Below are 57,671 nucleotides of genomic sequence, written 5' to 3'. Positions count from 1 at the left end.
TGACCGTCGCCCCCGCGCTGCGGATCCTGGCCACCAGCCGGGAGTCGCTGAACACCGTCGGCGAGTACACCGTCCTGGTCGCCCCGCTGGAGGTGCCCCGCACCGGCGACCCCGAGCCCGACGGCTGCGACTCGGTGGAGCTGTTCGCCGAGCGCGCCGCCGCCTGCCGTCCCGGCTTCGCCCTGGCCTGGCACAACCGCGCCGCCGTCGCCCAGCTGTGCCGCCGCCTGGAGGGCATCCCGCTCGCCCTGGAGCTGGCGGCCGTCGGGCTGCGCGCGATGCCGGTCGAGCAGATGGTCGAACGACTGGACGACCGGTTCCGGCTGCTGGGCCCCGCCCGCACCGGCGAGCACCGCCACCGCACCCTGCGCACCGCGATCACCTGGAGCCACGACCTGTGCGTCCCGCCCGAGCGGATGCTGTGGGCGCGGCTGTCGGTGTTCCCCGGCGGGTTCGACCTGGAGGCCGTCGAGCGCGTCTGCACCGACGAGCACCTGCCGGTCGGCGAGCTGCTCGACGTGCTGACCATGCTGGTGGACAAGTCCATCGTGCGGTTCGACCCGTCCGGCCCGCGGTACCGGATGCTCGACACCCTGCGCGAGTTCGGCACCGAGCTGCTGGAGCGCAGCGGCGAGGCGCCCGTCCTGCACGAGCGGCACCGCGACCACTACGCCGCCCTCGCCGAGCGCGCCGTCGCCGGGCGGCGCGGCGACCGGCAGCTCGCCTGGGTCGACCGGCTCCAGGAGGAGGACGACAACCTGCGCGCCGCGCTGGAGTGGTCGCTGGCCACCCCCGGCCAGGAGCGGGCGGGCCTGCGGCTGGCGGTGCTGCTGTGCGACCACTGGTTCCTCACCGGCCGCCTCGGCGAGGGCCTGGACTGGTACCGGCGGGCGCTGGCGGCCGTTCCCGGCCGGACCTTCGAGCACGGCCGGGCGCTGTACGGGGCCGGGCTGTACGCGATCCTGCGGGCCGACCCCGCGGAGGCCGGGGCGCTGCTGGCCGAGGCGCTGGCCGTCGCCGACGCCGCCGGCGACCCGGACCTGCGCGCCCACGCCCTGCACGAGCTGGGCCGCTGCCGCTTCCACGTCGGCGACCTCGACGGGGCGCTGGACCTGTACCGGCGGGCCCGGCGGGGCTACCGGGAGGCCGGGGCGCGCAGCACGATGTCCGCGATGATCCACGCCGACCTGGCCTCGGTGCACGCCGTGCGCGGCGACCACGGGCGGGCGCACGACCTGTGCGAGGAGGGCATCGCGGCCTGCGCCGCGGCCGGTGAGCGGTGGGGCCGCGCCGTCACCGTCCTGACGCGCGCCGCCACGCACTGGCTCGGCGGCGCGTGCGACCGGGCGGTCTCCGACGTCCGCGACTGCCTGCCGGTGCTGGCGGCGTTCGACAACCTGCGGGCCATCGCGCGGAGCCTGGACCTGCTGATGGTGTGCGCCGCCACCACCGGCGACCACGAGCGCGCCGCCGTGCTCGCCGGGGCCGCCGAGTCCCTGTGGGAACGCCAGTGCGCCCCCGACCGGCGCGGCGTCCACTACGTCGCGCTGCGGGCCGCCGGAGTCGACGCCGCCCGCCGCGGCCTGGGCGGGGAACGCTTCGGCGCCCTGCTCGCCCGGGGCCGCGCCATGCCGACCGAGCAGGCGGTCGCGTTCGCCCTGGACGGCTGACGCCGCGGCGGGCCGGGCGGCGCGGACCGCCGCGGGGCGGAACATCACAAGACGGCAAGAAGAACCGTCACCCTCGGTGATCACGCCTGCCGGAGACGTAGCATCGTTGGCCGTCCCCCAGCGATCCGAGGCGACCATGACGAACTCCGACGGGCTGCCGGCCGAGCCGGCCCCCTTCATCGGGCGGCGGCGCGAGCTGGCGGCGGTCCGCCGTGCGATGGACCGGTCCAGGCTGGTCACGCTGTGCGGTCCGGGCGGGGTCGGCAAGACGCGGCTGGCGCTGCGCACGGCGGCGACGGCCGGTGACGGGTTCCCCGACGGGACCCTGTTCGTGGAGCTCTCGGCACTGCGCGAGCCGGACCTGCTGACCCGTACCGTGGCGACGGCGCTGCGGTTGCCCGACACCGCCACCGGCGACCCGCTGGAGCGGCTGGCGGCGCATCTGGCCGACAAGCGGATGCTGCTGGTGCTGGACGCCTGCGAGCACCTCATCGACGCCTGCGCGCGGCTGGCCGAGACGCTGGTGCGGGCCGCGCCGGGGGTGCGGATCCTGGCGACCAGCCGGGAGCTGCTGGACGTGGTCGGCGAGCACCACATCACGGTCGAGCCGATGCCGGTCCCGGCGCCGGGCGACCCGCTGACGGGCGAGGAGTACGACGCGGTGGCGCTGTTCGCCGAGCGGGCCGCCGCGTCCGCGCCGGGCTTCGTCCTCACCCCCGGCAACCGGGCCGCGGTGACGCGGCTGTGCCACCGCACCGAGGGCCTGCCGCTGGCGATCGAGCTGGCGGCGGTGCGGCTGGCGACGACGCCGGTGGAGCGGCTGGCCGACCGCCTCGACGCGTCGCTGCGGCTGCGCGGCCGCCACCAGAGGGCGGCGGTGGAGTGGAGCCGCGACCTGTGCGACGAGCGGGAGCGGCTGCTGTGGGCGCGGCTGTCGGTGTTCCCCGGCGACTTCGGCCTCGACGACGCCACCGCCGTGTGCTCCGACGGGGACGCCGGGCCGCTGCCCGCCGCCGACCTGCCCGAGGTGCTGGCGCGGCTGGTGGGGCGGTCGCTGGTGCGGCGCGACGGCGGCCGCCACCGGATGCTGGACACGCTGCGCGAGTACGGCGCGGAGCTGCTCGCCGAGCACGGCGAGCTCGACCTGCTGCGCGACCGCCATCTGGAGCGCTTCACCGCGCTGGCGCGGCGGGCCGTGGACGCGGCGATGTCGCCCGCCCAGCTGGACTGGCACCGGCGGCTGCGCGCGGTGGACGCCGACCTGCGGGTGGCGCTGGAGCGGGCGCTGGCCGCCCCCGGCCGGGAGCGGGCGGGACGGCGGCTGGCGGTGCTGCTGCGCGGCCACTGGTACGCGACCGGCCGCTACGGCGAGGGCCGCGACTGGCACCGGCGGGCGCTGGCGGCCGTTCCCGAGGACAACGGCCCCGAAGAGCGCGCCGAACGCGGCTGGACGCTGTACGGGGCGGGCATGTTCGCGGTGTTGCAGGGCGACATGGACGCCGGGGACCCGTGGCTGGCCGAGGCGCTGGAGATCGCCGGGTCGCTCGGCGACGCGCGGCTGCGCGCGCACGTGCTGCACGAGCAGGGCCGGTCCCTGTTCCACCGGGGCCGCGTGGCGGAGGCCGAGGCGCTGTTCGGCGAGGCCGACGCGCTGTACGCGCGCGACGGCCACCCGTCCCCGGACGCGTTGACGATCTTCGTGGACCTGGCGGCGGCCCGGGCGCTGAGCGGCGACCCGGCGGGCGCCGTGCGCCGCTGCGAGCGGGCCCTGACCGTGTGCGACGCGACCGGGGAGCGGTGGGCGCGGTCGTTCGCGCTGTGGATGCGCGGCGCGGCGCGCTGGCTGGGCGGCGACCCGGACGGGGCCGAGGCCGACGTGCGCGGGTGCCTGCCGGAGAAGGTGGAGTTCGACGACCTGGTGGGCGTCGCCATGGCCCTGGACGTGTTGATGGTGTGCGCGGCGACGCGCGGGGCGCCCGAGCGCGCCGCCGTGCTGGCCGGGGTCACCGACGGGCTGTGGGAGGCGCTGCGCACGCCGGTGCCGCGCGGCCCGCACTACGCGGACCTGCGCGCCGGGAGCGTCCTCTCGGCCGTCGGGGCGCTGGACGGGGAGGCCGCGCGGGAGGCGCTGGCGCGGGGCCGGGCGATGCCGCTGGCCGACGCCGTCGCGTTCGGCCTGTCGGACCGGGGGCGCCCGGCCCCGGAGGACTCCGCGCGGGGCTGACCACGCCGTTCCCGCCGGATGGTGCGACAGTAGGAGGAGCAGGCACGAGCAGCGGGCACGACGGGCGGGAACGTCGTGATCAGGGGTGGAGGCGACGATGGGCCGGAAGGCGCCGCGCGAGGACTTCGACGACTCCGGGCTGGAGGTCACCAAGCCGAAGGAGTGGGCGGCCGGGGTGCCCGGCGTCGCGGTCGCGCTCCGGGACTCCTACGCGCAGATGGGCGTGCGCCGCACCGCGCTGACGCTGCTGCGCGTCAACCAGAAGGACGGGTTCGACTGCCCCGGCTGCGCCTGGCCCGAGCCCGACCACCGGCACGCGGCCGAGTTCTGCGAGAACGGCGCCAAGGCCGTGGCGGAGGAGGCCACCACCCGGCGGATCACGCGGGAGTTCTTCGCCCGGCACACCGTCGCCGAGCTGGCCGAACGCACCGACCACTGGCTGGGGCAGCAGGGCCGGCTGACCGAGCCGATGGTGCGGCGGCCCGGCTCGGAGCACTACGAGCCGATCTCCTGGGACGAGGCGTTCGGGCTGCTGGGGACCGAGCTGAGCGCCCTGGCCTCCCCCGACGAGGCGGTGTTCTACACCTCGGGCCGCACCAGCAACGAGGCGGCGTTCGCCTACCAGCTGTTCGTGCGCGCGTTCGGCACCAACAACCTGCCGGACTGCTCGAACATGTGCCACGAGTCCTCGGGGTCGGCGCTGACCGAGACGATCGGGATCGGCAAGGGCTCGGTGCTGCTGGAGGACCTGTACCGGGCCGACCTGATCTTCGTGGTGGGGCAGAACCCCGGCACCAACCACCCCCGGATGCTGTCGGCGCTGGAGAGGGCCAAGAAGGCGGGCGCGCGGGTGGTGGCGGTCAACCCGCTGCCGGAGGCGGGCCTGCTGCGGTTCAGGAACCCGCAGGTGCCCTCCGGGGTGGTCGGGCGCGGCACCCAGCTCGCCGACCGGTTCCTCCAGATCCGGGTGAACGGCGACCTCGCGCTGTTCCAGGCCCTGAACCGGATGCTGCTGGAGTCCGACGACCCGAACGCGATCGACCGGGCGTTCCTCGCCGAGCACACCCACGGGTTCGAGGAGTTCGCCGCGCACGCGCGGGCGGTGGACTGGGACCTGGTGCTGGAGGCGACCGGCCTGACCCGGGGCGAGATCGCCGCGACGCTCGGCGACGTGCTGGCGGCGAAGCGGATCGTGGTGTGCTGGGCGATGGGCCTGACCCAGCACCGCAACGCCGTCCCCACCATCCGCGAGATCGTCAACTTCCTGCTGCTGCGCGGCAACATCGGCCGTCCCGGCGCGGGCGTGTGCCCGGTGCGCGGCCACTCCAACGTGCAGGGCGACCGCACCATGGGGATCTTCGAGCGGCCGAGCGCGGCGTTCCTGGACGCGCTGGCCGGGGAGTTCGGGTTCGAGCCGCCGCGCGAGCACGGCCTGGACACCGTGGACGCGATCCGCGCGATGCGCGACGGGCGGGCGCGGGTGTTCCTGGGGATGGGCGGCAACTTCGTGCGCGCCACCCCCGACTCGGCGGTCACCGAGGCCGCGATGCGCCGCTGCCGCCTCACCGCCCACGTGTCGACCAAGCTGAACCGCTCGCACGCGGTCACCGGCGAGATCGGGCTGATCCTGCCGACGCTGGGCCGCACCGAACGCGACGTCCAGGCGTCCGGCGAGCAGTTCGTGTCGGTGGAGGACTCGATGGGCATGGTCCACGCCTCGCGGGGCCGCCTGGAACCGGCCTCGCCGCACCTGCGGTCGGAGGTCGCGATCGTGTGCGGGCTGGCGCGGGCGACGCTCAAGGACTCGCCGGTGGACTGGGACGCGTTCGAACGCGACTACGACGTGATCCGCGACCACGTGTCCCGCGTCGTCCCCGGCTTCGCGGACTACAACGCCCGCGTCCGCCGCCCCGAGGGGTTCGTCCTGCCGCACGCGCCCCGCGACGAGCGCCGTTTCCCCACCGCCACCGGCCGGGCGAACCTGACGGTCAACGGGCTGGAGGTGCTGCGCGTCCCCGAGGGCCGCCTGATCCTGCAGACGGTCCGCAGCCACGACCAGTACAACACCACCGTCTACGGCATGGACGACCGGTACCGGGGCGTGAAGGCGGGCCGCCGGGTGGTGTTCGTCCACCCCGACGACCTGGCGGCGCTCGGCCTGGCCGACGGCGGCACGGTGGACCTGGTGTCGGAGTGGTCGGACGGCGTGGAGCGCCGCGCCCCCGGCTTCCGGATCATCTCTTATCCCACCGCGCGGGGCTGCGCGGCGGCCTACTTCCCCGAGACCAACGTGCTGGTCCCCCTGGACAGCACCGCCGAGATCTCCAACACGCCCACCTCCAAGTCGATTGTGGTCAGGCTGGAACCCACCCGGTGACGGTGCCGTCCCCGCGACTCACCCCACCGGGGTATGACCCGCGTCATACGATGGGAGCCGAGAGGGAGGTACCCCCGTACCGAGCGAGGTGACCCGTGACGGCGCTGGCCGAGCGCACGCGCGGCGGGAATCTGCCCGCCGAGGTGACCCGGTTCGTCGGCCGTCGCGCGGAGCTCGCCGAGGCGCGGCGCGTGCTGGCCCGGTCGCGGCTGCTGACGCTGACCGGGGTCGGCGGGGTCGGCAAGACGCGGCTGGCGGTGCGGCTCGCCGCCGACCTGCACCGGTCGTTCGCCGACGGGGCGTGGCTGGTGGAGCTGTCGGCGCTGCGCGAGCCCCAGCTGCTGCCGCGCACCGTCGCCGACGCGCTGCACCTGCCCGGCCAGTCCGCCGGTTCGCAGGTGGAACGGCTCGCCGACCACCTGTCGGACAAGGAGCTGCTGCTCGTCCTCGACACCTGCGAGCACCTGATCGAGGACTGCGCCCGCCTCGCCGAGGTGCTGCTGCGCACCGCGCCCCGGCTGCGGATCCTGGCCACCAGCCGCGAGCCGCTGGACGTGATGGGCGAGCACAACCTCGTCATCCCGCCGCTGCCGGTGCCCTGCCCGGACGCCGGGCCCGCGCCGGACGGCGACGCCGACGAGGGCGACGCGGTCACGCTGTTCGCCGACCGCGCCGAGGCGATGGCGGGCTTCGTCCTCACCCCCGAGAACCGCCCGGCCGTGACGCGGCTGTGCCACCGCCTGGACGGCATCCCGCTGGCGATCGAGCTGGCGGCGGTGCGGCTGCGCAGCATGTCGGTGGAGCGGCTGCTGGCCCGCGTGGACGACCGGTTCCGGCTGCTCGGCACCGCCCGCGCCGCGCAGGACCGGCACCGCACGCTGCGCGCGGCGATCGAGTGGAGCCACGAGCTGTGCACGCCCGAGGAGCGGTTGCTGTGGGCGCGGCTGTCGGTGTTCCCCGGCGACTTCGACCTGGCGGCCGCCGAGGCCGTGTGCGCCGGGCCGGGACTGGACGCCATGGAGCTGATGGACGTCCTGGGCCGCCTGGTGGAGAAGTCGATCGTCCTGTGCGAGCGCGGCGCCGCCGGCGACGGGGGGTCCGCCGACGACCGCTACCGGATGCTCGACACCATCCGCGAGTACGGCGCCGAACGCCTGGCGGAGCTGCCCGACGCCGCCGGCCTGCGCCGCCGCCACCGCGACCACTACCTGGACCTCGCCGAGCAGTCCCGCGCCGCCGCCCTGTACGGCGACCAGGTGGGCTGGCTGACCCGGCTGCGCGCCGAGAACGCCAACCTGCGGGTCGCGCTGGAGTACTCGCTGTCGGAGCCCGGCGAGCAGGCCGCCGGGCTGCACCTGACGATGACGCTCCAGCACTACTGGATGTGCCTGGGCCTGTTCGGGGAGGCCCGCCGCTGGCACGAGCGGGCCCGCGAGGCCGCCGCCGTCGCCGAGGGCGGGCCCGGCGCCGGACCGGAGGCGGCGTGGCCCGAGGCGGCCCGGCTGGACTGCTTCGCCGCGATGATCGCCGTGCAGCAGGGCGAGGCGGAGCAGGCCCGGACGCTGGTCGCCGCCGCGCTGGACGCCGCCGACCCGGACCTGCGGGCGCACGCCGTCCACGTGCTGGGCCTGATCGCGCTGTTCGAGGGCGACCTGCCGGGCGCGCAGAGGCGGCTGGAGGAGGCGCGGGCGGCGTTCGACGCGCACGGCTACCGCGACCCTCTCGCGCTGCTGACCGGCCCGCACCTGTCCACGGTCCTGCTCCTGCAGAGCAAGGACGACGAGGCCCTCGCCCTCGCCGAGGAGACGGTGCGGCGCGGCCAGGCGACCGGCGAGCAGTGGAACCACTCGTTCGCCCTGTACGCGCGCGGCGCGGCGCTGTGGTGGCTGAACCGCCACCGGGAGGCGGTCGCCGACCTGCGCGCCTGCCTGAAGATCAAGGAGCGGCTCGGCGACCAGCTCGGCATCACCCTGGCCCTGGACCTGCTGACCCCCGACCCGGTGGTGCGCGGCGACCACGAGCAGGCCGCGATGCTGCTGGGCGCGACCGAGCGCATGTGGCGCGCGCTCGGCGCGTCCCTCCAGTACGGGCCGCACTACATGGAGCGGCGCGCGATGTCGGAGAAGGCGCTGCGCAAGCGCATGCCCGAGGACCGGTTCCTGGCGGCCAAGCGGCGCGGCACCGAGATGTCGATCGCCGAGGCGATCGCGCTGGCGCGCGGCGCGCCGCCCGCCCCGATCCCCCGGCACGCCCGCGAACCGCTCAACCTGCGCGAACGCCAGGTCGCCGCGCTGGCCGGGGAGGGCCTGTCCAACCGCGCCATCGCCGACCGCCTCGGCCTCGGCAAGCGCACCGTGGACGCGCACGTCGCCCACATCCTGACCAAGCTCGGCCTGTCGTCCCGCGCGGAGATCGTCGCCTGGGCGTCGGAGTCGCCGGACGGCTCCGTCCCGCGCTGAGCGGCCCGTGTCGAGCGGCCCGTGTCGAGCGGCCCGTGTCGAGCGGCCCGTGTCGAGCGGCCCGTGTCGAGCGGCTAGCGGGGGGCGAGCTTGCTGCCCGGATAGGGGCTGAGCAGCGTCTCGCGCCAGGAGCCCTCCAGGAACACGCGGGCGCGCTTGCGCCAGGTCAGCAGCCGGTGGTCGGCGGGCACCCCGTCGTCCATGCCGAGGGCGGCGTCGCGGGCGCGCTGCACCCGCAGGTGGGAGTCGATGTCGGTGCCCCAGAGCGTGACGGCCTCGGTGTCGCAGAACTGCACCTCGTAGGCGCCGACGAGACGGTGGCCGTACTCGGCCAGCACCGGAGCGCGCTCCTCCCGCACGGCGGCCAGGTAGTCCAGGGCCGCTCCGGGGCGGACCCGCGCGCTCTCGAACAGGTACAGCGGCGCGGCGTAGCCCTCGGCCACCAGGCCGGCGGGCGGCGGCGCGCCGGGGGCCGAGCCGAGCGGGCGGGAGAACGCGCCGAAGCGCAGGTCGTCGAGGTCGGACAGGAACAGGTTGGCCCGCACGTCCTCGTAGATCTGGAGCATCTGCCGCCAGCCGCCGTCCCAGCCGCCGTGGCAGTCCCACAGCGTGACGACCTTGAACTGCGGGTGCCCGGTGATGCCCACGGCGTAGAACGCGCCCACCAGGTCGATCTCGCGGGAGCGGATCGACAGGCCGGTGGTGAGCTCGGCGTCCCCGGCGGCCCGCGCGTCGTCCTCGCGCTTGTAGGCGGTGAGCCGCCGCAGGTACTCCAGCTGGCGCCGCGAGTTCATCGGATGGAACTCGACCTCTTCGAGCAGGTGGATCCCACGGCGCACGACGCCTCCCGTTAGCCAAGCAGATGCTTGGTCGGGACACTAACGCGTGGCGGCGAGCCTTTCCAGCCACTCCCCCAGCAGCGCGGACTCGGCGCCGGTGAGCACCGGGGAGGGGTCGGCGGCCAGGGCGGCGCGCAGCGCGATCGCGCGGGCGGCCGTCGCCGGGCCGCCGGGCGCCCCGCCGGCGCCGTCGCCCTCGCCGGGGGGCAGCGCGATGGCGGTCAGCACCGCCTCGCGGGTGCGGGCCGAGACCTCCGCGCCCGCCTCCGGGTCCTTGATCAGGTCCAGGGTGACGCCGACGCTCGCCGCCCCCACCATGCGGGCGGCGGTCCCGACCGGCACCCGCAGCCGCCCGGCGCGCGCCACCGCCTCGATCAGGCCGAGCAGCAGGGCGTACGCCTCCCGCGCGGCGGGCGGCGTGTGGCCGCTGCCGTACATCAGCGCGTAGAACTGCGGGTTGGTGCGGCCGAACTCCACGTGCAGGTCCCAGCCGCGCCGCAGGTCCTCCACCGGGTCGCCGGTGGACTCCTGCGCGCGCTTGCCGCTCAGGTAGCGCTCGAACCCGTAGGCCGCGACCGCGTCGAGCAGGCCCCGCTTGTCGCCGAAGTGGTGGTACAGCGTCGGGGCCCCGACCCCGGCGGCCTGGCAGACGGCGCGCGTGGACACCGGCTCTCCCCCGGCGTCCGCGAGCAGGCGGGCGGCGGCCTGGATGATCCGTTCACGGGTGTCGGCGTCCTTGGCGGCGGTCACGACATCGATGCTACAGAGACAGCGAAACGTCCGTTATACAAGGCGACGGCCCCACCCCCAGGAACCGGAAGACGCCGTTGGCGCGGTGTGGGTGGTGTTCAGCGGCAGGGGCTGGTGGGGGGTGTTGTCGGTGTGGTTCGGGCGAGCGGTGGGGGTGTGTGCTCGCGCGGTGTGGGTCTCGGGGGCGGTGTGGGCCTCGCGGGCGTCGCGGGCGGGATCGGGGACGGTGACGGGCGGGCGCGCGGTGGCCGGGGGTGGTCGTACAGGCGGGTCCGGGTGCGCTGGACGGCGCCGGGGCGCAGCCCGACCCCGCGCACCACCGCGCGGCGTCCGTGGCGGTCGGCGACCCGCACGGTGAACGGGCCGCCGCCGACGCCGGTCCCCACCCAGTGGTTGTCCCCGCCGCGCCGCAGCCCCCGCCACCCGCCGGGCGTCCCGACCTCGACGCGGGCCAGGGGGTTGCCGTGCCCGGTGACCAGCAGCCCCAGCCACCGCGCCGACGAGCCGGGCTTGACGCGGAACGCCAGCCGCCCGGCCGGGGCCGGGTCGCGCAGCGGGCGCCAGCGGACGGCGACCACGCCCCTCCCGGCGTCCCCGGCGACCCGGGCGAAGGCGTGTTCGCTGAGGCCGACGCGGCCGGTGCCGCAGCCCCGGCAGCGGTCCACGACCATCGCCCGGACCGCGCCGCGCGGCCCGCGCACCTCCAGGTACGAGCCGCACCACTCCGCCCGGCCGAACGTCGCCGACGCCAGCGAGACGTACGCCCCGTCCTCGGGAAGGGGTCCCAGCGAGCACAGCACCTCCGACCAGTCCCGGTGGTGGACGGCCGTGCCGCTCCCCGCCGGGCCGGGGTCGCGCCCGGCCGGGGGGACCGCCGCGCACGCGTCCGCCTGGAGCCGGACCGCCCCGAACGCCAGCGCCGCGATCACCGCCAGCGACAGCAGCGCCCAGAGCCGGTGCCGTCCCGATCCGCGTCGTGGCGTCGCGTGCATGGCCCACCCCCGTGCCGGACCGCAACCGGTCCCCACTGGTAATCAGTTCGCCACGGAGAGTGTTACCGCCTGTCGCCGACCCGGCCGCCACTGTTAGATTCCGAATCCGATTCTGATATGGGGAGGTCTTGCCATGGGTCCCTGGAACACCCCCGAGCGCACGGCGCTGCGCGAGCTGGTCCGCGAGTTCACGGCCAAGGAGGTCGTGCCGTTCCTGCCGGACTGGGAGCGGGCCGGGGAACTCCCCCGCGACCTGCACCGCAGGGCCGCCGCGGCCGGGCTGCTGGGGGCGGGGTTCCCCGAGGAGGCGGGCGGGTCGGGCGGCGACCCGCTGGACGCGCTGATCGTCACGGAGGAGCTGATCGTCGCGGGCGGCTCCGGCGGGGTGGTGGCGTCGCTGTTCACCCACGGCATCGCGCTGCCGCACCTCATCGCCTCCGGCGACGCCGCGCTGATCGACCGGTTCGCGCGGCCCACGCTGGCCGGGGAGATGATCGGCGCGCTGGGGATCACCGAGCCCGACACCGGGTCGGACGTGGCGGGCATCCGCACCACCGCCGTCCGCGACGGCGACCACTACGTCGTCAACGGCTCCAAGCTGTTCATCACCTCCGGCGTGCGGGCCGACTTCGTGACCACGGCGGTGCGCACCGGCGGGCCCGGCGTCGGCGGCATCTCGCTGCTGGTCGTCGAGAGGGGCACGCCCGGCTTCGCGGTGTCGCGCGCGCTCGACAAGATGGGCTGGCTGTGCTCCGACACCGCCGAGCTGTCGTTCACCGACGCGCGCGTCCCGGCGGCGAACCTGGTCGGCGCGGAGGACTCCGGTTTCCTCCAGATCGTGCAGCACTTCGTCACCGAGCGCCTGTCGCTGGCCGTGCAGGCGTACGCGACCGCCCAGCGCTGCCTGGACCTGACGCTGGAGTGGGTGCGGACGCGCGAGACGTTCGGCCGCCCCCTGTCGTCGCGGCAGCTGGTCCGGCACAAGATCGCCGAGATGGCCCGGCAGGTGGACGTCGCCCGCGCCTACACCCGCCACGTCGCCGAGCGGTACGTGGCGGGCGAGGACGTGCTGACCGAGACGGCGTTCGCCAAGAACACCGCGGTGCGGTGCGTCGAGCAGGTCGTGCACGAGGCGGTGCAGCTGCACGGCGGCATGGGCTACATGCGCGAGTCGGAGGTGGAGCGCCACTACCGGGACGCGCGCATCCTCGGCATCGGCGGCGGCACCAACGAGATCATGAACGAGATCGTCGCTAAGCGCCTCGGCCTGTGAGGTCGGCGGCCCGGGCCCACGCCTTATCGATCATCTTCGACACCGGTTCCGGCACCGGCACGCGCGGGGCGAGCACGCCCAGCGCGGTGGCCGTCCCGGACGCGGCCACGACCTGGGCCCAGGCCACCGGCCCCAGCGGGACGCAGCCGAAGAACGTGCTGACGCCCGGCGTCTCGATCACCGCGGCCAGCACCACCAGCGACGCCGCGCACGTGGCCACCACCCACGGGCTGCGCCAGCCGGTCTGCAACGTCTGGAGGAGCTGGGTCAGCACCAGCGCGGCCAGGCCCATCGTCCCGGCGCGGGCCCCGCGCGCGACCGGCAGGGCGGTGAACCGGCCCGCCTGCCAGGCCATGATCGCGCCGAGCGCGGTGACCACGCCGCGCAGCGCGATCGCGTCGCGCAGCGGGTCGCCGAGGGTGCCGCGGCCGGGCGGCCGCTCGTCGTCGGCGCCGGGCGGGGCCAGCGCCACCGCCAGCGCCGGGAGCATGTCGGTCAGCGTGTTGACCAGCAGCAGCTGCCGGGTGCTCAAGGGGGCCTTGCCGCCCAGCGCGGTGCCGTAGACGGTGAACGCGATCTCGCCCGCGTTCCCGCCGACCAGGATCGACACGGCGTTGCGGACGCTCTCCCACAGGGTGCGGCCCTCCAGCAGCGCCGCCACGATGCCGGGCAGGTCGCCGCCGGGCAGGATCAGGTCGGCGGCCGACGGCGCGGCGCGCGAGTCCCCGGAGGTCAGCCCGATCCCGACGTCGGCCAGCCGGATCGCGGCGGCGTCGTTGGCGCCGTCGCCGGTCATCGCGACCACGCGGCCCGAGCGCCGCAGCGCCTTGACGATGCCGACCTTGTGCTCGGGCGTGACGCGGGCGAACACGCTGGTGCGGGGGATGCGCTCGATGCGCTCGCGCTCGCTGAGCCGGTCCAGCTCCGCGCCGGTCATCACGTCGTCGCCCGAGGTGGCGATGCCGAGCTCGGCGGCGATGGCGCGGGCGGTCTCGGGATGGTCCCCGGTGATCATCGCGACGCGGATGCCCGCGTCGGCGAGGGTCGTGATGGCCTCGGCGGCGCCGGGGCGCAGCGGGTCGGCGATGCCGACGAATCCCAGCAGCACCAGCTCGACGGTCTCCCCCAGCTTCTCGACGTCGTCGAGGTCGCCGGGGCGGGCCTCGGCGACGGCCAGCACGCGCAGGCCGCGCCCGGCGAGGCCCCGTTCGGCCTCGCGGGCCTTGGCGCGGCGCTCGTCGGTGAGCGGCTTGGTGCCCTTGCCCTCCGCGACGCGGTGGCAGCGCGGCAGGATCGCCTCGGGGGCGCCCTTCACCGCGACGTAGGGGGCGTCGCCGTCGCGGCCGGTCGCCGCGGCGAACCCCCGGCTCGGCTCGAACGGCGTCTCGTGCAGCAGCTCCCATCCGGGGTCGCCGTCCAGGTGGCGTTCGGCGGCCTCGATCACGGCCCGGTCGGTGGCGTGCTTCACCGTCTCGATCGGGCCCTGCGGGCAGGCGCGGACGGCGGCGGTGAGGACGCGCCGCCCGGGCGCGCTGTCCAGCTCCACCTCGCGGCCGGGGCCGCTGACGCGGCTGAGCTTCAGCCGCCCCTCGGTGAGGGTGCCGGTCTTGTCGAAGCACAGGGTGTCGACGCGGCCCATCGTGCCGAGCGTCCGCGACGAGCGGACCAGCACGCCGCGCTTGGACAGGCGGCGGGCGGCGGCGAGCTGCGCGACGGTCGCGACCAGCGGCAGCCCCTCGGGGACGGCGGCGACGGCGACCGCGACCCCGGAGGAGATCGCCTGCCGCATCGACACGCCCCGCACCAACCCGAGCAGGCTGACCAGCGCGCCGCTGGCGCCGGTCAGCGGCAGCGCGATCCGGGTGACCTCGTTGAGCTGGGCCTGCACGCCGGTCGGGGCCGCGCCGCGCCCGGCCAGCACGGCGGCGCGGCCCGCCTGGGTGGCCGGGCCGGTCGCGACGACCACGGCGTAGCCGCGGCCGGTGAGCACGGTGGTGTCCTCGAAGACCATGCAGCTGCGGTCGGCGAGGTCGGCGCCCGGCACCGCCTCCAGCGACTTGCCGACCGGCAGCGACTCGCCGGTCAGGCTCGCCTCGTCGACCTCCAGGCCCTCGGCGGCCAGCAGGCGGGCGTCGGCGGGCACCACGTCGGAGGGGCCGACGGCGATGATGTCGCCGGGGCGCAGCCGCTCGGCGGGCAGGGTCTGGCAGCGCTCCCAGCCGTTGCCGTTCTGGATCGGCGGCAGGTCGTCGGGGGCGGCGTCGACGCGGCGGGCGGGCGGGCGCTGGCCGAGCAGCAGGCCGCGCAGCGCCCGTTCGGCGCGGGCGTGCTGCACGCCGCTGATGACGGCGTTGCCCGCCATGACGCCGCCGACCAGCGCGGCGTCCACGCCGGAGCCGACGACGGCGGAGGCCGCCGCGCCCAGCACCAGGATCGGGGTGAGGGGGTCCTGGAGTTCGTGGCCGACGGCGCGGGCGAGGTCGGTGGCGGCCCGCACCGGGCGCGCCGACCGGACGCGGTGGCGCCGGGGGCGCTCCTCCTCGTCGCCGGGGCGCAGCCGCATCGCCTGCTCGACCGCCGACTCGGGGTCCAGGGCGTGCCAGGGGACGCGCGGCATCGGCGCGGGCAGGGGCCGCGAGGCCAGCCGCCGCGCCGTCACGACCCCGCCGACCAGCGCCGACAGTGCCGCGCCCTGGACCGGGGCCAGCTTCAACGGCGACTGCGACCGGCGCTGGGTCAGCACCAGCAGCGCGCCCAGCGAGGTGCCGCCGGCCGACAGCCGCACGGCGCGTTCGCTGGCCTCGTGGGCGACGGGGATCGCGGTCAGCAGCCGCCATACCTGCGCGAGCCCGCCGGTGCAGACCAGGTCGGCGCCCCAGGAGACCGACCGCCCGCCGAGGATGCCGATCCCGACGTCGGCGGCGAGCGCGGCGTCCTCGTCCTCGACGGTGACCAGGGCGACGCCCCGGCCGTCGCGTTGCAGGTCGCGGACGTGGTCGGCGAGCGGCACCTCGGCGTCCAGCACGTCGTCGACCTGCGCGCGCAGGTCGGCGGTGGAGGCGTTGCGGGTCAGCAGCACCTGGGTGTCGCCGTCGCGGGCGGCGGAGAGGACGGCCTCGGCGAGCGGTTCCAGCCGCCGTCCGACGACGACCTCGCCGAGCGCGGTGCCGTCGTCGTTCCACACCCGCAGCCGCGTGCCCTCGGGATGCTCGGGGGGACGGTCGTCGAGGCGTTCCAGCTTGCGGCCGTCGCGGTCGGGCACGCCCTCCATCTCCGGGTCGCGCCGCAGCAGCCGGGCCGCGACCCGCCAGGTGGCGGCGTCGTCGGCGGACAGGATCTCCAGCGCCTCCCCGCACAGGGCGCGCGAGTCCACCACGACCGTGTCGATCCGGTCCAGGCGCCGGTAGGCGGAGCCGTCCAGCGGCACCACCCCGATCCGGGCCATCTCCCGGTCGAGGATGGCGGCGAACCCGGCCCGGCCCAGCCGCGCGGCCTTGGGCACCATCGTCAGCATCAGGTCGGCGGCCGCGCCCGGGTCGCGGTTGGCGGCCAGCAGCCCGCCCGCGCCGAGCATCGCGGCCAGCGCGGTACGGTCGCCGCAGCGCTCCACCGGTCCGTCGGGCAGGGGCCGGGGGCGGTCGGCGCGCTGCGGGGCCTCGGCGGGCAGGCCCGGCGCGCACAGCTCCTCCTCCCACCGGCACCAGGCGGCCCGGCGGGCGGTCAGCTCGGTGAGCAGCACGCCCCGGTGCACGGCGTCGACCGCCAGCGCGGCGGGCTCCTGGGTCAGGCCGTGCAGGACGGCGTTGCCGACGGCCAGCATCAGGTCGGCCCCGTGCGGGCCGAGCCGGAGCTCCAGCTCGCGGCGCAGCCGGGGCTGGTTGTCCACCCACACCAGGGCCAGCCGCGCGGCGGGCGGCAGCTTCGGCCACCGCACCCAGCGGCCGGTCGCGGCCATCGCGAACGCCGCGCAGTCCGACGCCAGCGCGATCGTCTCGGCGGTGATCGGGTTCTGGTCGGCCGGGTGGGTGTGCATCGGGAACGCCTCGTCGGGCACCCCGTGCTCGTCCTCCACCGAGGTGACGGCCTCGACCAGCGCGTCCAGCGAGATCTTGCCCTCGTCGAAGACGCACAGCAGCTCGCCGGTGACGGCGTTGACCTCGGCCCACCGCACGCCCTTCATCCGCCGGACGGCCGCGGAGGCGGCGGTGCGCAGGTCGGCGGCGGCGGGCGTGTGGTCCGCCTGGACGCCGCGCAGCTCGATGTAGGCGCGGCCGCTCCGCGACCAGATCCGCCGTTTGGTGCGCGGGCCGATGAGCCCTTCCAGGTCGGCCATCTGGGGCCTGGGCGGCGTCGGGACGTGCGGGATCGGGACGTGCGGGATCGGGACGTGCGGGATCGGGACGCGGGGCACCGGGACGCGGGGCAGGGCGTCGGGCAGCGCCTGGACGGCCCGGCGCGGGGCGTCCACCACGGTGCCTGCCACCGTGCCGGCCGTTCCGGCGGCCAGGCGCACGGCCGATCGCAGGATTCCCATCTGGGTCACCTTCGGTAGCGGGGTCGTTGCCGCTCAGGCACTACCCCCCGCAGCGGTCCTGACACCCGCCCTGACGAGGAATTTCTTCACTGATCGTTCCCGGCTTGTTCACCCCGATCCGGGGTAGGGATCCTCGTCGTCCTCGCTACCAGGAGGTGGGACCATGCCCGCCAAGAGCACCAGGGCCGCCGAGCCACGGGAGACGGCCCGGCGGAACGCGGCGCAGCAGGAGACGGCGCAGCAGACGGCACGGCGGGAAGGGGTGACGGTGACGATCCCCAGGACGGTCGTCGACGCCGCCGCCGCGCCGTTCGCGATCGCCGGCCGGGTGCTGCCCGCCAAGAAGGGGCTGCCGGTCTACGTCGGGCTGGGCGTGCTGGCGGCGGGCGGCGCGATCGGCTGGCCGGTGGCCGCCGGGATCGGCGTCGCCTACGCCTCGATCCGCCGCTACGGCGGCCGGCAGCAGCCCGAGCACGGCGCCGCGCCGAAGCGGACCGAGGGGGAGCGGGGCGGGCCGAAGCCGTCCAGGACGCAGCGCGAGACCGCCGCGTCCTGATCCGCCGGTCCCTCAGCCCTCCGCCAGCAGGCCCGCGGCCAGGGCCCGCAGGGAGCGCCGGTAGGTGTCCTGCCCGGTGAGCGGCTCCCAGCGGTCGGCCACCCGCGCCAGGTGGGGGTAGGCGGCCGCGTCCAGGTCCGCGAAGACCTCCTCGCGGCGGGTCGGGCGCTCGTCGTCGGCCCGCCGCCGGGCGGCGGCCGTCCGGACGATGAGGTCGCCCGCGGTGTAGTGCCAGATCGCGCGGTAGGCGTGGACGGCCCGCTCGGGGCTCAGCCCGGCCTCGACGGCGGCGGCCACGATGTGCTCGACGTACCACAGCGCCGCCTCCGACATCAGGTCGTCGGCGGTGAGGACCTCCACGATCCACGGGCAGTCGGCCAGCCCGTCGCGGATCGCCGCGGCGACGGTGACGATGCGGTCCAGCGGGTCGTCCGGCAGGTCGGGGCGGGGCATCCGCTCGGCGTGGTCGTCCAGCAGCAGGAGCAGCAGCTCCTCCTTGTCGCGGACGTGGTGGTAGAGCGCCATCGGCGTGCCGCCGATCTCCCTGGCCAGCCGCCGCATCGTCAGCCTCGCCACGCCCTCGGCCGCCACGATCCGCCCGGCCGCCGCGACGATCTCCGCCCGGGAGAACTTGGGGGGCCGTCCCACCTGCGCTGACGTCGACTTGGGCATGCCCCATGATGGCGCATCCGCGGCCCGGTGCTCGACCCCGGACTCGACACGGGGGATGGCGCGGGCTAGTTTTTATACATGTACAAAAATATGCGGGGGCGGCCCGGCGCCGTCCTGGCGGCGGTCTCGCTCGCCCAGTTCCTGGTGGCGCTCGACATGTCGGTGGTGAACGTCGCGCTGCCCGCGATCCGCTCCTCCCTCGGCTTCACGCCGGTGGGCCTGTCGTGGGTGGTGCACGCCTACGCGCTGACGTTCGGCGGGTTCCTGCTGCTCGGCGGGCGGGCCGGGGACCTGTTCGGGCGGCGGCGGCTGTTCGTGGCGGGGCTGGTCGCCTTCGGCGCGGCCTCCCTGGCCGGCGGGCTGGCGCAGGCCCCCTGGCAGCTGGTGGCGGCGCGCGCGGCGCAGGGCGTGGCCGCCGCCGCGCTGGCCCCGGCGGCGCTGGCGGCGCTGACGGTGGCGTTCCCCGAGGGCCCGGCGCGGGTGCGGGCGCTCGGGGTGTGGAGCGGGGTGAACGCGGCGGGCGGCGCGCTCGGCGTGCTGGCGGGCGGCCTGCTGACCGGGTACGCGGGCTGGCGCTGGGTGATGCTGGTCAACCTGCCGATCGTGGCGCTCACCCTCGCCCTGGCCGCCGCCGTCCCGGCCGACGTCCGCGGCGCGCGCCGCGACCGGCTGGACATGCCCGGCGCGGTGCTGGCGACCGGCGGTGCCGGGCTGCTGGTGCTGGGCGTGGTGCGCACCGAGCGGGTCGGCTGGTCCTCCGGGGCCACGCTCGCCACGCTGGGCGCGGCGGCGGTGCTGCTGGCGGCGTTCGCCGCCGTGGAGCTCCGGTCGTCCTCCCCGCTGGTGCGGCCGGGGCTGCTGCGGAGCCGGTGGGTGGCGGGCGCCAACGCGTTCGTGTTCCTGGCGGCGGCGGGCCAGTTCGCGGCGTTCTACTTCGTCTCGCTCTACATGCAGCAGGTGCTGGGGATGGGCGCGGCGGCGACGGGGGCGGCGTTCCTGCCGTTCTCGTTCGGCACCGTGGCCGGGGTGGCGCTGGCCACCCGGATCGGCGCGGGCCGCTCGCCGCGCGCCTCGCTGGTGCCGGGCGGGCTGCTGGCGACGGCGGGCTTCGCCTGGTTCGGGCTGGTCGATCCGGCGGGCGGGTTCGTCTCCGACGTGCTCGGCCCGTCGCTGGTGGCCAGCGTGGGGCTCGGGCTGTGCCTGGGGCCGGTCGCGGCCGCCGCGACGACCGGCGTCGCCCCGCGCGAGGCGGGCACGGCCTCGGGCGTCCTCAACAGCTCCCGCCAGCTCGGCGGCTGCGTCGGCCTGGCGGCGCTGGCGACCCTGGCCGCCGACCGCACCGGGGCGGCCGCGACCCCGCAGGCCCTCAGCGCGGGCTACGCCCTGGCCCTCCAGGTCACGGCCGCGCTGTTCCTGCTGGCGACCGCCGTCGCGATCACCGTGCTGCCCTCCCGCCGCCGCGCGGTCCCGGCGGCGCCCACCGACCTCCCCGCTCCCGCCGGGGCCGACATCGAGACCGAGACCGAAGGGGCCCGTTCATGACCGTCACACCGATCGATCTGTTCACGCAGGCGCTGTACCTGCGCGAGGACCGGAGCGTCACCGCCGGGGAACGCCGCATGGCCGGCGGCGCGGGCGGCTGGCATCTGGCGGCGTTCCGCCTGGAGGGCCTCGCCGACGCCCACCCCGACCACTGGGAGGTGCACCCGGAGGCCGAGGAGGTCGTCGCGGTGCTGCGCGGCTCGGCCCGGCTGTTCCTGCGCCCGCCGGAGGAGGGCGGGGCCGAGGAGGCGGCGACGCTGGCCGAGGGCACCGCCGTGATCGTGCCGCGCGGGCGCTGGCACCGCCTGGAGGTGGACGGTCCGACCGACCTGATGACGGTCACCCTGCGCGAGGGCACCCGTCTGGAGGCCCGCTGACGGACGCCGGTGGGGGCCCGCGATGCGGGCCCCCACCGGCGTCGTCAGGACTGGACGACCGCGCCGCTCTCCAGCAGCGCGTCCACGTCCTCGAAGCCGAGGTCGGCCAGCACGTCGCGGGTCTGCCCGCCCGGCAGCACCGGGACGCCGTCGGTCTCCCCCGGCGTGCGGGAGAAGCGCGGCGCGGGGGCGGGCTGGCGGTGGCCGTCCCGTTCCACGAACACCTCGCGTTCGGTGTTCCAGGGGTGGGCGGCCGCCTCCGCCATCGACAGCACGGGGGCCACGCACGCGTCGCCGGGCAGGAACACCTCGGCCCACTCGTCGCGCGTCCTCGCCTTGAACGCGGCGGCGAACCGCTCCCGCAGCTCGGGCCATCCGTCGTGGTCATGTTGGCCGGGCAGGTCGGCGTCGGCGAGCCCGAGCCGCTCCAGGAACTCGGCGTAGAACTGCGGCTCGATCGCGCCGACCGCCACGTGCCCCCCGTCGGCGGTCTCGTACACGTCGTACCAGGGGGCGCCGGTGTCCAGCATGTTCACGCCGCGCTCGTCGCGCCACATGCCCCCGGCCATGAAACCGTGGATGAACGTGGACAGGTGCGCCGCGCCGTCCACGATCGCCGCGTCCACCACCTGCCCCTCGCCGCTCAGCTTCGACTCCAGCAACGCCGCCAGCACGCCGACCACCAGGTACATGCTGCCGCCCGCGAAGTCGCCGAGCAGGTTCAGCGGCACCTGGGGCGGCCCGCCCGCGCGGCCGATGGCGTGCAGCACCCCGGTGACGGCGATGTAGCCGATGTCGTGCCCGGCGCTCCTGGACAGCGCGCCCTGCTGGCCCCATCCGGTCATCCGCCCGTAGACGAGCCCCGGGTTGCGGGCCAGGCAGTCGTCGGGGCCGAGCCCGAGCCGTTCGGTCACCCCCGGCCGGAACCCCTCGATCAGCACGTCGGACCTCTCCACGAGCGCGAGCACGACCTCCCGGCCCCGCTCGCTCTTGAGGTCGACGGCGATCGACCGCTTGCCCCGGTTGGTGAAGTCGGTGCCGCCGGTCCTCCCCCCGCCGCGCCGCGCCGCGGCGGCGCGGTCCACCCGGATGACGTCGGCGCCGAGGTCGGCCAGCAGCATCGCGGCGAACGGCCCCGGCCCGATCCCGGCCAGCTCGACCACCCGCACTCCCGACAGCGGACCCTTGCCCATACAGCGACCCCTTTCGATCGGTGCCCCCAGTGTGCCCGATCGAAGTAAGCGGTTCCTGACGGGGTGGGCCGTTCGGGACGCGGTCAGTCCTCCCGGGCGGTCAGCGTGACGGGGGCGTCGGTCCCCCCGCTCCCGCTCGGCGCGGCGTCCAGCAGGCGGCGCTTCACGCGCGGCCCGCGCAGCGGCCCCTCGGCCCGGGGCTCCAGGCCCCGCGCGGCGGCGGCCAGGTAGCGCGGGCGGTCGGCGGGGTCGCGCCACCAGGTGCCGCTGACCGGCCGCCGGTCGTCGCACCAGCCGGTGTCCAGGTGCTCCCGGCCCGCCAGCAGCGTGGCCTGCGCGGTGGTGCCGCCGTTCGCGAACGTCATCCGCGTGCACACCCATCCGGCCTTCGGGCCACCCTTGGGCAGGCGCCCGGTCCAGAACTCCCAGGCCGCCGCCTCGGTGACCGGGCGCGCGGGCCGGGGCAGCAGGCAGCCGAGGCGCTCCCACAGCCGCCGCCCGGCGGGCTTCAGGCGGGCGGGCCGCGGCTCGGGCGCGCCGGCCCGGTGGGTGGGCGGGCGGTGGGCGAGCACGACCGGCCGCGCGCCGCCCAGGTCGCCGACGGTGCGCCGGCCGTCGGCGCCCTCCAGGTCCAGCAGCGGGCCGCGCCCGCAGCGGGTGCCGGCCGTGACCGGGTCGGTGACGCCGTCGCGCACGGCGACCTCGCGCCCCTCGGGCGTGGTGGCGCCGGTGTCCCAGGGGGCCAGCAGGTAGCGGCCGCCGCCCAGCGCGACCGGCGCGGCGGGGTCGGCCCCGCCGGTGACGACGTCCAGCGCGCCGCTGGTCCCGCTGTAGCGGGCGATCCGGTCGCCGCCGCGCAGCACCGCGACCGGCTCCCCGCCGACGCGCCCGGCGTACAGCAGCTGCGCGACGCGGGTGGTGGTGCCGCGCGCCGCCCAGGCCGCCAGCGCCCGGCCGGTGAACGCCCGGTCCCCGGCGAGGTCGCCGCGCGCGGGCCAGCCGTCCAGGTCGCGGGGGGCGTGCCGCCACGCGTCGGGCGGGGCGGTCACCAGGCGCGGGGGCCCGGCGGCGGCCGGGCGGCCACCGCCCGGCAGCGTTCCGCCCTCGGTCGCCACCAGCACGCCGACCAGCGCGGCGGTGAGCACGCCGCCGACCGCGATCGGCAGCACCGGGCGGCGCGCGGACCGGGCCAGCGCGTCGGGGACCGGGTCGGGGCGCTCCACCGGCGGCAGCAGCGCGACCTCGGCCGCCTCGATCACCGCCCACGGATCGCGGACGCCCAGCCGCACCAGGTCGTCGCGGACCCGGTAGCGCGGCATCCCGGCGACCCGCAGCAGCACGCACGCCACCCGCACGCCCGCGTCCAGCCGCGACAGCGCGGCGGTCACCGCCGGGTCGGGCAGCCGCACCGGCAGCGCCCGCAGCCAGGGCCCGAGGCCCCGGTACATGCGGCGCGAGGGCCGCATGGCGCGGCGCAGCACCCGCAGGCGGCGCCGTTCGGGGTCGCCGCCCCACCGGGCCGCGCCGTCGACGATCCGGCGGGCGACCGCCAGCCGGTACGCCCGCTTCCCCTTGCCCGGCAGGGCGAAATACGCCAGCCACACCAGGTCCCCGTACCGCGACCCGGCTTCCACCGGGGTTTCCGCCATGGTCTGCTCCGGCATCGCCGAACTCCTCCAACGCCCGCGGGTCGATTGCAGGCCAGAGGCTAGGGAGGCGGATGAGCGGCGGGCGCGGAATTGAAGGAACGATTAACCGGCGGCGCCGCTATTTCCGTTCTTTTGCCGATGTCAGCGCGGCGGGTGCGCGACCCGTTCGGTGAACGACCCGTGGAATCCCATGGGGATGTGGTGCCTCAGGTGCGCGACGGCGAGGGGCTCGGCCTCCACGTCCCGCGCGTCGAGGACCAGCAGCCGGGAGCGGTGCTCCTCGGGGTCGTAGGCGAGGGCGAGCAGCCAGCCGTCGCCCTCGGCCGCGTCCGGCGCGCGGGGGACGAGGACGGGCTCGCCGAAGCCGTGGCCGGGCGGCAGCTCGTGGACCCGGCGCCGCCCGGTCGCGTGGTCGAGGTGGTGGACGCCGACGCCGTTCGGGGTGCGCCCGGCGAAGTAGGTGTGCCGGTGCGGGCGGCCCGCCCGGCGCACGTCGGCGTGCGGCAGCTCCAACGGCAGCGCGCACACCTCCTCGCCGGTGACGCGGCCGTTGGCGCCGATCCGGTAGCGCACCAGCGCGCATCCCCACGGGAAGTCGCTGGTGCGGAACTCGCTGAACGGCCGGATCGCCGACTCCCAGTCCCGGAACCGCACGAACTCCACCACCGTGTCCGGGCCGTCCTCGAACGCGTTGACCAGGTGGAATCCCAGCAGCGGCTCGTGCTCGACCACCCGCGCCCGGCCCCCGTACCGGGGCGCGACCACGAAGCAGGTGGGCCGGTGCGGCTCGTGCGCCAGGGCCTCGACGATCGAGCCGGCGCCCAGCAGGATGCGCCCCGCCTTCGGGATCACCGGGTTGATCACGAAGACCATGTGGCGGCGGGTGAGCGCGAAGTCGTGGTTCCACGGGGTGTAGGGCAGCGGGACGCGCGGCAGGCGGTGCAGGCGGCCGCCGGTGTCGACGCGGTAGCGGCGCAGGCCGCGCGGCCGGGTGAGGTCCATCCCGAAGTTGAACAGCTCGCCGGTGTCGGGGCAGCGCGACGGGTGCGCCGAGAACGCCGACAGCGCCGTCAGCCGCCCGCCGAAGGAGTGCTCGCCGAGCGTCTCCAGGCTGTCGGGGTCCAGGCGGAACGGGCGCCCGCCCTCCCACAGGGCCAGCAGGTGCCCGCCGTGCAGCACGACGCCGGTGTTGGCGACGTTGGCGGGCGGGCGCAGCGCGTTGGCCAGGGCGCCGCCGGGCCGCCGGGTGCCCAGCCCGCGCAGCCCGACCCGGCCGTGCCGCTGCCCGTACCGGTAGTGGCGGGTGCGCACGTACCGGTTGCGGTAGCGGATCGCGCCACCGGCGAAGGAGAACAGCGAGACCATGCCGTCGCCGTCGAAGATGTGGTCCAGCAGGGTCTCGCCGACCTGCCAGCGGCCGGGGCCGTTGCGGTACAGCGTGCCGGTCAGGCCCTCGGGGAGCCTGCCGTCGATCTCGTCGACGGTGTAGTCGTGCTCGTCGTCCAGCGCCGCGTAGGACCGGTGCCACGGGTCGTCGCCGTACCGGGCAGCGCCGTCCTGGGCAGCGCCGCCCTGGGTGCCGCCGTCCTCGGTCACTGCCGTCACGGTGGGCTCCTCGGGGTGGGGGCTCCTCGTCGGCAGGGTGTCATGGCGCCGGTACGTAGTTCAATACCTAACGACTAGTCCGGTCCGCCGTCCCGCTCCGTCCCTTTCGTCCCCGTACTACGCTGTGTCCTCCGGGGACCGTCCCCGGCCGCGCGCCCCCGCCGCGCACTCCCCCACCGAGAGGGTTCCGCCGACCGATGACCGAGGACGTTCCCGGCTACCGGGTGCTGGAGCAGGTCGGCGAGGGCGGGTTCAGCGTCGTCTACCGCGCGCACCAGGAACGCCTGGACCGCATGGTGGCGCTGAAGGTGCTGTCGATCGGCTCCGTGGACGACGCCGCCCTGCGCCGCTTCCAGCGCGAAAGCAAGATCACCGGCAGGCTGTCGGGCCATCCCAACATCGTGACGGTGCTGGACACCGGGGCCACCCGGTCCGGCCGCCCCTACATCGCGATGGAGTACTTCGAGCACGGCTCGCTCACCGACCGCCTGGAGCGGGAGGGCCCGCTGCCGGTCGCCGAGGTGCTGCGGATCGGCGTCAAGATGGCGGGCGCGCTGGCCGCCACGCACGAGACCGACGTGCTGCACCGCGACGTCAAGCCGCAGAACATCCTGGTCTCCCGGTACGGCGAGCCCGCGCTGGCCGACTTCGGCATCGCCCGGCTGGTGGACTCCTTCGACCAGGGCCACACCCAGGCGTTCACGCCGCACCACGCCGCGCCCGAGGTGCTGGAGGGCCGCACGCCCGGCGTCGCCTCCGACGTCTACTCGCTGGGCTCGACGCTGTACCAGCTGCTGGCGGGGCAGCCCGCGTTCCGGGGCCCGCAGGGCGAGGGCATCGCGCAGCTGATGCTGCGGATCCTCAACGACCCGCCGCCGCCGTTCCGCCGCGCCGACGTGCCCCGCCCGGTGTACGAGGCGATCGCGCAGGCGATGGCCAAGCCCGCCGAGCACCGGTTCCCCAGCGCCGTGGCGTTCGCCCAGCGCCTCCAGCAGATCCAGCGGGAGCTGGGGCTGCCGGTCACGGACCTGGCGCACAGCGGCGGGGGCGAGACGGGGTTCCCGGCCCCGCCGCCCGCCGGGGAACCCCACACCGGCGGCTCCTCCACCTACCCGCAGCCACCGCCGGTGCCCGACTGGGCCCCGACCGTGGCCGGTCCGGCGGCCCCGCGGGCCGTCGCGGCCCCGGCCGAACCGCCGTCCCCCTGGCACCCGGCCACCGCCCAGCGGCAGGAGGCGCAGGCGGGCGCGCGGACGCTCCCGCCCGCACCACAGCCGCCCGCACCGCACCCGCCCGCACCGCAGCCGCCCGCACCGCACCCGCCCGCACCGCAGCCGTTCGCGCCGGGCGGGAACACCTCACCCTCGTGGCCGCCTGAGGCCCCCCGCCCGGCCGAACGCGCCGGACCGCGCCGGGGCCTGATCGTCGCGGCGGCCGTCGCGCTGGTCGGCGGCGCGGCCGTGGGGATCGGCGCGCTCGCCCTGACCGGCGACGAGGAGCCCGAGCGGAACGGGCGGACCGCCGCCCAGAACGGCGGGCGGCCCACCACCGCGTCCGGGGCCCCGGCCCGGCCCATCGGGAAGCAGCGCTACCTGGAGACCCGCCCCGCCGGGCTGGCGGTCAAGGCGGCGGGCCGCAACGCCGTGCTGGCCTGGCGGCTGCGGCCCGAGGCCCGGGAGCTGCCGATCATCGTGCAGCAGGCCCCCTACGGGAAGGTCGCCTTCGTCAACGCGGGCGTCGGCGGCAAGAGCGCGACCGTCTCCGGCCTGGACCCCCGCAAGGGCTACTGCTTCCGGGTCGGCGCGGTGCTGCGCATCAACCCCGGCAGGGAGCCGAACGTCTCCTGGTCGGCCCCCCGGTGCATCCGGGGCGCCAAGCCCCGCGCCTGACCGGGCTCAGTCGCGGGTCAGTGCCTCCGCGTACGCCGGGGCGGTGATGTTGCGGCCCGACAGCACGGCCACGACCCGCCCGGTGACCTCGATCTTCCCGGCCAGCAGCGCGGCCAGGGCCGCCGCCCCGGCCCCCTCGGCGACCAGGCCGTGCGCGGTGAACAGGGCGCGCAGGGCGGCGCGGATCTCGGCGTCGGTGACGGCGACCAGGTCGACGTGGCCGCGCAGCACGCCGGGGGTGACGCAGCCGGGTTCGAGGTTGCCGACCAGGCCGTCGGCGAGGGAGTCGCCGACCTCGACGGGCACGACCCGCGGTGTGCGGCATGGCGTCCTCCGAGCGGGTCCGGCCGCGCCATCCTCCCTCCCCCGCCGTCCGGGCCGCACCGCCCGACCGCAAAATCCTCGCCAACCAGGTCCGGGACCACCGGGCGCGGGAAGGAACCGGGGCATGGACGCCACCCTTCCGGACCTGCCGTACCCCGAGTGGGCGGACACCAAGGACACCCTGCACCTGTGGACCCAGATCGTGGGGAAGATCCAGCTGGCGTCCGCGCCGCCCCGCAACCACTGGTGGCACACCACGTTCCAGGTGACCGAGCGCGGCTACTCCACCGGCCCGATGACCCACGACGGGGTGCGGTTCCGGATCTCGTTCGACCTGGTGTACCACCGGCTGGTGGTGCACACCGAGCAGCGGGAGGACGCGGTCCCGCTGCGGGACGGGCTGACGGTCGCCGACGTCCACCACGGCCTGCTGACGATGCTGCGGGAGCTCGGGATCGACGTCAGGATCAGGGAGAGGCCGTACGGGGTGCCGATGACCACGCCGTTCCCCGACGACGTCGAGCACCGCTCCTACGACCGCGCGCGGATCGAGGCGTTCCGGCGGGCGCTGGTGTGGGTGGACGAGGTGTTCCGGGAGTTCCGGGGATGGTTCAACGGCAAGGCCAGCCCGGTGCAGCTGTTCTGGCACAGCTTCGACCTGGCCACCGCGCGGTTCTCGGGGCGGCCCGCCCCGGCCGGCGGCGGGGACCCGGTGGCGGCCGAGGCCTACAGCCACGAGGTGATCAGTTTCGGGTGGTGGCCGGGCGACGCGGCCCATCCGAGGGCGGGGTTCTACTCCTACACCCACCCCGAGCCCGCGGACCTGACCACGATGCCGCTCAGCCCCGAACCGGCCGCGTGGGCGGCGACCGGCCCGACCCACCAGGCGCGGCTCGACTGGGACGTGGTCCGGGCGTCCGGCGACCCGCGCGCCACGCTGCTGGGGTTCCTGCAGAGCGCCTACGCCGCCGGGGCGGTCCGCGGGAGGTGGCCCTACGACGGGTTCCACTCCTCGTGGTGCCCGCCGCAGGGCCGGGTGTCAGGGCGCGCCGCGCCGCAGTGACCGGGGGTGCAGGCGGCGGCCCAGCCGCCGCGCCCGCCCCGCCTTCGCGGTCACCAGGCGCCCCACCTCGTCGCTGTGCTCCCACGCCCGGTCGGCGGCGCGCGGGTCGGGCTCGCCCGCGCCGAACCGGGTCCGGTTGACCAGGTCCGCGAGCGGCTGGAGGTGCCGTCGCGCGGCCTCCCCCAGGTGCCGGGCACCGAACCCGGCGACCTCGTGCGCGGTGAGGGTGCGGGCGGTGGTCAGGCCGACGTCGGCGAGGTGGTCGAGGGCCTGGTGCCAGGCCCCGGCGACGCGCTGGGCGGGGGTGCCCGAACGCCGCCGTCGCCGCCGCAGCGCGGGAGCGGCCAGAACGGCCAGCACGTACCCGGCGGCCGGCAGTCCGCCCGCGGCGGCCGCGTACACCCACCAGGGCAGCGGCTCGTCCGCGGCGGTCCGTTTCGGCGCGGGCGGCGGGACCTGGTCGGTCGCGCCGGGGCCGTTGCCGCGTTTGGCGGAGGCGGCGTTCTTCTGGGCCTCCTCCAGTTCCCGTGTCTCGCCGGAGGCGACGGCGTCGTTCCGCCGGGTCTTCCCGGCCCGGTCGGGCGTGGGGTTGAACGGCACCCAGCCGATCTCCTCGAACTTCACCTCCGGCCACACCATCACGTCGCCGGACCGCACCCGCACGCCGCCGTCGGCCGGGAGGCCGCCCCGGAACCCGACCCTGATCCGGGTGGGCAGGCCCAGCGTGCGGGCCAGCACGGCGTAGGCGGTCGCGAAGTGCTCGGGCGTCCCGGCACGGCCCTCGCCGAGGAAGTAGTCGAGCTGCCGGTAGCCGTGGCCGGGCGGCGCGGTGACGCTGTACCTGGCGTACCGGCGCAGGTGCATCGCCAGCCGGGCGGCCTGCTGGAACGGCGACGCCGCGCCCTCGGTGGCCCGCTCGGCGAACCGCCGGAACTCGGCGACCTGCACCGGCTCCCGTGTCGCGCCCGGCCCCCACGGCAGCTCGGTGGCGGCGCGGGCCTCGGGGTCGGTGGCCAGGGACGCGGCGGCGAGGTCGTCGGCGTTCCAGCGCGGCACCCGCGACCGCACCCGGTAGGTCTGGCCCCGCCGGAGCGGCTGGGCGGCGGCGGCCACCCCGCTGGCGGGGTCCACGACGACGGTGACGCCGTCGATCTGGCGGGGCCGGTCGGCGGCGGGCAGCCACACGCCCGGCAGGTCCCCGACGGTGATGGTCTGGTCGAGGTCGCGGCGTTCCACGACGGTGCCGTCCTCGGGGACGCTGCGGCCGGTCGGCGCGAACCTCGCCGTCGAGGTCCAGGTCACCCCGTCGAAGCGGGCGAGCGCCACCAGCCGCCACTCCCCCGCGTTCCCGCCCCGCGCGGTGAACATGACCTGGTCGGGGCTGAGCAGCCACCCGCCGACCCGGTCCAGGGGGCTGACGCTGTCGCGGCGCTGCGGCGGCGGGGCCTGCACCTGCTCGCGCGGGTTGTAGGGCTCGGCGCTGACCGGCACCAGCGGCGCGGCCAGCCACGCCATCGTCCCCAGCGCCGCCGCGACCGGCAGTCCGAGGGCCAGGGGCCGCCAGCCCTGGTCGGCGCGCAGCGCCACCAGCACGACCAGCAGCACGACGGTCCCGGCGGCCAGCGGCAGGGTGGAGCCGGGACCGTCCACGCCCAGCAGCAGCGCCACGCCGAACACCGCCAGCGGCGGCAGGCCGGGCGCGGCGCGCAGCCCGGTCCGCAGCGCCAGCTCCGCCGACGCGAACGCCGCCAGCCACACCAGCACGTGCACCAGCACCAGGAGCTCGGGCCGGGCGGGGGCGGGCAGCAGCGTGGTCAGGATCGATTTCCACGAGCCGAGCAGCCCCTCCCGCAGCGCCGCCGGAAACGTCCCGTCGGCCAGCGTGGGCCGCAGCACGGTCACCGCGACCGTTCCGGACCACGCCGCCACGGTCAGCACCAGCGAGATCCACAGCGGCCGGACCCCCTTGTTCCGGGGACCCGACAGCGCCGCCGACAGCACCGTGGGCACGACCGCCGCGACGCCCGCGACCGGCAGCACCGGCCCGAGCCCGAACACCCGCTGGAACGCCAGCCCCGCCACCGCCGCGAGCAGCGCGGTGACCGGCAGCGCCAGGTACCGCCGGTTCACCGGCCCCTCCCCAGTCGCGGCCACACGGCGGCCAGGGTGTCCAGGTCGGGCACGTCGGCCAGCAGCACGCCGGGCGGGGCCGAGGCGGGCGCGCCGGGTCGCACGCGCAGCACCACCAGCCGGTCGAACCGGCTCCGCACGGCCGCGATCCGCCCCAGCTCGGCCCCGTCCTGCACGATCACCACGAGGGAGCCCCCGGCGCGGACCCGCCGGGCGGCGTCCACGACCGTGTTCGGGCCGTCGGCGAGGGCCACGCCGGTCAGCCGGTCCAGCAGCTCCTCCACGTCGTCGGGGCCGCCGCGCGTGTCGGCGACGGGCCCGGAGCCGGTGAGGACGCGGACGGGGAAGTTGGCGCGGGCGGCGGCGACGGCGACCGACGCCGCCGCGTCCACGGCCAGCTCGAAGTCGTCGGGGTCGCGCCAGGCGTCCGGGCGGGCCTCCAGCACGAGGGTCGTGGTCGGCAGGCTGGCGTCCACGAGCTGCCGCACCATGAGCGTCCCGGTGCGGGCCGAGGACTTCCAGTGGACGTGCCGCATCTCGTCGCCGACGACGTACTCGCGCAGCGCGTGGAACGTGGTCGTCCCGGCCGGGGACCGGTCGCTGGTCGGGCCGTCCAGGTGGTAGGCGCGGCCGGACGGCAGCAGCGACAGGTCCACGGTCCGGGGCCGCACCAGCAGCGTCCGCGGCGTTCCGTACTCGCGGACGCGCCGCGCGAGCTGCAACGGGTCGGCGCGCACCAGCCGCAGCGGCCCCACCGGGATCCGCCCGCGCCGGTCGGTGGGCAGCCGGTAGGTGACGGTGCGGCGGCCGCCCGGCCGCAGCCGGGGGACGTCCACCGCGACCGCCGTGGCCCCGGCGGCGTCCCGTGCCGACAGCCCGGAGCGGATGCCGCGCCCGGCGTTGGTGACGTGCAGCACGCCCACGGCGGGCTCGCCGCGCGCCACCCTCACCGGCGCGATCTCCCGGCGGACCTCCAGCTTCGGGCGCGGCAGCGTCCACGCCAGCGCCACGGCCACGGCGACCAGGCCCGCCAGCGCCAGCACGGCGGGCTCGGGGTAGCCGAGCCACCAGCCCAGCGCGTACAGCGCCGCCGACCCGGCCGCCGTCCCCCATCCGAGCGGTGTCAGCACCCCGGACCCCCCCTGCTCAGCCCGCGCCCGCTCAGACCGCGGCGGCCTGCGGCGTGGGCACCTGCGCCAGCACGTCGTTCACCACGTCCGCGCCGGTCCGGCCGCGCAGCTCGGCCTCCGGCGTGACGATCAGCCGGTGCGCGATCACGGGCACGGCCAGGGCCTTGACGTCCTCGGGCACCAGGAAGGACCGCCCCGCCGCGGCGGCGCGGACCCGCGCGGCGCGCAGCAGCGCCAGGCTGGCCCGGGGGCTGGCGCCCAGCCGCAGGTCGGGGTGCTCGCGGGTCGCGGCCACGACCCGCACCACGTAGTCGTACAGCGGCCCGGCCACGTGCAGCCGCGACGCGAACTCGATCATCCGGGCGACGTCCTCGCGGCCCGCGACCGGCGGCAGCCGGTCCAGCATCCGCCCGGTCGGCATCCCCGCCAGCACCGCCACCTCGGCCTGATGGTCGGGGTAGCCCATGGAGATCCGCATCAGGAACCGGTCGAGCTGGGCCTCCGGCAGCGGGTAGGTGCCGTCCATGTCGACGGGGTTCTGCGTCGCGATCACCATGAACGGGCGCGGCACCGGGTGCGCGGTGCCCTCGACGGTGACCCGCCGCTCCTCCATGACCTCCAGCAGCGCCGACTGGGTCTTGGGCGAGCCGCGGTTGATCTCGTCGGCGACCACCAGGTTCGCGAAGATCGGACCGGAGTGGAACTCGAACGCGTTCTGCGCCTGGTTGAAGATCGACACCCCAGTGATGTCGCTGGGCAGCAGGTCCGGCGTGAACTGGACGCGCGCCCACTGCGCCTCCACCGACGCCGACAGGGCGCGGGCCAGGGTCGTCTTGCCGACGCCGGGCACGTCCTCGACCAGCAGATGGCCCTCGCTGAGCAGGCAGACCAGCGCCAGGTCGATCTTCTCGCGCTTGCCGCGGATGACGCGCTCGATGTTCTGCGCCAGCGCGGCGAACATCTGCGCGAAGCGCGCGGCGAGCGCGTCGGCGTCCACGGCCGCGTGGTTCGGCGCGTGGTTCGCCGCGCGGTGGGCGGCCGGGTTATCGGTCACGGTCGTGCTCCCCCGTGTGGCGTGAACTCGCGATCAGTCGGCGCATTCGAACGTCTTCCCGCCGGGCGCGCGCGGCCCCTCCATGAGGGTCACGCTCAGGTAGCCGATACGGCCCTGCCACTCGATCCGGTTCCAGACGTTGCTGGTCTCGCCGGTCTCTTCCTCGGTGACCGACTGGCCGTACACCTGGCAGATCAGGGTGAGCGAGCGGTACTCGCCCCTCGGGATGGAACCGGCCTGGCCCTCCTTCTTCGGGCCGGGGCGGACGATCGTGTTCGTCTGGTTGTTGGCCTTGTTCTGGTGGGAGGACCGCACGTAGGCGAGGTTCGCGGTCACGCTCGCCGCCGGGCCGGTGCCCGCTCCGTTCTTCGGCGTCACCGTGATCCGGTGCGTGGTGTTGTTGGCCAGCGCGTTGGCGATGCTGTACGAGGTCGCGGCGGTCGGGGCGCCGCCTCCGGGCCACTCCACCATGTAGGTGATCCCGCGGCCTCGCGCCGCGTTCCAGTTGAGGTTGGCCCCCTTGTTGACGCCGTCGGCGGCCAGCCCCGACACGGGCGCGGCGGGCGGGTTGCAGGGGCGCTTGGTGACGTTCTCCGTGGACAGGGCGCGTTCGGCGGTGGGGGACTTGGGCCTGGCCGCGACCCGGTAGGTGTACTCCAGGTCACAGGACAGCCCGGTATTCCGGAACGTCCCGCTCCCGCGCCCCGGCGCGACCGGGGGCACTCCGGCCACCGGCTTGCCCGAGTCGTCGGTGAGGACGTAGTCCTTCACCCCTTCGGTCTGTGCGCCCTCGTTGAACGACACGTTGATGAAGCCGTCGCCGGACTGCGCGCTCAGCCCCTCCGGTGCGCCGGGGACGGCGCAGGCGGGCGTGCTGTCGACCGGCGACCAGCGGGTCCGCTTCCGGTGCGTCCGGGGGTCGGTGTAGACGACGCCCACCTGGAACGCGTAGATCTTGCCGCACTTCAGGCCGTCGATCTGGAAGCCGTACGGGCCCTCCGCCGGGACCGGGGGCTGGCCCGGCAGGACGGGGCGGCTGCGCAGCACGTACTGCTCCGGCCGGATCCGCTGGTACTGGCTCGGCGTGAACGCGACCGTGATCTTCCCGCCCTCGCCGCTCGCCTCGATCTGCGGCGGGAGCGGCGGGTCGTTGGGCTTCATGCGCGGCGGGCGGACGGGGTCGTTACCGCCGCCGTTCCCGCCGTCGCCGCCGGGGTTGCCGCCGTTGCCGCCCCGGTCGTCGGGGAGGGGCTTGCGCGGGCCGCCGGGGACCTTGTCCTCGTACTTGCGGATGGGCTTGCGGGAGCCGCTGGAGTCGATCGACAGGGCCTTGTCGCCGTTCGGGTCGTTGGCCCACAGCAGGCCGTCCTTGACGAACACGTCCAGGGGCCCGGGGCGGCCGGAGACCGGGATGTGGGGCTCCATGCGGCGGGTGGCCGAGTCGTAGACCAGCAGCGAGCCCGCCGTCTCGTCGGGGATGTAGACCTTGGAGCCGAGGATCTGGGGCTCGCCCAGGGTGTGCCGGGAGGCCCGCAGCGCGACCGAGGTGTAGCCGCCGGTGCTGGTGTCGAGCAGGGTGAGTTCGCCGCCGCGGCCCAGCAGCGGGACGGTCAGGCTGTCGGCGACGGCGGGCAGCCGCACGCCCCCGGCGGCGGCCGTCTGGGTGACGGTGCCGGGCAGCTTCACCTTCTGGGCGCCCTCGGGGCGGACGACGACGGCGGCGGCGTTGGCGGAGTCGACGGCCACCGGCATGCCCGCGACGATCGACAGGCCGAGCGCGGTGCTGGGCCCGGCGATCTCGACGGGCTGCCCCTGGCGGCCGCCCTGGAACGGGACCAGGCGGCCCTCCCCGGCGGCCGGGACCCACAGGGTGCCGCGCTGGTCGAGGGCGGCGCGGCCGAGCGGCGGGCGCAGCGCGGCGGGCTGCCCGACGGTGGCGAGGGTGAACGGGTCGATCTGCTGGACGGTGCCCTTGTACCGGTCCACGCTGTAGGCGGTGCCCGCGCCCGCGACGATCTGGAGGCCGACGCCCAGCCTGCGGCTCTGCTCGACCTTGAGCTGGGACGGGTCGATGCGGCTGACGACGCCGGTGGTGTCGTCGACCAGCAGCACGGTCCGGCCGTCCTGCACGATCCTGATCTTGTGGCCGCGGGTGCCGGGCAGGTCGGTCTTGCCGTCGACCTTGCCGGACAGGCCGTTGACGTGCACGACCATGCCCTTGGCGGTGGCGGTCAGCCAGGACCCGACATCAGAGATCTTGTACTGGGCGCTGGCCATGCCGACGCCGTAGACCAGGGCCGACACCAGCAGCGCGCCGACCAGGCCGACGGCGATCTGCCCGGTGGTCCGGTCCCGGCTCAGCAGGGCGCGCGGGTGCGGCACCCGCGGGCGGGGTCGTCGAGCACCCAAGGTCCCGTCACCTTCCCGTCTCCGCCGCCGGGCGCGACGTGCTCCCGGCGGGAGCGGGGGGTGTCCGCCCGGACTCTGTCCGTCGTTCCGGCCGCGGCGTCCTGCGTGAAACGTTCGGCCCGCGGCCCTGCACGAACGGATCAGCAGGGTATGCGCGAAGTGCACCCTAATGCGTCGTACGGAACCCCCAACATAACGGGGGCGTCCGTGATCCGCCCGGCGAACCCTGAGACTGGCGGGACGGGACGGCGGTTGCGTGACATGGGTCACCCCCGGTGTCCCGGGGGTGACGGTGGCGGTCAGCCGAGCGGCAGGTCCAGGGTGGAGGGGGCCCGGACGGTGAGCGCGCCGCCGGGGGTCCCGGCGTCGGCGTAGATCGGGTCCCTGGTGTCCAGGACGAGCATCAGGCGGTGTCCGGCGGGCACGTCGTAGGCGGTGGCCTGGAGGTTCACGGTGATCTTGTGGGGCCTGCCGGGGGTGCCGCGCAGCAGGCTGTGGGCCTCGTTGGTGATCAGCCGGGCGGTGCCGCGCGCGTCCACGTCGTACAGGTAGGACACGAGCGTCCCGGTGCGGCGGGACGGGGTGACGGTCAGGTCGAGGCGGGGCACGCCGCGCAGCCTGCGCGTGGCGGTGAGGACGGGGGTGGACCAGACGGCGGCGGCGCGGCGGGAGACGAGGCGTTCGGGCATGGCGTTGGGGAGGCCGAACGTCTGGAGCCCGCCGCTGACGATGACGATCCCGGCGTTGGCGCCGCTGTCGCGGCCGGTGCGCAGGGTGCGGGCCCAGCCCGCCGGGGCGAGGGCGCCGAGGGTCCCGTCGCCCCGGGCGGTGGCGCCGGGGGCGCCGAGGCCGAGGCGTTCGACGCGCCGGGTCATGGCCGCGACGTCGCGGTAGGTCTCGATCCGGCGGGTCCAGGCGGTCTCGGAGGCGATCGGCGGCTCGCGGTCGATGCCGTTGGCGACGCCGCGCAGGTGGCGGTCGAACCAGCGGTGGGCGTCGTTCCAGGTGCGGCCGTCCAGGCCGAGCAGGCCGGTGAGGTGGGCGGTGGCGTGGTCGCCGATCGACAGGTTGAGGCGGCGGGGGCCGGTGAGCCCGGCGAAGTGCCGCAGGAGCTGGTTGGGGGCGAACAGCGTCTCGCCGTAGGCGTTGCTGATCAGGATGGGGACGCGGCGGGCGTTGAGCCGGTCGCGGTAGGCGCCGGGCGAGCGCACCTTCCCCCATCTGACCAGTTCGGGAACGTTCCGGTTGGCGCCGAAGTCGTTCATGATCCGCTCGGTCTCCGGGCTGAGCCGCCCGGTGAGGCGGCCGGACAGCGCCAGCAGGGTGTAGGCGCCCATGTGGCGGGTCTCGTTGGCGTACAGCGACTCGACCAGGTCGCCCCAGGTGTCCATGGCGACGACGGCGGAGACGCGCCTGTCGCGCGCGGCGACGATCTGGCTGATGCCCGAGCCGTAGGAGATGCCCGCGAACCCGATCCTGGAACGATCCACCGGGGTGTGCGCGAGCAGCCAGTCGATGGCCCTGGAGCCGTCGGCGGCGTCCTTCGGCCCGGCCACGTCGATGCCGCCGCCGGAGTTGAAGAACCCGCGCGCGGTGTAGCTGAGGACGATGTAGCCCTTGGCGGCGAACTTGGCGGCCTGGGCGATGTACTCGTGGTCCTCCAGGCTCCAGCTGGAGATGAACACGATCGCCGGGTGCGGGCCCTTGGCGCGGGGCACGAAGACGTTGCCGTCCAGCCTCACGCCGTCGACGCTCGGGATGGAGATCTCCCGGTAGTCGTAGGGCGCCCCGGCCCGGGCGACGGCGGCGGGCGGAACGGCGACGGCCGCCGTCCCGGCCGTCGCGGCGAGGGCCAGGACGGCGGCCGCGCGATATCCGAACAACGAACGCTCCCAGAGATGACCAGTCAGCGATCACTGACGAGTAGAACGGCGTTCAGCATGGCAGAAGGCGATCATCACTGTCATGGTGACGCCCGTCACTGGACCTGAGGTCCAATACGCGCGGCGTGCGGCGCGGGCCGAACGCGAACGTCACGCGCCACGTCCTAGTCTGTGACCTCTCGACTCGAAGGACCGGGGTGAACGTGGACGCGGCGAACGTGGGCGGCATGTGGGAACGACTGACCGGGGCGCAGCCCGACCCGCCGTGGTGGCTGGTGATCCTGGTCGGGCTGGCCGCGCTCGCCGCCGTGCTGCACACCCCGACCTGGCGGGTCGCCCGCAACGTGGTGACGATCGCGCACGAGGGCGGGCACGCGCTGGTGGCGCTGCTGACCGGCCGCCGCCTCACCGGGATCAAGCTGCACTCCGACACCTCGGGGGTCACCGTCTCGCGCGGCAAGCCGCACGGGCCGGGCATGGTGTTCACCGCGCTGGCCGGGTACGCGACGCCGCCGCTGCTGGGGCTGCTGTTCGCGGTGCTGCTGGCGTTCGGGCGGATCACGCTGCTGCTGTGGCTGTCGCTGCTGCTGCTCGGCGGGATGCTCGTGATGATCCGCAACGCCTACGGGATCCTGTCGCTGGTCGTCACCGGCGGGACCGTGTTCGCGGTGTCGTGGTTCGCCGGGCCGACGCTCCAGGCGGCGTTCGCCTACCTGGCCGCGTCGTTCCTGCTGCTGGCGGGCACCCGCCCGGTGGTGGAGCTCCAGCGGATGCGGTCCCGGCGGATGGCCCCGACCTCCGACGCCGACCAGCTCGCGCACCTGACCGGCGTTCCGGGCCTGACCTGGGTGCTGCTGTTCTTCGCGGTCGCCCTCGGGTCGCTGGCCCTGGGCGGGTACCTGCTGACCCCCGACACCCCGCCCGTGCCGCGCTTCTGACGTCCCGCCGGGGAACGCCGCCGGCGCGGGCCCTACCCGCGGGGTAATCGTCCCCGGCCGTCCGCGCCCGCCAGGATGGGCGTCCTTCCGCGCCACCACGGCGCGGTCCGGGACCGGGAGGACGCGCCATGCCCACGACGGCATCCACGACCACGCGGGCGGTGGTGGAGGAACTGCTGCGCCGGATCGGCGAGGGCGACCCCGAACGCGTCGCCGAGCTGTACGCCGACCCGGCGGACTGGAAGCTGAACTGGCCCGAGGACGAGCACGGCCGCGCCGCCACCCCGTGGATCCGCCACCGCTCCACCCGCGCCGACGCCGCCGCCCACTACCGGGAGCTCGCCGACCACCACGTGCCCGAGGAGGTGGCCACCGAGGTCGAGCGCGTCCTCGTCGACGGGGACGAGGCGGTCGTGCTCGGCGAGATCCGCCAGACCGCCCGGTCCACCGGACGCGCCTACCGCGCCCGGTTCGCCCTGCACCTCACGGTCGAGCGCGGCCTCGTCACCCGGCACCACGTCTACGAGGACAGCCTGGCCGTCGCGCGGGCGTTCGGCGAGGGGTAGATCGATCGGACGCGGTGTGGTCTGCTGGGGCCGTGTACGACGTGGTGATCGTGGGCGGTGGGCACAACGGGCTGGTCGCGGCCGGGTACCTCGCCCGTGCCGGGCGCCGGGTGCTGGTGCTGGAGCGGCTCGGGCACCTGGGCGGGCTCGCGGTGTCGGCGCGGGTGTTCCCCGGCGTGGACGCGCGGGTGTCGCGCTACTCCTACCTGGTCAGCCTGCTGCCCTCGCGGATCGTGCGGGACCTCGGGCTGGGCGTGGAGCTGCGGCGGCGCCGGTACGCGTCCTACACGCCGTCCGGGGCGACGGGGCTGCTGGTCGACGACGGCGATCCGGCGCGCACGGCCGCCTCGTTCGCCTCGGTGACCGGCGGCGAGGACGCCTTCGCGGCGTGGCGGCGCTTCTACGCGATGACCGCGCACGTCGCGCGGCGGGTGGCGCCGACGCTGCTGGAGCCGCTGCGGGACCGCGGTGAGCTGCGGGACCTCGTCGGGGACGCGGAGGCGTGGCGGGACCTGTTCGAGCGGCCGGTCGGGGAGGTGGTGGCCGAACGGTTCGGCGACGACCTGGTGCGCGGCGTCGTGCTCACCGACGCGCTGATCGGCACGTTCGCCGATCCGGACGACCCGGACCTGCCGGCCAACCGCTGCCTGCTCTACCACGTGATCGGCGACGGCACCGGGGACTGGAAGGTGCCGGTCGGCGGCATGGGCGCGGTGACCGGCGCGCTCGCGGACGCGGCCCGCGCGGCGGGGGCCGAGCTGCGGACCGGCATGGAGGTCGTGGCGATCGACCCGGGCGGCGAGGTGACGTTCCGGGACGCGGACGGCGCCGAGCACGCCGTCGGCGCGCGGCACGTCCTGGCGAACGTGCCGCCCGCGACGCTGGCCCGGCTGCTCGGCGAGGAGGCGCCCGCGCCGCCCGAGGGCTCGCAGCTGAAGGTGAACATGGTGCTGGCGCGGCTGCCCCGGCTGCGGGACGCGAAGGTGGCGCCGGAGGAGGCGTTCGGCGGGACGTTCCATGTCAACGAGTCCGCCGCCCGGCTCGCGGCCGCGCACGCGGAGGCGGCGGCCGGGCGCGTTCCCGCGCTGCCGCCCGCCGAGCTCTACTGCCACTCGCTGACCGACCCGACGATCCTCGGACCGGACCTGCGGGCGGCGGGCGCGCACACGCTCACGCTGTTCGGGCTGCACATGCCCGCGCGGCTGTTCCGCGCCGACCCGGACGGGGCCCGCGCGGAGGCGCTGCGCGCGACGCTCGCCTCGCTGGACTCGGTGCTGGCCGAGCCGATCGGGGACTGCCTGCTGCGCGCGCCCGACGGCACCCCGTGCCTGGAGGTGAAGACGCCCCTCGACCTGGAGGAGGCGGGCCTGCCGGGCGGCCACATCTTCCACCGCGACCTGACCTGGCCGTTCGCCGAGGACCCGGCCGAGCGCGGGCGCTGGGGCGTGGAGACCGCGCACCCGCGCGTGCTGCTGTGCGGGGCGGGCGCGCGGCGCGGCGGCGGCGTCAGCGGGGTCCCCGGGCACAACGCGGCGCGGGCGGTGCTGGCCCGCTGACGTCCGGCGGCGGCGCGCCGCGGGACGTCTCCCCGGGGTGTACGCGCGTGGCGGGAGGCCGCCGCCCCTACATCCCCTGGCGTAGGGCGGGGGTCGGGGTGCGACCGGTGCGGTACCGCGATCCGGTGCCGCAGGCCGATCACAGGGCGGGGGTGCGCCGACGATGCTGGGGGCATGCGCGCAACCGACGAACGGTCCCTCCGCGGACGTCTGGACTGGCCCCTCGCGATCGCCCTCGGGACGGTCGCGCTGGTGCGCCCGGTCTTCTCGATCGCCGGGTGGAGCGACGCGCTCGGCAGGCCCGCCACCCCCCTGCTCCTCACCGCCGCGATCTCCCTGGTGTGGATCCTGGTCGCGGGGTTCGGCCGCGGCCGCGAACCGGTCCTGACGCTGGTCGCCGCCGGGGCGGTCTACGCCCTCGCCTCGATCGCGCTCAGCGCGGCCCTGTCCCCGCTCGTGCACGGGGAGCTCCAGGGGCCGCCGGCCACGCCGATCGCGATCGTCCCGGTGTTCCTCGTCAACGTGCTGTGGGGCGCGGTGTGCGGGGTGTGCGCGCTGGCGCTGCGGAACCTGCGCCGCACCCGTTGAGCCTCCCGCGAGGCCGGGAGACGATCAGATCACTCGACAGGGGAGAGAACCGATGCGCGAACGGCCCGTCCACCTGGGTGACGCCTTCTTCACCGACCCGCACGCCCTGTACCGCGAACTGCGCGACCGGGGCGGCGTCCACCCGGTCGTCTCCGAGCACAACCTGACCGGCTGGATGGTCACCGGCTACGGGCCCGCGCGCGAGGCTTTGGCCGACCCCCGGCTGAGCAAGTCGGCCGAGCGGGTGAACGCGCTGCTGGCGCGCCAGGGAGACCGCGAGCCGCAGGTCGGCGGGAGGCTGACGTCGAACATGCTGGTCGCCGACCCGCCCGACCACACCCGGCTGCGCCGCCTGGTCAACAAGGCGTTCACCGTCCGCGCCGTGGAGGCGATGCGGCCCCGCCTGGAGGAGGTCACCGCGCGGCTGCTGGACGAGCTGTCCGGCGACGCCGAGACCGACCTGGTCGCCGCCTTCGCCGAGCCGCTGCCGATCACGGTGATCTGCGAGCTGCTGGGCGTGCCGTTCTCCGACCGCTCCGGCTTCCGGGAGTGGACGGCGACGCTGCTGTCGACCGCGCCGCAGGCCGACCGCGCCCACGCCGCCCGTTCGATGGCCGACTACCTGACCGCGCTGGTGCAGGACAAGCGCGCCCACCCGGCCGAGGACATGCTGTCGGCGCTGGTCCGGGCCCGCGACGAGGACGACCGGCTCTCGGAGCCGGAGCTGACGTCGATGGCGTTCCTGCTGCTGGTCGCGGGCCACGAGACCACCGTCAACCTCATCGCCAACGGCACCCTCGCGCTGCTGCGCGCCCCCGACCAGTTCGAGCTGCTGCGCGCCACGCCCTCGCTGATCCCGTCGGCGGTCGAGGAGTTCCTGCGCTACGACGGCCCGGTGAACCTGGCGACGCTCCGCTACACCGCCGAGCCCGTGACGATCGAGGGCGTCGAGATCCCGCCGGACACGTTCGTCCACGTCGCCCTCCCGGCCGCCAACCGCGACCCGGCCCGCTTCCCCGACCCCGACCGCCTGGACGTCACCCGCGACGCGGGCGGGCATCTGGCGTTCGGCCACGGCATCCACTTCTGCGTGGGGGCGCGGCTGGCCCGGCTGGAGGCGGAGATCGCGTTCCGGCACCTGCTGGACCGCTTCCCCGGCCTGCGCCTGGCCCGCCCCGACGAGGAGCTGTCCTGGCGTCCCAGCTTCCGCATCCGCAGCCTGGACGCCCTCCCCCTCCGCCTGAAGTAGCGGACCGGAAGCGGTCACACCCCTGTGCGGCGCGGCGGGGCGGAACGCACCATGCCGTATGGCCGACAAGAAACTGGACCGCGCCGCCTACCACCGCAAGCGCCGGGCCCGCCTCCGCCGCACCCGCCGCCGCTCCCGCCCCACCACCGGCAAGGGCAAGGGCCGCTGACACCGGCGGCCCCGCCCTCCGCCCCGGCCGGTGGCGCGGGACCGCGTCACTTCCGCCAGAGGTAGAAGTTGGATTCGCGCGCCATGTAGAGGTCGCCGGACGGGGCGCGGGTCAGGATCGAGATCGGGCGGACGAGCTGGGTGTAGGCGAGGGTGCCGCGATCGATCCTGAACACCTTGGCCTGGGCCTTGCCGTACAGGTGGCCGTCGGCGGGGTCGAAGAAGAGCTGGGCGTCGCGCCACACGTGGTTCACGCTGTCCCACGGGTAGTCGCAGTACTTGGCGGTGCGCAGGGTCTTGCGGGCCACCGGGTCGAACTCGAACACGGTGCAGGTGGAGAAGCCCCACACGTGGCCCTTGTCGTCCACGGTCAGTCCGCTGACGGCCCGCTCGCCCGGCACCGGGACGGCGGTGTAGCGCACCGCTCCGGTCGCGACGTCCACGGCGACGAGCTTGGCGTCGCGTTCGCTGGGCTCGGTGCCGCTGCCGCCCCACACCGAGGTGGCCCCGTAGACCACGCCGTCGTGGTGGGCCAGCCCGACGACGCTGTGGGTGGGCACGACGTCCTTGAGCACCCGGGAGGTGCCGGTCCTCGGGTCGTACAGGGCCAGCACGCCGCCGACGACCCCCGAGGAGGGCACGGTGCCGACGGCGAGCACTCCCCCGGCGTCGGCCATCGCGAACGGCCGGTCCTGCCGCTGCCCGGACAGGTCCATGATCCTGCGGGGGTTGACGCCCGGGTTCCAGGGCAGCGCCGGGTCGTACTCGTGGATCTGCGCCCTGGGGTACTCGCCGAGGTAGAGCTTGCCGCCGACGGTGACCATGCCCTCCATCTGGCCGACGCCCCTGTGCCCGGTGACGGCGCCGGTGGCGGGGTCGTAGGAGGCCAGCCCGCCGGACAGGAAGCCGCTGCCGTAGATCTTCCCGTCCGGCCCGGGGGCCAGCGACTGGACGGCGGTCGGCTGCTCCGACAGCTCGGCCCGGAGCGCCGCGACGCCGCCGGTCCGGGTGTTCACGCGCCACAGCCCGCCGCCGGTGTTGGCCTTCACCAGCAGCTCGTCGTCGCCGACGCGGCCGACCAGGTGGAGCAGCGAGGCCGACTCGACGCGGGCGAGCACCCGGGTGGCGCCGGTGTGGACGTCGACGGCGGTCACGTCGCCGCCCCGGACGAGGTGGAGGCGGTTGCCGTGCGCGACCAGGCCGATGCCCGTCACCCCGGGGACGTGGTGGGTCCACCGGCGCCGGGCCAGGTCGTGGAGCCACACCTCACCGGTCGCGGCCGACGCGGCGAAGCGGACGGCGAGGTACCGCCCGACCACGCGCACGTCGTAGGCGTACTGGTCGGTGTCCAGGCCGGCGGGCAGGGGCAGCTCGCGCTTGGCGCCGGTCTCCGGGTTCACGGCGACGACGTGGGCGTGCGGGCCGACGCCCGCGTAGACGGTGCCGTCGGGGCCGGTGTCCAGTGAGCGGACGTACTGCTCGCCCGGCACGAGCTGGCCGTAGTCGCGGTTCGCGCCGGTGGCGGGGTCGTGGCGGAACAGGCGGCCGCCCGGCGAGGTGCCGCCGTAGAAGCGCCCGGCGCCGTCGGGGGCGACGGCCCAGATGAACGTCTGCCCCGCCAGCGGGGTGCCGAGGTCGGTGACCGAGGCCGCGCCCCACGTCCAGCGGAACGCCTTGCCCGCGGAGTAGCTGCCGATGAAGGCGGTGCCGTCGGCCCCGGCGGTCACCGCCCAGGTCCCCAGCGCCCCGGGCAGCGGGAGCTCGTACTCGCGGGACCCGTCGCGGGTGTCGATGACCGAGAACAGCGCGCTGCCCGCCGAGACCGTGGACACCGTGTACAGGTAGGCGACGCCGTCGCGGTGCACCACGGCGCCGCCGGGGGTGGTGACGCTGCTGAGCGGCAGCGTCGGAAGCTGCCGGAAGGTCGCCGCGGCCGCCGGCGGCGCGACGGCCACGACCGGGCCGGACACCAGCAGCACCGCCGCGAGCAGTGCTCTGACTCGTCTCATCGATCGGCTCCTCGCCTCTCAGGGGTGCCCCTTGATAACAACATCGAGCACTAACGGTCAAGACCGAAAGAGGGCGAAAGACCGAGAAACACCTTTGTCCGCCGCCGGAGGGCGAAGGGTTGACGGACGGGGACGAGAGGCGTTCACTTTCGGCCGAGACCGTAACGGTCACTCAGGGAGGTCCCGTTGTCCCCTGCCCGCATACTGGTGGCCGCCGTGCTCGGCGTCGTCGCCCTCATCCCCCTGGCCGGCGCCGGCGCCGTGGCGGCCGCCCCGCCGCCCGCCGGACGGCCCGTCGCGGTGCCGCTCGGCGTCCCGCTCAGCGACGTCCTGCTGATCGGCGGGACGGTCGCGCCCGGCCCCGGCGGGCGGCCCGCCCTCTGGAACGTCTCCACCGGCAAGCCCGCCCACCTGAACGCCGTCGACCCCGCCACCGGCGCCCGCCTGGTCACCGCGCCGCTGCCGGGGGCCGAGGGCGGCTGGGCGGTGACGGCCGCCCCGGACGGCTCGGTCTACGCCGGCACCTACGGCGGCGGCCGCCTCTACCGCTGGCGTCCGGGCGCCGGTGACACGGTCGAGGACCTCGGCCAGCCGCTGGCGGGCCAGCCGCATGTCTGGCGGCTCACCACCGACCCGGACGGCAACGTCTACGGCGGCACCTCGCCGGGCGGCCGGGTCTTCCGCTACGAACCCGGGACCGGCCGCGTGCGCGACTACGGCCAGCCCGTCCCGGGCCAGGGGTACGTCAAGAGCATCGCCTACGCCGGTGGCAAGGTGTACACCGGCTCCTACGCCCAGGCGCGCATCGCCGAGCTGGACGTGGCGACCGGGACGGCCAGGGAGCTGCCCGCCCCGCCCGGCCTCGGCGGCATCGACAACAAGGTGGTCTACGACCTCAACGAGCGCGGCGGGCGCCTGTACGCGCGCATCGGCAGCGCGTTCCCCAGCCCGATGTTCGTCTACGACCTGGCCGAGGGCCGGTGGGTGGACGAGATCCCCGACGCGCACGGCCTGGACGTCGCTCCCGCCGGCGAGGACGGCGAGGTCCACCTGATCCAGAAGAGCGAGCTGAAACGCTACGACCCGGAGACGCGGCGGCTCACCGGCACCGGCCTGACCTTCACCGGGCGGGTGCAGAACGCGCGCTCGATCGGCTGGGCCGAGCTGGGGCTGCCGGACTATCCGGGCCGCAGCGTCGTGGGGACGCTGTGGCGCGGCGAGATGTTCCGGTACAACCCGCGGACCGGCAAGCACGCGATCCTGCCCACGGACGTGCGGCGGGAGCCCATCGAGATCATGTCGCTCGCCGGCGGGCGGGACGACGTCTACGCGGGCGGCTTCCTCAACGGCGGCCTGGCGGTGGTCGACCCGGACTCGGGCAGGGCGGACTTCCACCGGTTCTCGCAGGTGGAATCGGTCCTGGAGAGCTCCACCGGCAAGGTCTGGATCGGCGCCTACCCGGAGGCCCGCCTGTACTCCCACGACCCCGCGCTGCCCTGGAGCAGCCCCGAGTACTCCCCCGGACCGCCCGGCTCCGCCGACAACCCGCGGCTGGTGGTCAACCTCAAGCCCCACGAGCAGATGCGCGCGCGGGCGCTGGCCGAGGTGGACGGCCGGATCGCCGTGGGCACGGTCCCCGAGGGCGACCGGCTCGGCGGCGCCCTGGTCGTGCACGACCCGCGCACCGGGCGGTCGCGGGTGATGCGGAACGTGGTGCGGGACCAGAGCGTGTTCGCGCTGGCCGCGCACAGGAACGTCGTCTACGGCGGCACGTCGATCACCGGCGGGCTGTCCACCACGCCGCCGACCCGCAAGGAGGGCACGGTCTTCGCCTGGGACGTCGTCCGGGGCCGCAAGCTCTGGGAGACCGTGCCGGTGCCCGGCGCGGGCACCGTCGGCTCGGTCGTCATCGGCCCCGACCGAAAGCTGTGGGGCATCGCCGGACGGACCGTTTTCGCCGTGGACCTCCGGCGGGGCACGGTCGTGCGGCGGCTGGTCCTCGGCACCGGCACGACCGGCGGTGACCTGGTCAGGTCCGGCCGGGTGCTGTACGCCGGCCTCGACGGAAACAAGATCTTCCGGATCGACCCCAGGTCACGGCGGACTCCCGGGCCGTGGCTGGAGCACCGGCACCGGCGGCTGGCGGTGACGGGCGACGGCCGCCTGTTCCTCTCCGACGGCGCGGGCCTGTACCGGGTCGACCCCAAGCATTGACAGTCAAAAACCTCGGCGGCTAGTTTCGGCCTAGGCCGTTATTGCCCGCGACGTCCGCCCGACCCACCCCCTCCTGGACTAAGGGCTCCAATGAAGATCATCCATCGCATCATGGCACCGCTCACCGCGCTCACGGCGGTCGCCGCCCTCACCGCCGCCTGCGGCGACTCCGGGGGCTCGTCGGGGAGCGTCACCGTCTGGATGTACCCGGTGATCGCCGACCAGCGGGCCGGCGACGCGTACTGGAAGCAGGTCGAGAAGGACTTCGAGGCGGCCAACGCCGGCGTCGACGTCAAGATCGAGCTCCAGCCGTGGGACAACCGGGACCAGAAGGTCGCCACCGCCCTGGCCGGCGGCAAGGGCCCCGACCTGGTGCTGCTCGGCCCCGACCAGGTGCCCCAGTACGTGCGCAACGGCACGCTCGCCCCGGTCGACGCGGCCGTCGGCGACGCCAGGACGGCCTACCTGCCGGGCGCGGTCAAGGCGCTCAGCGTCGACGGGAAGCTCTACGCCGCCCCGATCTACCACACGGTCACCAGCACCCTCTACAACAAGAAGCTCCTGGACAAGGCGGGCGTCACGACCCCGCCGCGGACCTGGGACGAGATCAGGGCGGCGGCGCCCAAGCTCAAGCGGGCCGGCGCGGCCGTCCTGGACTACTCGGCCTCTCCCGAGGCCACCCTGAACCTGAACTTCTACCCGCTGCTGTGGCAGGCCGGGGGCACGGTCTTCTCGGCCGACGGCAAGAAGGCCGCGTTCAACGGGCCGGAGGGCGTGGAGGCCCTCACCTTCCTGACCGAGCTCTACAACAGCGGCGCTGTACCCAAGAGCGCGCTCACCAACAAGAACGTGGTGGCCGACCAGGCCCTCGGCAAGCAGCAGGCGGCGATGGGCTTCACCAACGTCCCCGCCGACGCCGCGACCGCCGCCAAGGCGTGGGGCGAGGAGAACGTCATCGTGGGCCTGCCGTTGCAGGGCAGGCGGCAGGTCGGGTTCGGCCTGCCCGGCGGGCTCGGCCTCAACTCCCGCTCCACGAACAAGGCCGGCGCCGAGAAGTTCGTCCGGTTCATGATCCAGCCCGAGCGGATCACCAGCCTGACCAAGGCGTCGGGGTTCCTGTCCCCGCGCACCGACGTCGCCCCGCCGGCCGGTGACAAGCACACGGCCAGGTTCACCGAGGCGCTGAAGCACGCCTACCCGGGCGAGCCCAACGCCGCGGCCCGCCAGATCATGTCGCTGCTCGCCGCGGAGATCCAGGCCGCCCTGACCGGCAAGAAGACGCCCAAGCAGGCCCTGGACGACGCCGCGAAGCAGGCCGACGACCTGCTGGCCCGGCAGCGCTGACCTCGTTCCGACCATCGGGTGCGGGCCGTCCGCCGCGGCCCGCACCCCGCCCTTCTTGGAGGTGCCGGTGACGCTGTCCCCACCCGTGCGGAAGACGCCGGAGCGGCGGGCGGAGCGGCCCCCCGCGCGGCGGACCCCCGGCAGGCGGGCGCGGCAGGCGCGCGCCGGGCTGCTGTTCGTCGCCCCGATGCTGCTGCTGTTCGTGGTGTTCCGGTTCGTGCCGGCCGCGGGCGCGTTCCTGCTGTCGCTGACCGACTACCGGCTGAACGGCGAGTGGTCGTTCGTCGGCGCCGACAACTACACCAGGCTGGCCGGGGACGACCTGTTCCACCGGAGCCTGGTCGTCACCCTCACCTACGTGGCGGTGTTCGTGCCGCTGACGGTGCTGCTGTCGCTGGGGACCGCCCTGCTGCTGCACCAGGTGGTGTGGGCGCGCGGCTTCTTCCGCGGGGTGTTCTTCCTGCCGTACGTGACCAGCATCGTGCTGGCCGCGGTGATCTGGAAGTGGATCTACGACGCCGAGGACGGCCTGCTGAACGGGCTGCTGAAGCCGCTGTCGCTCGGCCCGGTGGACTTCCTCGGCCAGTCCGGGCTGGTGCTGCCGTCGATCGCGGCGACCTCGGCGTGGAAGGGCTTCGGCTACTCGATGCTGATCCTGCTGGCCGGGCTGCAGTCCATCCCGCGCTCCTACACCGAGGCCGCCGAGATCGACGGCGCCTCGGCGTGGCAGCGGTTCCGGTACGTCACCCTGCCGCTGCTGCGGCCGGTGCTGTTCTTCGTGCTGGTGATCGAGACCATCGCCGCGTTCCAGGTCTTCGACGCGATGTACGTGATGACGGGGGGCGGGCCGGTGCGTTCCAGCTACTCGCTGGTCTATCTGCTGTACGACTCGGGCTTCAAGTTCTTCGACTTCGGCTACGCGAGCGCGATCGGCCTGGTGCTGTTCGCGATCGTGCTGGTCATCTCGCTCGTGCAGCGCCGTTTCGTGGGGCGGGAGGACTGATGGCGACGATGACGCGGACGCCGCGCGCGCCCGGGCGGGCCCGGGGCCGCCGGCGCGGCCCGGTGGCCCGGCTCACGCTGCCGACGCTGCTGCTGCTCACCGCGCTGGTGACGATCACGCCGTTCGTGGCGATGGTGCTGGTGGCCTTCGCGCCGCCGGGCGGGCGCACGTTCCCCGACGCGTTCGTGCCGACCCGGATCACCTGGGACAACTTCGCCGACGTGCTGGCCGGCTCCGATATCGTGCGGTGGACGGTCAACTCGCTGGTGTACTCGCTGCTGTCGGTGGTGCTGATCCTGCTGTTCGCGGCGATGGCCGGCTACGCGTTCGCCAAGAAGCGCTTCCCCGGGCGCGAGGTGATGTTCTGGTCGTTCCTGGCGACGCTGATGGTGCCGTTCCAGGCCACGCTCATCCCCACCTACATCCTGGTGACCGAGCTCGGCGGGGTGGACTCCTACTGGGGGCTGGTGGTGCCGACGCTGGCCAACTCCCAGGCGGTCTTCCTGATGCGGCAGTTCATCGCGCAGCTTCCGGGCGAGCTGTTCGAGGCCGCCGAGATCGACGGCGCGTCCGAGTGGCGGATCTTCACCACGATCGTGCTGCCGCTGGTCCGCCCGGCGCTGGCCACCCTCGGGGTGTTCGTGTTCCTGTGGCACTGGAACGACTTCCTGTGGCCGCTGGTGGTGGGGCAGTCCGACCGGATGCGGACGCTGACGGTCGGGCTCGCCACGCTGCAGAGCGAGAACGTCCCGATCAACCAGGTCATGGCCGGCGCGACGATCACGGTGCTGCCGAGCCTGCTGGTGTTCGGCCTGCTCCAGCGCTACCTGACCGACAGCATCGCCACGACCGGGCTGAAGTCGTGACCGTCGTCGACGTCAACCGGATCCTCGGCCCGGTGCCCACCGACGAGGTCCCCGGCCGGGACGCGGCCGGGACGCTCGCCGAGCTGGACCGGCTCGGCATCGACGCGGCCTGCGTCGTCCACTCGCACGCGCTCCACTACGACCCGGACGCCGGCAACGCGGCGCTGCCCCGGGACGAGGACCGGCTCGTCCCGGTCCCGGTCCTGGTGCCCGGACCGCTGGGCACCGCGCCCTCGGCCGTGCCGCACGGCGGCCTGGCGCGGCTGTGCCCGGCCGCGCACCGCTTCGCGCTGACCGGCCCGCACGGCCTGGCCCTGGCGCGCGAGCTGGCCGACCGGGGCACCGCGGTGCTGCTCGGCTGGGACTCGGCGCCCGCCGCCGAGATCGACCGGCTGGCCGCCGAGGTCCCCGGCCTGACCCTCGTGCTGGTCAACACCGGCTACCGGAGCCTGCGCGAGCTGGCCGACCTGATGGACGCCCGGCCCCGGATCGCGGTCGACACCGCGACGCTCAGCGGGCACCTGGCCGTGGAGTGGGTCGCCCGGCGGTACGGCGCGCACCGGGTGCTGTTCGGGACCGGGTCGCCGGTCACCGACGACGCCGGGCCCCGGTTCCAGCTCGACCTGCTGGACCTGCCCGCCGCCGACGTCGCGCTGATCGCCGGGGGCAACGCGCGGGCCCTGCTGGGCCGGGGGAGGGACCGGCATGGGAGGGACTGACGTGGACGGCGGCTGGCACGGGCGCGTCATCGACGCCCACGGGCACCTCGGCTCCTGGTTCAACTTCGCGATCCCCGACGCGTCGACCGACGGCCTGCTGCGGGTGATGGACCGCTGCGGGGTCGCCACCATGTGCGTCTCGCACCTGCTCGGCGTGGGCCCGGACGCGCGGTCCGGCAACGCCCTGCTGCTGGCGGAGCTGGCCCGGCATCCGGGGCGCCTGCTCGGCTACGCCGTCCACGACCCGCACGACCCGGAGGGCCCCGGGCGGCTGGCCGAGCTGCTGGAGGCGCCCGGGGTGATCGGGGTCAAGCTCCACCCCGACACCCACGAGCACCCCCTGGACGGGCCCGGTTACGCGCCCGCCCTCGCCCTGGCCGCCGAGCGCGGCGCCCTGGTGCTGTCGCACGGCCAGCACGGCTCCCCCTGGTCGGACCCGGCGCGGTTCGCGGCGGTCGCCGGGCGGCACCCGTCCCTGCGGCTGCTGCTGGGCCACGCCGGGCTGTGGCCCACGGGGTTCGCCGCCGCGGCCGGGGTGGCCCGGCGCCACCCGAACGTGACGCTGGAGATCTGCGGGTCGCGGATGACCGCCCGGCACCTGGCGCGGCTGGTGGCCGAGGTGGGCGCCGACCGCGTGGTGTTCGGCTCCGACGCGCTGTTCCTGGACCTGCGCGTCGGTCTCGGCCGGGTGGTGCTGGCCCCGCTGGCCCCGGCCGACCGCGACCTGCTGCTGTTCGGCACCATGACCCGGCTCCTGGAGGGACCGCGATGACCCTGGCCCTGGACGGCGGCGCGCCCGTGCGCACCGAGGGGTGGCCGGCCTGGCCGCCGCCCGCGACCGACGAGCAGCGCGCGCTGCTGCTGGAGGTCCTGGACGGCGGCCGGTGGGGCGCGACCGCCGGGACGAGGGTGGAGGAGTTCGCCGGCGCGTTCGCGGCCTCGGTCGGCGCCCGGCACGGGGTGTGCGTGGTCAACGGGACGGTCGCGCTGTTCCTGGCGCTGCGCGCCCTCGGGGTCGGCCGCGACGACGAGGTGATCGTTCCGGCCTACACCTTCGTGGCGAGCGCGACGGCGGTGGTCCTGGCGGGCGCCCGCCCGGTGCTCGCCGACGTCACGCCCGGCACCCTGCACCTGGACCCGGCCGCCGTGGACCGGCTCGCCGGGCCCCGCACCCGGGCCGTCATGCCGGTGCACCTGGCCGGGGCGCCCGCCGACGCCGACGCGCTGGGCGCGGTGGCGCGGGCGCACGGCCTGGCGGTGGTCGAGGACGCCGCCCAGGCCCACGGCGCCGCCTGGCGCGGCCGCCCGGCCGGGACGCTCGGCGACGCCGCCTGCTTCAGCTTCCAGTCGAGCAAGGCGATGACGGCGGGCGAGGGCGGGGTCGTCGTGACCGACGACCGCGCGGTGTACGAACGCGTGTGGTCGCTGCACAACGTCGGCCGCCGCCTGGAGGGCGGCTGGTACGAGCACCCCGAGGTGGGGTGGAACCTGCGGATGACCGAGTTCCAGGCCGCCGTGCTGCTGCCCCAGCTCGGCGCGCTGGACGGCCAGCTCGCCGCCCGCGAGCGGGCCGCCGCCCGGCTCGCGGGCGGGCTGGCCGCCGTCGGGGGCCTGGAACTGCTGCCCGGTCCGGACGGCACCACCCGGCACAGCCGCCATCTCGGGCTGGTGCGGTACGACGCGCGGGCGTTCGGCGGGCGGCCCAAGGCCGACTTCGTCGCCGCGATGGCGGCCGAGGGCGTCCCGCTCGACGCGGGCTACCGCTCCCTGTCGCGCGAGCGGGCGCTGCGCCCGTACACCGGGGAGGTGTCCTGCCCGGTGGCCGAGGCGGCGGAGGACTCGGTGGTGTGGCTCCGCCAGCACCTTCTGATGGCCGACGACCGCGCCCTGGACGACATCGTCACCGCCGCCGCCAAGGTGCGGGGCGCGTTCCGCGCGGGCTGAGCGCCGCGCGGAACGCGCCCGGTTCCGGTCCCTGCCGGAAGGCGCGCCCCGGGGGCGTCTCAGCCGGAGAGCACCTCGGCGCCGAACGTCTCGATCGCCCGCAGCGCGTCGGCCTGCGGCATGCCGGGCGGCTGGACGCGCAGCACGACGCCGTCGGCGCCCATCGCCCCGTAGTGCGCGAGCCGCTCGGCGCACTCGCCCGGGGAGCCGACGACACCGCGCGCGGTGATGTCGTCCCAGCCCTGGGCGTAGCGGGCGGCGTCCGGCGAGGTGCGCTTCCAGCCGGTGTAGGCGTCGTAGAGGCCGCGCAGCGGGCCCTCCAGCGCCCGCCGGGCGGCCTGGGAGGTGGGCGCGGCGTACCCCTCGCGGCACACGATGACCTCGTGGCCGAGCGTGCCCGCCCCGCGCGGGTGGGAGCGGTACTCGGCGATCTTGCCGGGCAGGTCGGCGTCGGTCTCGTTGAACGAGGTGGTCCAGCCGTCGCACATGCGGGCGGTGCGCTCCAGGGCCGCCGGGACCCGGCCGCCGTTCCACAGCCGCGGCCGGGGGTCCTGCGCGGGCCGCGGCGACAGGAACGCGCCCTCCAGCGTGGTGAAGCGGCCCCGGTGGGAGACCTCCTCCCCGGTCCACAGCCGGGTCACCAGGGTCAGGCACTCCTCGAACCTGGCGACCCGCTCCGACGGCTCCACGCCGTACAGCGCGAACTCCTCGGGCCGGTAGCCGAGCACGAACCCGGCCGTCACCCGCCCGCCGGACAGCACGTCCAGGTGCGCGAGGGTCTCGGCGAGCACGACGGGGTGGTGGAAGGGCGCGACGATCCCGGCGGTGGCCAGGCCGATCCGCTCGGTGTGGGCGGCCAGCCAGGTCAGCGAGGTGAGGACCTCGTGGTAGCCGGGCCGGTGCAGGTGGCGTTCGCCCAGCACAACCCAGGAGAAGCCGGCCTGCTCGGCGAGGCGGGCCTGCTCCACCGCGTCCCGCAGGGACGGCCGGGCCGTCCCGTCGCCGTAGAGATTGAGGTACAGCCCGAGGCGCATGGGACCGCCTTCCATTGACATCGACCGACCGGGGTACTTACGGTCTAGACCGTAAATGGTTCGGCCCCGAATTGCGACCCCCCAGAGGAGCCCGGTCTTGAGCGTCGCCCCCAACCAGGTCGTCACCCGTCCCGGCGCGGGCGGCGACCGCATCGCCGCCGTCGGCACCCGCGTGGTCCGGGCGCCCTACCGGCGGCCGTTCCAGATCAGCAGCGGGACCACCGCCGAGCTGGTCAGCCTCGTGGTGGAGGTCGAGACGGCCGGGGGCGCCCGCGGGGTCGGCGAGACCACGCCGATGACCGCCTACACCGGCGAGACGCTCGCCGGGATCGACGCGGCGATCCGCGAGCACCTGGCGCCCGCGCTGGTCGGCCGCGACCCGCTCGACCGCGCCGGCGCGCACCTGGCGATGGACGCCGCCCTGCGCGGGCAGCACGTCGCCAAGGCCGGTCTCGACATCGCCCTGCACGACCTGGCCGGGCGGCTCGCCGGCTGGCCGGTGCACGCGCTGCTGGGCGGCCGGGTCCGCGACCGGGTGCCGATCGCCTGGGTGGTGGGCCTCGGCACGCTGGACGAGATGGCGGCCGAGGCGGCCGCGCACGCCGCCCGCGGCTTCCGGCACATCAAGGTCAAGGGCGGCCACGACCCCGCCCGCGACCTGGAGCTGGTCCGCGCCGTGCGCGCCGTCCTGCCCGCCGACGCCGAGCTGTGCCTGGACGCCAACGAGGGCTACGACGCCACCACCGCGCTGCCGACGCTGGCCAGGATGGCCGACGCCGGGCTGACGCTGCTGGAGCAGCCGCTGCCGCACTGGGACGTCACGGGGATGGCCCGGCTGCGCGAGCGGCTGGAGGTGCGGGTGATGGCGGACGAGAGCGTGCGGTCGCCCCAGGACGCCCTGGAGATCGTCCGGCGCGGCGCCGCCGACGTGCTCAACATCAAGGTCCTCAAGGTCGGCGGGCTGCACCGCGCGCTGCGGGTCGCGGCGGTCGCCGAGGCCGCCGGGATCGCGGTGAAGATCGGTTCGATGCCCGAGCTGGGCGTGGCCACGCTCGCCGCGCTGCACCTGGCCGCCGCGCTGCCGGGCGCCACCGTCCCGGCGGACCTGGTGGGCCCGCTGCTGGTCGACGCCGAGCCGCTGGCCCCCGGCGCGTTCGCCGTCGCCGACGGCTCGGTGGCGGTCCCCACGGCCCCCGGCCTCGGCCACGACCTCTGACGCAGCCCCGCCCCCTGACAGGAAAGGTCCCGCGATGCATCCTCTCGTCGAGCGGCTGCGCGGCGCGCTGCTGCCCGCCGTCGTCACCCCCATGGACCGGCACGGCGTCGTCGACCACGACGCGCTGGCCGACTACGCCGTCCGCGTCGCCGAGGGGCCGGTCGGCGGCGTCGCGGTGTGGGCGCACACCGGGCGCGGGCTCCATCTGAGCGAGGACGACCGGTCCCGGGTGCTGGCCACCTGGCGGCAGGCGACGGCGGCGCCCCTGGTGGCGGGGGTCGGCGTGCCGCGCGCGGTGACCGCCCCGGACCCGGGCCGGGCCGCCGACGCCACCGTCGCGATGGCGGTGCGCGCCGCCGAGCTGGGCGCCGACGCCGTCATGGTGTACCCGGTGGCCGCGCTGGGCGCGCTGCCCGACGGCCACGACCGGGCCGTGCGGCTGCACGAGCGGGTCGCGGCCGAGAGCGGGCTGCCGCTGGTGGGCTTCTACCTGCACGGCGAGGCGGGCGGCTACCCCTACCCGCCGGAACTGGTCCGCGAGCTGCTGGCGCTGCCGTCGATGCTGGGGATCAAGACCGCCACGCTCGACCGGGCGATCGGCTGCCAGGACGCGATCTGGGCGGCCCGCGGCACCGGCAAGCTGACGATCACCGGTGAGGACCGGATGTTCGGGCCGTCGCTGATGTGGGGCGCCGACACCGCCCTGGTCGGCATCGCAGCCGCCCGGGCCGACCTGACGGCCGACGTGATGCGGGCCTGGGCGGCGGGCGACCACACCGCGTTCGTGGCGGCCTCCGACCGGCTGGACCGCTTCGCCGCCGTCACGTTCCTGGCCCCCATCGAGGGCTACGTGCAGCGGATGATGTGGGCCGCGGCGCACGAGGGACTGCTGCCCGAGGACGCGGCCCACGATCCGTACGGCCCCCCGCTTCCGGCGGCCGAGCGCGCCGCCGTCGTCGCCCGCCTCGACGCGCTCAGCCCAGCGAGCGGGCGTCCAGCGCGGCGCTGAGCACCTCGCGGGCCGTCGCCCAGGGGACGGCGGCCCGCCCCGCGGCGGCCGCGTCGAGGAAGGCGTCGATCGTCGCCGCGTAGCCCAGGGACGTCATCGGGTCCGCGCCGGGCTCGGGGAGCGACACGGTGTGCGCGCCCTCCGGCGTCTGGACCGCGACCTCGTAGCGTTCCTCGTCGGTGGCGCCGAGGACCTCCACGACGCCGTACCGCCCGGCGGGCCCGCCCAGCGCGATCACTGCGGTGTCCTCCGAGAGCGTGCCGTGGTGGACGTGGACGGCCCCGGCCGCCCAGCGGGCGCCGAGGCCGGGCCCGAGCAGCGCCGAGACCAGCTCCACCCCGTGCAGGCCCATCGTCAGCAGCGTGCCGCCGCCCTCGCCGGGGTCGTCGAGCCAGCGGCGGCCGGGCTCCAGGTAGGCGGTCACCGAGTGCCGCACCGTCACCCGGACGCCGAGCACGGTCGCTTCCCGGAGCCGCCGGGCGAGCCGCGTGACCCCGGGCGCGAACCGCAGCACCGAGCAGGTCGTCACCGGGGCCGGGGCGGCGGAGACGACCTCGTCCAGCCGGTCCAGGTCCGCGCGCGTGCCGACGGCGGGCTTGGTGACGAACACCGGAATCCCGGCCCCGGCGAGCCGCCGCACCACCGCGGGCACGGCGGCCGGGCGGCAGGTCACCACGGCGGCGTCCGGCCGCGCGGCGACCAGGTCGTCCAGGGCGGCGACGGCGCGGGCGCCGTGCTCGGCGGCGAAGCGCCCGTCGTCGCCCCAGACCACCAGGTCGGTGACGCCGCGCTCGCGCAGCAGCCGGGCGTCGGCCCCCGGATGGAACGTCGTGGCCAGCCCGGCGAACCCCACCCTCACGCGGGCTCCGGCGGCGACAGCCCGAACAGGTCGGCGGCGTTGCGCCACAGCACCCGCTCGCGTTCGGCGTCGGTGAACCCCGCGTCGCGCACCACGCCCAGCGCCACGCACGGGTCGACCAGCGTCGAGTCGGTCCCGAACAGGAACCGCTCGACGGGCACCCCGGCGGCCCGCGCGTAGGCGACGCGCCCGGAGTCGGGGAGGGTGCGGCAGTGCTCCAGGTAGAGCCGGTCGCAGGCGGCCGCGGCGTGGGCGGCCTCCCGCCAGGCGTCGCCCCCGGCGTGCCCCACGATGACGCGCAGCCGGGGGCGGTCGGCCAGCAGCCCCGGCAGCAGCGCCACGTCCGGGCCCCAGGTGTGCAGCAGCAGCGGCGCGCCGACCTCGTCGAGCATGGCGAACGCCTCGGCCATCCACGGCGACCCGATCGGCACGCCGGGGTAGGTGGTGTGGATCTTGGCGCCGAGGAACCGCCCGGTCGCCAGGCACGCCCGCAGGTCCTCGGCGCTGCGCTCCAGGCGGTTGGGGTTGACGACCGCGTAGCCGTACAGGCGCGGGCACCCGGCCAGCGTCTCGGCGAGGGCGGCGTTGCCCGCCACGGCGTCGTACACGACCGCCTCGGACGCCGAGACGATCTGCAGGTCGATCCCGTAGCGGTCCATCAGCTCCAGGTTGAGCGCGGCGTCGCCGGGGGCCGCGCCGCCGGTGTCCATGAGGAACGGCCAGGGTCCCCAGTGGCCGTGCACATCGATGATCGGCATCAGTCCCCCTCCCCCAGCAATGCCGCCACGGTGCCGCCCGCGATCAGCCGGCGCTCGGCGGCGCCGATCCGCGCGTAGCGCAGCCGCAGCGTCTGCGGGGACAGGTCGACCAGCGGGGTGCGCGAGCCGAAGACCAGCCGGTCCGCGCCGACGGTGCCGGCGACCCGCTCGATCGCGTCCGGCGACGACAGCAGCCGCGTGGTGGCCCGGAAGCCCGGCTCGTCCCGCGCCATCAGCAGGAAGTCGGCGAGCAGGTAGACGTGCAGGTCCAGGAAGACCACCTCGGCGCCCCGCCCGGCCAGCGCCGGGCCGAACCGGCGCGGGTCGCCGTCGTGCAGCAGCACCATGCCCCGGGCCGCCGCCTGCTCCACCACGTGGGCGTGCCCGGGAAAGCCCGGTTCGACGCCCTGCTGGACGGTGAACAGGCGCAGGAAGCGGACGCCGCGCTCGGCCATCTCGTCCAGCAGCTCCCCGGCCGCCCACGCGTTCCGCAGGTCGACGGTGCCCACCGGGACCAGGTCGGGGGCGGCGGTCCGGAAGGTCTCGGCGTTGCCCGCGGCGGCGTCGAACAGCGCGCCCCTGGCCGAGACGGCCAGGGCGCGCGCGACCCCGCCGGCGCGCAGCCGCCCCCGCACGACGTCCAGCCCGAGGTCGCCCGGCGCCGAGGGCCAGGCGCCGAACAGGACGTCCACGTCGTAGGCGATGTCCTCGTCCGCGGTGCGGATCAGCCAGTCGGGCGCCGCCTCAGGAGACATCGGCGTGCACCCTCCGGACCGCGTGCGCGATGTCGTCGACGTCGCCGTCGGTGTAGCCCTCGTTCCAGGGCAGGGCGACCAGGGTCCGTTCGATGAGCCGTTCGGCGTTCGGGCACAGCCCCGCCGGGTACCCGCGGTCGAGGGGGAAGCGGGAGCCGCCGTAGACGGGGGCGCCGGCGAGGGCCGGGTTGGCGTAGAGGGGGCGTTCCAGGTATCCGGCCAGCGCCGGGATCCCCTCGGCGGCCAGCCCGCCGGCCCAGGCGCGGTTGCCGGGCCGGTCGG

The 57,671-nt window shown here is 75.8% G+C and carries 44 protein-coding genes (2 of these 44 only partly in view); 24 read left to right on the top strand and 20 right to left on the bottom strand.

The genetic code is table 11. From position 1 onward, the window contains the following. The 4 genes from HNR61_RS50230 to HNR61_RS37505 all read left to right on the top strand — a co-directional run. Positions 1 to 1,670: the 3' portion of an ATP-binding protein gene (locus tag HNR61_RS50230; protein ID WP_182847876.1), read on the top strand. Its footprint begins 403 nt before the window's first position; only the last 1,670 of its 2,073 coding nucleotides appear in the window; its start codon lies off the left edge, out of view; its stop codon occupies positions 1,668 to 1,670. 136 nt (positions 1,671 to 1,806) lie between these two features. After that, positions 1,807 to 3,894 (top strand): ATP-binding protein, encoded by a 2,088-nt coding sequence (locus HNR61_RS37515; RefSeq protein WP_182847875.1) that lies wholly within the window; start codon positions 1,807 to 1,809, stop codon positions 3,892 to 3,894. A gap of 97 nt (positions 3,895 to 3,991) precedes the next feature. Further along, a complete protein-coding gene (locus HNR61_RS37510; protein ID WP_182847874.1) occupies positions 3,992 to 6,271 on the top strand; it encodes an FdhF/YdeP family oxidoreductase in 2,280 nt (759 codons plus the stop codon). A 95-nt stretch (positions 6,272 to 6,366) separates the two neighbouring features. After that, positions 6,367 to 8,730, top strand: coding sequence for an ATP-binding protein (locus HNR61_RS37505; protein ID WP_182847873.1), 2,364 nt, complete (start codon positions 6,367 to 6,369; stop codon positions 8,728 to 8,730). A 74-nt stretch (positions 8,731 to 8,804) separates the two neighbouring features. Here HNR61_RS37505 and HNR61_RS37500 read toward each other — a convergent pair whose 3' ends face one another. The 3 genes from HNR61_RS37500 to HNR61_RS37490 form a co-directional block, all read right to left on the bottom strand. After that, on the bottom strand, positions 8,805 to 9,569 hold the full coding sequence (locus HNR61_RS37500; protein WP_182847872.1) for a hypothetical protein: 765 nt from the start codon (positions 9,567 to 9,569) through the stop codon (positions 8,805 to 8,807). A gap of 39 nt (positions 9,570 to 9,608) precedes the next feature. After that, a complete protein-coding gene (locus HNR61_RS37495) occupies positions 9,609 to 10,319 on the bottom strand; it encodes a TetR/AcrR family transcriptional regulator (RefSeq protein WP_182847871.1) in 711 nt (236 codons plus the stop codon). Between the two features lie 98 nt (positions 10,320 to 10,417). Then, complete coding sequence (locus HNR61_RS37490; RefSeq protein ID WP_182847870.1) at positions 10,418 to 11,311, bottom strand: expansin EXLX1 family cellulose-binding protein; 894 nt, start codon at positions 11,309 to 11,311, stop codon at positions 10,418 to 10,420. A gap of 133 nt (positions 11,312 to 11,444) precedes the next feature. Here HNR61_RS37490 and HNR61_RS37485 point away from each other — a divergent pair, with 133 nt between their 5' ends. Further along, the gene (locus tag HNR61_RS37485; protein WP_182847869.1) at positions 11,445 to 12,584 is read left to right on the top strand and encodes an acyl-CoA dehydrogenase family protein; all 1,140 of its coding nucleotides are present in this window, start codon (positions 11,445 to 11,447) and stop codon (positions 12,582 to 12,584) included. Here the strand turns inward: HNR61_RS37485 and HNR61_RS37480 are convergent. Then, complete coding sequence (locus tag HNR61_RS37480; RefSeq protein ID WP_220510259.1) at positions 12,565 to 17,118, bottom strand: cation-translocating P-type ATPase; 4,554 nt, start codon at positions 17,116 to 17,118, stop codon at positions 12,565 to 12,567. The genes HNR61_RS37485 and HNR61_RS37480 overlap by 20 nt on opposite strands. A 163-nt stretch (positions 17,119 to 17,281) precedes the next feature. Between HNR61_RS37480 and HNR61_RS37475 the strand changes: the two genes are divergently transcribed. Then, a complete protein-coding gene (locus HNR61_RS37475; protein ID WP_182847868.1) occupies positions 17,282 to 17,674 on the top strand; it encodes a hypothetical protein in 393 nt (130 codons plus the stop codon). Positions 17,675 to 17,686: 12 nt separating this feature from the next. Here the strand turns inward: HNR61_RS37475 and HNR61_RS37470 are convergent, their stop codons facing one another. After that, positions 17,687 to 18,346 carry a TetR/AcrR family transcriptional regulator gene (locus HNR61_RS37470; protein ID WP_182847867.1) on the bottom strand — a complete coding sequence of 220 codons (660 nt, stop codon included), beginning with the start codon at positions 18,344 to 18,346 and terminating at the stop codon, positions 17,687 to 17,689. A 78-nt stretch (positions 18,347 to 18,424) separates the two neighbouring features. On the opposite strand from HNR61_RS37470, the gene HNR61_RS37465 reads away from it, so the two are divergent. Then, the gene (locus HNR61_RS37465) at positions 18,425 to 19,888 is read left to right on the top strand and encodes an MFS transporter (RefSeq protein WP_182847866.1); all 1,464 of its coding nucleotides are present in this window, start codon (positions 18,425 to 18,427) and stop codon (positions 19,886 to 19,888) included. Beyond that, complete coding sequence (locus HNR61_RS37460) at positions 19,885 to 20,265, top strand: cupin domain-containing protein (protein WP_182847865.1); 381 nt, start codon at positions 19,885 to 19,887, stop codon at positions 20,263 to 20,265. Before HNR61_RS37465 ends, HNR61_RS37460 begins: the two co-directional genes overlap by 4 nt. A gap of 44 nt (positions 20,266 to 20,309) precedes the next feature. Here the strand turns inward: HNR61_RS37460 and HNR61_RS37455 are convergent, their stop codons facing one another. From HNR61_RS37455 to HNR61_RS37445, 3 genes are all read right to left on the bottom strand, one after another. After that, entirely contained in the window at positions 20,310 to 21,458 is a 1,149-nt protein-coding gene (locus tag HNR61_RS37455; protein ID WP_182847864.1) for a CaiB/BaiF CoA transferase family protein, read from the bottom strand. Between the two features lie 83 nt (positions 21,459 to 21,541). After that, positions 21,542 to 23,122 (bottom strand): hypothetical protein, encoded by a 1,581-nt coding sequence (locus tag HNR61_RS37450; RefSeq protein ID WP_182847863.1) that lies wholly within the window; start codon positions 23,120 to 23,122, stop codon positions 21,542 to 21,544. A 126-nt stretch (positions 23,123 to 23,248) separates the two neighbouring features. After that, positions 23,249 to 24,712: a carotenoid oxygenase family protein gene (locus HNR61_RS37445; RefSeq protein WP_220510258.1), complete on the bottom strand. Its 1,464-nt coding sequence runs from the start codon at positions 24,710 to 24,712 to the stop codon at positions 23,249 to 23,251. Positions 24,713 to 24,909: 197 nt separating this feature from the next. On the opposite strand from HNR61_RS37445, the gene HNR61_RS37440 reads away from it, so the two are divergent. Then, complete coding sequence (locus tag HNR61_RS37440; protein ID WP_182847862.1) at positions 24,910 to 26,601, top strand: serine/threonine-protein kinase; 1,692 nt, start codon at positions 24,910 to 24,912, stop codon at positions 26,599 to 26,601. Positions 26,602 to 26,607: 6 nt separating this feature from the next. Here the strand turns inward: HNR61_RS37440 and HNR61_RS37435 are convergent, their stop codons facing one another. Then, on the bottom strand, positions 26,608 to 27,051 hold the full coding sequence (locus HNR61_RS37435) for a pyridoxal-phosphate dependent enzyme (RefSeq protein ID WP_182847861.1): 444 nt from the start codon (positions 27,049 to 27,051) through the stop codon (positions 26,608 to 26,610). Here HNR61_RS37435 and HNR61_RS37430 point away from each other — a divergent pair. Beyond that, complete coding sequence (locus HNR61_RS37430) at positions 27,050 to 27,988, top strand: DUF5996 family protein (protein ID WP_182847860.1); 939 nt, start codon at positions 27,050 to 27,052, stop codon at positions 27,986 to 27,988. The two genes, HNR61_RS37435 and HNR61_RS37430, sit on opposite strands and share 2 nt — an antisense overlap. On the opposite strand, the gene HNR61_RS37425 is transcribed toward HNR61_RS37430, so the two are convergent. The 5 genes from HNR61_RS37425 to HNR61_RS49595 form a co-directional block, all read right to left on the bottom strand. Then, positions 27,965 to 30,118, bottom strand: coding sequence for a transglutaminase TgpA family protein (locus HNR61_RS37425; RefSeq protein ID WP_182847859.1), 2,154 nt, complete (start codon positions 30,116 to 30,118; stop codon positions 27,965 to 27,967). The genes HNR61_RS37430 and HNR61_RS37425 overlap by 24 nt on opposite strands. After that, positions 30,115 to 31,248 (bottom strand): DUF58 domain-containing protein, encoded by a 1,134-nt coding sequence (locus HNR61_RS37420; RefSeq protein ID WP_182847858.1) that lies wholly within the window; start codon positions 31,246 to 31,248, stop codon positions 30,115 to 30,117. The genes HNR61_RS37425 and HNR61_RS37420 overlap by 4 nt, the downstream gene beginning before the upstream one ends. Positions 31,249 to 31,279: 31 nt before the next feature. After that, the gene (locus HNR61_RS37415) at positions 31,280 to 32,302 is read right to left on the bottom strand and encodes an AAA family ATPase (RefSeq protein ID WP_312898293.1); all 1,023 of its coding nucleotides are present in this window, start codon (positions 32,300 to 32,302) and stop codon (positions 31,280 to 31,282) included. Between the two features lie 33 nt (positions 32,303 to 32,335). Next, complete coding sequence (locus HNR61_RS37410) at positions 32,336 to 34,711, bottom strand: hypothetical protein (RefSeq protein ID WP_182847857.1); 2,376 nt, start codon at positions 34,709 to 34,711, stop codon at positions 32,336 to 32,338. A 299-nt stretch (positions 34,712 to 35,010) separates the two neighbouring features. Then, on the bottom strand, positions 35,011 to 36,594 hold the full coding sequence (locus HNR61_RS49595) for a CocE/NonD family hydrolase (RefSeq protein ID WP_182847856.1): 1,584 nt from the start codon (positions 36,592 to 36,594) through the stop codon (positions 35,011 to 35,013). A 227-nt stretch (positions 36,595 to 36,821) separates the two neighbouring features. Between HNR61_RS49595 and HNR61_RS37400 the strand changes: the two genes are divergently transcribed. The 5 genes from HNR61_RS37400 to HNR61_RS37380 all read left to right on the top strand — a co-directional run bounded on the left by HNR61_RS37400 (position 36,822) and on the right by HNR61_RS37380 (position 41,491). Then, positions 36,822 to 37,532 (top strand): M50 family metallopeptidase, encoded by a 711-nt coding sequence (locus HNR61_RS37400; protein WP_067821802.1) that lies wholly within the window; start codon positions 36,822 to 36,824, stop codon positions 37,530 to 37,532. 128 nt (positions 37,533 to 37,660) lie between these two features. Continuing rightward, positions 37,661 to 38,098 carry a nuclear transport factor 2 family protein gene (locus tag HNR61_RS37395; protein WP_182847855.1) on the top strand — a complete coding sequence of 146 codons (438 nt, stop codon included), beginning with the start codon at positions 37,661 to 37,663 and terminating at the stop codon, positions 38,096 to 38,098. Positions 38,099 to 38,130: 32 nt separating this feature from the next. After that, positions 38,131 to 39,654 (top strand): phytoene desaturase family protein, encoded by a 1,524-nt coding sequence (locus tag HNR61_RS37390; protein WP_182847854.1) that lies wholly within the window; start codon positions 38,131 to 38,133, stop codon positions 39,652 to 39,654. Positions 39,655 to 39,828: 174 nt separating this feature from the next. After that, a complete protein-coding gene (locus tag HNR61_RS37385; protein WP_182847853.1) occupies positions 39,829 to 40,242 on the top strand; it encodes a hypothetical protein in 414 nt (137 codons plus the stop codon). Positions 40,243 to 40,294: 52 nt separating this feature from the next. After that, positions 40,295 to 41,491: a cytochrome P450 family protein gene (locus HNR61_RS37380; RefSeq protein WP_182847852.1), complete on the top strand. Its 1,197-nt coding sequence runs from the start codon at positions 40,295 to 40,297 to the stop codon at positions 41,489 to 41,491. A 215-nt stretch (positions 41,492 to 41,706) separates the two neighbouring features. Here the strand turns inward: HNR61_RS37380 and HNR61_RS37375 are convergent, their stop codons facing one another. Then, on the bottom strand, positions 41,707 to 43,668 hold the full coding sequence (locus HNR61_RS37375) for an NHL repeat-containing protein (RefSeq protein WP_182847851.1): 1,962 nt from the start codon (positions 43,666 to 43,668) through the stop codon (positions 41,707 to 41,709). A gap of 186 nt (positions 43,669 to 43,854) precedes the next feature. Here HNR61_RS37375 and HNR61_RS37370 point away from each other — a divergent pair, with 186 nt between their 5' ends. The 7 genes from HNR61_RS37370 (at position 43,855) to HNR61_RS37340 (ending at position 51,758) form a co-directional block, all read left to right on the top strand. Beyond that, on the top strand, positions 43,855 to 45,882 hold the full coding sequence (locus HNR61_RS37370) for a ligand-binding sensor domain-containing protein (RefSeq protein ID WP_182847850.1): 2,028 nt from the start codon (positions 43,855 to 43,857) through the stop codon (positions 45,880 to 45,882). A 111-nt stretch (positions 45,883 to 45,993) separates the two neighbouring features. Next, a complete protein-coding gene (locus HNR61_RS37365) occupies positions 45,994 to 47,226 on the top strand; it encodes an extracellular solute-binding protein (protein ID WP_246444623.1) in 1,233 nt (410 codons plus the stop codon). A gap of 67 nt (positions 47,227 to 47,293) precedes the next feature. Further along, positions 47,294 to 48,229: a carbohydrate ABC transporter permease gene (locus HNR61_RS37360; RefSeq protein ID WP_312898292.1), complete on the top strand. Its 936-nt coding sequence runs from the start codon at positions 47,294 to 47,296 to the stop codon at positions 48,227 to 48,229. Then, positions 48,229 to 49,095 carry a carbohydrate ABC transporter permease gene (locus HNR61_RS37355; RefSeq protein ID WP_182847848.1) on the top strand — a complete coding sequence of 289 codons (867 nt, stop codon included), beginning with the start codon at positions 48,229 to 48,231 and terminating at the stop codon, positions 49,093 to 49,095. The genes HNR61_RS37360 and HNR61_RS37355 overlap by 1 nt, the downstream gene beginning before the upstream one ends. After that, the gene (locus HNR61_RS37350; protein WP_182847847.1) at positions 49,092 to 49,814 is read left to right on the top strand and encodes an amidohydrolase family protein; all 723 of its coding nucleotides are present in this window, start codon (positions 49,092 to 49,094) and stop codon (positions 49,812 to 49,814) included. Before HNR61_RS37355 ends, HNR61_RS37350 begins: the two co-directional genes overlap by 4 nt. Further along, positions 49,801 to 50,586, top strand: coding sequence for an amidohydrolase family protein (locus HNR61_RS37345; protein WP_220510256.1), 786 nt, complete (start codon positions 49,801 to 49,803; stop codon positions 50,584 to 50,586). Before HNR61_RS37350 ends, HNR61_RS37345 begins: the two co-directional genes overlap by 14 nt. Next, a complete protein-coding gene (locus HNR61_RS37340; protein ID WP_182847846.1) occupies positions 50,583 to 51,758 on the top strand; it encodes a DegT/DnrJ/EryC1/StrS family aminotransferase in 1,176 nt (391 codons plus the stop codon). The genes HNR61_RS37345 and HNR61_RS37340 overlap by 4 nt, the downstream gene beginning before the upstream one ends. A 59-nt stretch (positions 51,759 to 51,817) precedes the next feature. Here the strand turns inward: HNR61_RS37340 and HNR61_RS37335 are convergent, their stop codons facing one another. After that, complete coding sequence (locus tag HNR61_RS37335) at positions 51,818 to 52,792, bottom strand: LLM class flavin-dependent oxidoreductase (protein ID WP_182847845.1); 975 nt, start codon at positions 52,790 to 52,792, stop codon at positions 51,818 to 51,820. 97 nt (positions 52,793 to 52,889) lie between these two features. Between HNR61_RS37335 and HNR61_RS37330 the strand changes: the two genes are divergently transcribed. Together HNR61_RS37330 and HNR61_RS37325 are read left to right on the top strand one after the other, a co-directional pair. Beyond that, positions 52,890 to 54,008, top strand: a complete 1,119-nt coding sequence (locus tag HNR61_RS37330; protein WP_220510255.1) for a mandelate racemase/muconate lactonizing enzyme family protein — start codon at positions 52,890 to 52,892, stop codon at positions 54,006 to 54,008. A 34-nt stretch (positions 54,009 to 54,042) separates the two neighbouring features. Continuing rightward, positions 54,043 to 55,017, top strand: a complete 975-nt coding sequence (locus HNR61_RS37325) for a dihydrodipicolinate synthase family protein (RefSeq protein WP_182847843.1) — start codon at positions 54,043 to 54,045, stop codon at positions 55,015 to 55,017. Here HNR61_RS37325 and HNR61_RS37320 read toward each other — a convergent pair. The 4 genes in view from HNR61_RS37320 to HNR61_RS37305 are tightly spaced (each overlapping or abutting the next) and all read right to left on the bottom strand, a layout consistent with a single transcriptional unit that may run on beyond the window. Continuing rightward, positions 54,983 to 55,876 (bottom strand): Gfo/Idh/MocA family protein, encoded by an 894-nt coding sequence (locus HNR61_RS37320; protein ID WP_182847842.1) that lies wholly within the window; start codon positions 55,874 to 55,876, stop codon positions 54,983 to 54,985. The genes HNR61_RS37325 and HNR61_RS37320 overlap by 35 nt on opposite strands. Beyond that, positions 55,873 to 56,634 carry an amidohydrolase family protein gene (locus HNR61_RS37315; RefSeq protein WP_182847841.1) on the bottom strand — a complete coding sequence of 254 codons (762 nt, stop codon included), beginning with the start codon at positions 56,632 to 56,634 and terminating at the stop codon, positions 55,873 to 55,875. Before HNR61_RS37315 ends, HNR61_RS37320 begins: the two co-directional genes overlap by 4 nt. Then, positions 56,634 to 57,389: an amidohydrolase family protein gene (locus tag HNR61_RS37310; protein ID WP_182847840.1), complete on the bottom strand. Its 756-nt coding sequence runs from the start codon at positions 57,387 to 57,389 to the stop codon at positions 56,634 to 56,636. Before HNR61_RS37310 ends, HNR61_RS37315 begins: the two co-directional genes overlap by 1 nt. Continuing rightward, positions 57,379 to 57,671, bottom strand: the end of a protein-coding gene (locus HNR61_RS37305; RefSeq protein WP_312898291.1) for a DegT/DnrJ/EryC1/StrS family aminotransferase. The gene runs 853 nt beyond the window's last position; the window shows 293 of its 1,146 coding nt (coding positions 854-1,146); its start codon lies off the right edge, out of view; its stop codon occupies positions 57,379 to 57,381. The genes HNR61_RS37310 and HNR61_RS37305 overlap by 11 nt, the downstream gene beginning before the upstream one ends.

The sequence above is a fragment of the Actinomadura kijaniata genome, from assembly GCF_014138665.1.
Classification (GTDB): Bacteria; Actinomycetota; Actinomycetes; order Streptosporangiales; family Streptosporangiaceae; genus Spirillospora; species Spirillospora kijaniata.
The sequence above is the reverse complement of the archived record's forward strand: the minus strand, read 5'-3'. Positions and strand labels throughout refer to the sequence as shown.

Coding starts and splice junctions, on each gene's coding strand:
- HNR61_RS37515 (WP_182847875.1), top strand. CDS start 1,807: ATGACGAACTCCGACGGGCTGCCGGCCGAGCCGGCCCCCTTCATCGGG.
- HNR61_RS37510 (WP_182847874.1), top strand. CDS start 3,992: ATGGGCCGGAAGGCGCCGCGCGAGGACTTCGACGACTCCGGGCTGGAG.
- HNR61_RS37490 (WP_182847870.1), bottom strand. CDS start 11,311: ATGCACGCGACGCCACGACGCGGATCGGGACGGCACCGGCTCTGGGCG.
- HNR61_RS37485 (WP_182847869.1), top strand. CDS start 11,445: ATGGGTCCCTGGAACACCCCCGAGCGCACGGCGCTGCGCGAGCTGGTC.
- HNR61_RS37480 (WP_220510259.1), bottom strand. CDS start 17,118: ATGGGAATCCTGCGATCGGCCGTGCGCCTGGCCGCCGGAACGGCCGGC.
- HNR61_RS37475 (WP_182847868.1), top strand. CDS start 17,282: ATGCCCGCCAAGAGCACCAGGGCCGCCGAGCCACGGGAGACGGCCCGG.
- HNR61_RS37470 (WP_182847867.1), bottom strand. CDS start 18,346: ATGCCCAAGTCGACGTCAGCGCAGGTGGGACGGCCCCCCAAGTTCTCC.
- HNR61_RS37465 (WP_182847866.1), top strand. CDS start 18,425: ATGTACAAAAATATGCGGGGGCGGCCCGGCGCCGTCCTGGCGGCGGTC.
- HNR61_RS37460 (WP_182847865.1), top strand. CDS start 19,885: ATGACCGTCACACCGATCGATCTGTTCACGCAGGCGCTGTACCTGCGC.
- HNR61_RS37455 (WP_182847864.1), bottom strand. CDS start 21,458: ATGGGCAAGGGTCCGCTGTCGGGAGTGCGGGTGGTCGAGCTGGCCGGG.
- HNR61_RS37450 (WP_182847863.1), bottom strand. CDS start 23,122: ATGCCGGAGCAGACCATGGCGGAAACCCCGGTGGAAGCCGGGTCGCGG.
- HNR61_RS37440 (WP_182847862.1), top strand. CDS start 24,910: ATGACCGAGGACGTTCCCGGCTACCGGGTGCTGGAGCAGGTCGGCGAG.
- HNR61_RS37430 (WP_182847860.1), top strand. CDS start 27,050: ATGGACGCCACCCTTCCGGACCTGCCGTACCCCGAGTGGGCGGACACC.
- HNR61_RS37435 (WP_182847861.1), bottom strand. CDS start 27,051: ATGCCCCGGTTCCTTCCCGCGCCCGGTGGTCCCGGACCTGGTTGGCGA.
- HNR61_RS37400 (WP_067821802.1), top strand. CDS start 36,822: ATGTGGGAACGACTGACCGGGGCGCAGCCCGACCCGCCGTGGTGGCTG.
- HNR61_RS37395 (WP_182847855.1), top strand. CDS start 37,661: ATGCCCACGACGGCATCCACGACCACGCGGGCGGTGGTGGAGGAACTG.
- HNR61_RS37385 (WP_182847853.1), top strand. CDS start 39,829: ATGCGCGCAACCGACGAACGGTCCCTCCGCGGACGTCTGGACTGGCCC.
- HNR61_RS37380 (WP_182847852.1), top strand. CDS start 40,295: ATGCGCGAACGGCCCGTCCACCTGGGTGACGCCTTCTTCACCGACCCG.
- HNR61_RS37375 (WP_182847851.1), bottom strand. CDS start 43,668: ATGAGACGAGTCAGAGCACTGCTCGCGGCGGTGCTGCTGGTGTCCGGC.
- HNR61_RS37365 (WP_246444623.1), top strand. CDS start 45,994: ATGGCACCGCTCACCGCGCTCACGGCGGTCGCCGCCCTCACCGCCGCC.
- HNR61_RS37355 (WP_182847848.1), top strand. CDS start 48,229: ATGGCGACGATGACGCGGACGCCGCGCGCGCCCGGGCGGGCCCGGGGC.
- HNR61_RS37345 (WP_220510256.1), top strand. CDS start 49,801: ATGGGAGGGACTGACGTGGACGGCGGCTGGCACGGGCGCGTCATCGAC.
- HNR61_RS37340 (WP_182847846.1), top strand. CDS start 50,583: ATGACCCTGGCCCTGGACGGCGGCGCGCCCGTGCGCACCGAGGGGTGG.
- HNR61_RS37335 (WP_182847845.1), bottom strand. CDS start 52,792: ATGCGCCTCGGGCTGTACCTCAATCTCTACGGCGACGGGACGGCCCGG.
- HNR61_RS37325 (WP_182847843.1), top strand. CDS start 54,043: ATGCATCCTCTCGTCGAGCGGCTGCGCGGCGCGCTGCTGCCCGCCGTC.
- HNR61_RS37315 (WP_182847841.1), bottom strand. CDS start 56,634: ATGCCGATCATCGATGTGCACGGCCACTGGGGACCCTGGCCGTTCCTC.
- HNR61_RS37310 (WP_182847840.1), bottom strand. CDS start 57,389: ATGTCTCCTGAGGCGGCGCCCGACTGGCTGATCCGCACCGCGGACGAG.